This window comes from Halomonas sp. THAF12 (assembly GCF_009363675.1).
GTDB classification, from domain to species: Bacteria; Pseudomonadota; Gammaproteobacteria; order Pseudomonadales; family Halomonadaceae; genus Halomonas; species Halomonas smyrnensis.
Genome location: NZ_CP045399.1, coordinates 899,432 through 955,231 on the forward strand (window position 1 = coordinate 899,432; position 55,800 = coordinate 955,231).

General features: G+C 63.6%; 55 protein-coding genes and 4 pseudogenes (2 of these 59 only partly in view). 27 read left to right on the top strand and 32 right to left on the bottom strand.

All coding sequences use genetic code 11. The features are described from left to right. Both FIU88_RS04070 and FIU88_RS04075 read right to left on the bottom strand, forming a co-directional pair. Positions 1 to 309, bottom strand: the 5' portion of a protein-coding gene (locus FIU88_RS04070; protein ID WP_152478285.1) for an IS110 family transposase. The gene continues 771 nt to the left of window position 1, outside the view; the window shows 309 of its 1,080 coding nt (coding positions 1-309); it begins with the start codon at positions 307 to 309; the stop codon falls past the left edge of the window. A 294-nt stretch (positions 310 to 603) separates the two neighbouring features. Further along, positions 604 to 1,463, bottom strand: a pseudogene (locus FIU88_RS04075) (IS3-like element ISPa133 family transposase); the annotation flags it as partial. 68 nt (positions 1,464 to 1,531) lie between these two features. Here FIU88_RS04075 and FIU88_RS04080 point away from each other — a divergent pair. Beyond that, positions 1,532 to 2,059, top strand: coding sequence for a hypothetical protein (locus FIU88_RS04080; protein ID WP_152478286.1), 528 nt, complete (start codon positions 1,532 to 1,534; stop codon positions 2,057 to 2,059). Here the strand turns inward: FIU88_RS04080 and FIU88_RS04085 are convergent, their stop codons facing one another. The 12 genes from FIU88_RS04085 to FIU88_RS04140 form a co-directional block, all read right to left on the bottom strand. Next, positions 2,060 to 3,049: an IS481 family transposase gene (locus tag FIU88_RS04085; RefSeq protein WP_152478287.1), complete on the bottom strand. Its 990-nt coding sequence runs from the start codon at positions 3,047 to 3,049 to the stop codon at positions 2,060 to 2,062. It abuts the gene before it with no gap. 121 nt (positions 3,050 to 3,170) lie between these two features. Continuing rightward, positions 3,171 to 5,489, bottom strand: a complete 2,319-nt coding sequence (locus FIU88_RS04090) for a heavy metal translocating P-type ATPase (protein ID WP_152478288.1) — start codon at positions 5,487 to 5,489, stop codon at positions 3,171 to 3,173. Next, entirely contained in the window at positions 5,486 to 6,850 is a 1,365-nt protein-coding gene (locus FIU88_RS04095; protein ID WP_152478289.1) for an APC family permease, read from the bottom strand. The genes FIU88_RS04090 and FIU88_RS04095 overlap by 4 nt, the downstream gene beginning before the upstream one ends. Positions 6,851 to 6,961: 111 nt before the next feature. Further along, on the bottom strand, positions 6,962 to 7,396 hold the full coding sequence (locus FIU88_RS04100; protein ID WP_216647299.1) for a hypothetical protein: 435 nt from the start codon (positions 7,394 to 7,396) through the stop codon (positions 6,962 to 6,964). Positions 7,397 to 7,483: 87 nt separating this feature from the next. Beyond that, complete coding sequence (locus FIU88_RS04105) at positions 7,484 to 7,822, bottom strand: cation transporter (protein ID WP_152478291.1); 339 nt, start codon at positions 7,820 to 7,822, stop codon at positions 7,484 to 7,486. Between the two features lie 30 nt (positions 7,823 to 7,852). After that, on the bottom strand, positions 7,853 to 8,056 hold the full coding sequence (locus FIU88_RS04110; RefSeq protein ID WP_152478292.1) for a DUF2933 domain-containing protein: 204 nt from the start codon (positions 8,054 to 8,056) through the stop codon (positions 7,853 to 7,855). A 45-nt stretch (positions 8,057 to 8,101) separates the two neighbouring features. Continuing rightward, positions 8,102 to 8,923, bottom strand: coding sequence for a prolipoprotein diacylglyceryl transferase (gene lgt, locus FIU88_RS04115; protein WP_152478293.1), 822 nt, complete (start codon positions 8,921 to 8,923; stop codon positions 8,102 to 8,104). A 195-nt stretch (positions 8,924 to 9,118) separates the two neighbouring features. Further along, positions 9,119 to 9,889, bottom strand: a complete 771-nt coding sequence (locus FIU88_RS04120; protein WP_172977656.1) for a copper resistance protein B — start codon at positions 9,887 to 9,889, stop codon at positions 9,119 to 9,121. A gap of 9 nt (positions 9,890 to 9,898) precedes the next feature. Beyond that, positions 9,899 to 11,686 carry a copper resistance system multicopper oxidase gene (locus tag FIU88_RS04125; protein WP_152478294.1) on the bottom strand — a complete coding sequence of 596 codons (1,788 nt, stop codon included), beginning with the start codon at positions 11,684 to 11,686 and terminating at the stop codon, positions 9,899 to 9,901. A 71-nt stretch (positions 11,687 to 11,757) separates the two neighbouring features. Continuing rightward, the gene (locus tag FIU88_RS04130) at positions 11,758 to 13,089 is read right to left on the bottom strand and encodes a sensor histidine kinase (protein WP_152478295.1); all 1,332 of its coding nucleotides are present in this window, start codon (positions 13,087 to 13,089) and stop codon (positions 11,758 to 11,760) included. After that, complete coding sequence (locus FIU88_RS04135; RefSeq protein ID WP_152478296.1) at positions 13,070 to 13,735, bottom strand: response regulator transcription factor; 666 nt, start codon at positions 13,733 to 13,735, stop codon at positions 13,070 to 13,072. The genes FIU88_RS04130 and FIU88_RS04135 overlap by 20 nt, the downstream gene beginning before the upstream one ends. An 8-nt stretch (positions 13,736 to 13,743) precedes the next feature. Continuing rightward, positions 13,744 to 14,244, bottom strand: a complete 501-nt coding sequence (locus tag FIU88_RS04140) for a plastocyanin/azurin family copper-binding protein (protein ID WP_152478297.1) — start codon at positions 14,242 to 14,244, stop codon at positions 13,744 to 13,746. Positions 14,245 to 14,452: 208 nt separating this feature from the next. Here FIU88_RS04140 and FIU88_RS04145 point away from each other — a divergent pair, with 208 nt between their 5' ends. From FIU88_RS04145 to FIU88_RS04150, 3 genes are all read left to right on the top strand, one after another. Further along, positions 14,453 to 14,755 (top strand): hypothetical protein, encoded by a 303-nt coding sequence (locus FIU88_RS04145; RefSeq protein ID WP_152478298.1) that lies wholly within the window; start codon positions 14,453 to 14,455, stop codon positions 14,753 to 14,755. 73 nt (positions 14,756 to 14,828) lie between these two features. Next, complete coding sequence (locus tag FIU88_RS19110; RefSeq protein WP_172977657.1) at positions 14,829 to 14,981, top strand: hypothetical protein; 153 nt, start codon at positions 14,829 to 14,831, stop codon at positions 14,979 to 14,981. Further along, positions 14,978 to 15,418, top strand: coding sequence for a DUF411 domain-containing protein (locus tag FIU88_RS04150; RefSeq protein WP_152478299.1), 441 nt, complete (start codon positions 14,978 to 14,980; stop codon positions 15,416 to 15,418). The genes FIU88_RS19110 and FIU88_RS04150 overlap by 4 nt, the downstream gene beginning before the upstream one ends. A gap of 380 nt (positions 15,419 to 15,798) precedes the next feature. On the opposite strand, the pseudogene FIU88_RS04155 reads toward FIU88_RS04150, so the two are convergent. After that, positions 15,799 to 16,609 (bottom strand): annotated as a pseudogene (locus FIU88_RS04155) (ISL3 family transposase); the annotation flags it as partial. A 128-nt stretch (positions 16,610 to 16,737) separates the two neighbouring features. After that, positions 16,738 to 16,863 (bottom strand): annotated as a pseudogene (locus tag FIU88_RS19480) (signal peptidase II); the annotation flags it as partial. 112 nt (positions 16,864 to 16,975) lie between these two features. Between FIU88_RS19480 and FIU88_RS04165 the strand changes: the two are divergent. After that, positions 16,976 to 18,229 carry an IS256 family transposase gene (locus FIU88_RS04165; RefSeq protein WP_152478300.1) on the top strand — a complete coding sequence of 418 codons (1,254 nt, stop codon included), beginning with the start codon at positions 16,976 to 16,978 and terminating at the stop codon, positions 18,227 to 18,229. On the opposite strand, the gene lspA is transcribed toward FIU88_RS04165, so the two are convergent. The 6 genes from lspA to FIU88_RS04195 form a co-directional block, all read right to left on the bottom strand. Then, positions 18,205 to 18,651, bottom strand: coding sequence for a signal peptidase II (lspA, locus tag FIU88_RS04170; RefSeq protein ID WP_253742705.1), 447 nt, complete (start codon positions 18,649 to 18,651; stop codon positions 18,205 to 18,207). The two genes, FIU88_RS04165 and lspA, sit on opposite strands and share 25 nt — an antisense overlap. 53 nt (positions 18,652 to 18,704) lie before the next feature. Further along, complete coding sequence (gene lnt / locus FIU88_RS04175; RefSeq protein ID WP_253742706.1) at positions 18,705 to 19,952, bottom strand: apolipoprotein N-acyltransferase; 1,248 nt, start codon at positions 19,950 to 19,952, stop codon at positions 18,705 to 18,707. 41 nt (positions 19,953 to 19,993) lie between these two features. Further along, positions 19,994 to 21,247, bottom strand: a complete 1,254-nt coding sequence (locus tag FIU88_RS04180; protein ID WP_152478300.1) for an IS256 family transposase — start codon at positions 21,245 to 21,247, stop codon at positions 19,994 to 19,996. Between the two features lie 88 nt (positions 21,248 to 21,335). After that, positions 21,336 to 21,635, bottom strand: a complete 300-nt coding sequence (locus FIU88_RS19365) for a hypothetical protein (protein WP_253742707.1) — start codon at positions 21,633 to 21,635, stop codon at positions 21,336 to 21,338. Positions 21,636 to 21,828: 193 nt separating this feature from the next. After that, positions 21,829 to 22,590 carry a ZIP family metal transporter gene (locus tag FIU88_RS04190; RefSeq protein ID WP_224420027.1) on the bottom strand — a complete coding sequence of 254 codons (762 nt, stop codon included), beginning with the start codon at positions 22,588 to 22,590 and terminating at the stop codon, positions 21,829 to 21,831. Between the two features lie 110 nt (positions 22,591 to 22,700). Further along, positions 22,701 to 23,597 carry a cation transporter gene (locus tag FIU88_RS04195; protein ID WP_152478301.1) on the bottom strand — a complete coding sequence of 299 codons (897 nt, stop codon included), beginning with the start codon at positions 23,595 to 23,597 and terminating at the stop codon, positions 22,701 to 22,703. Positions 23,598 to 23,695: 98 nt separating this feature from the next. On the opposite strand from FIU88_RS04195, the gene cadR reads away from it, so the two are divergent. Beyond that, positions 23,696 to 24,130, top strand: a complete 435-nt coding sequence (cadR, locus tag FIU88_RS04200) for a Cd(II)/Pb(II)-responsive transcriptional regulator (RefSeq protein ID WP_152478302.1) — start codon at positions 23,696 to 23,698, stop codon at positions 24,128 to 24,130. 157 nt (positions 24,131 to 24,287) lie between these two features. On the opposite strand, the gene FIU88_RS04205 is transcribed toward cadR, so the two are convergent. Further along, positions 24,288 to 25,010, bottom strand: coding sequence for a cytochrome c biogenesis CcdA family protein (locus FIU88_RS04205; protein ID WP_253742709.1), 723 nt, complete (start codon positions 25,008 to 25,010; stop codon positions 24,288 to 24,290). 221 nt (positions 25,011 to 25,231) lie between these two features. On the opposite strand from FIU88_RS04205, the gene FIU88_RS04210 reads away from it, so the two are divergent. After that, the gene (locus FIU88_RS04210; protein WP_152478303.1) at positions 25,232 to 25,864 is read left to right on the top strand and encodes a peroxiredoxin; all 633 of its coding nucleotides are present in this window, start codon (positions 25,232 to 25,234) and stop codon (positions 25,862 to 25,864) included. Positions 25,865 to 26,018: 154 nt separating this feature from the next. Here FIU88_RS04210 and FIU88_RS04215 read toward each other — a convergent pair whose 3' ends face one another. Together FIU88_RS04215 and merR are read right to left on the bottom strand one after the other, a co-directional pair. Then, a complete protein-coding gene (locus FIU88_RS04215; protein ID WP_008957405.1) occupies positions 26,019 to 27,320 on the bottom strand; it encodes an ISL3 family transposase in 1,302 nt (433 codons plus the stop codon). 78 nt (positions 27,321 to 27,398) lie between these two features. Then, entirely contained in the window at positions 27,399 to 27,845 is a 447-nt protein-coding gene (gene merR, locus FIU88_RS04220) for an Hg(II)-responsive transcriptional regulator (protein WP_006911920.1), read from the bottom strand. Between the two features lie 73 nt (positions 27,846 to 27,918). Between merR and merT the strand changes: the two genes are divergently transcribed. The 6 genes from merT to FIU88_RS04250 all read left to right on the top strand — a co-directional run bounded on the left by merT (position 27,919) and on the right by FIU88_RS04250 (position 33,269). Continuing rightward, on the top strand, positions 27,919 to 28,269 hold the full coding sequence (gene merT / locus FIU88_RS04225) for a mercuric ion transporter MerT (protein ID WP_008957404.1): 351 nt from the start codon (positions 27,919 to 27,921) through the stop codon (positions 28,267 to 28,269). Positions 28,270 to 28,282: 13 nt separating this feature from the next. Further along, positions 28,283 to 28,579, top strand: coding sequence for a mercury resistance system periplasmic binding protein MerP (merP, locus tag FIU88_RS04230; protein ID WP_006911918.1), 297 nt, complete (start codon positions 28,283 to 28,285; stop codon positions 28,577 to 28,579). A 2-nt stretch (positions 28,580 to 28,581) separates the two neighbouring features. Then, on the top strand, positions 28,582 to 28,839 hold the full coding sequence (merF, locus tag FIU88_RS04235) for a mercury resistance system transport protein MerF (RefSeq protein WP_008957403.1): 258 nt from the start codon (positions 28,582 to 28,584) through the stop codon (positions 28,837 to 28,839). 73 nt (positions 28,840 to 28,912) lie between these two features. Beyond that, a complete protein-coding gene (gene merF / locus FIU88_RS04240; protein ID WP_008957402.1) occupies positions 28,913 to 29,158 on the top strand; it encodes a mercury resistance system transport protein MerF in 246 nt (81 codons plus the stop codon). After that, positions 29,151 to 30,800 carry a mercury(II) reductase gene (merA, locus tag FIU88_RS04245; RefSeq protein WP_008957401.1) on the top strand — a complete coding sequence of 550 codons (1,650 nt, stop codon included), beginning with the start codon at positions 29,151 to 29,153 and terminating at the stop codon, positions 30,798 to 30,800. Before merF (FIU88_RS04240) ends, merA begins: the two co-directional genes overlap by 8 nt. Before the next feature lie 405 nt (positions 30,801 to 31,205). Further along, positions 31,206 to 33,269, top strand: coding sequence for a diguanylate cyclase (locus FIU88_RS04250; RefSeq protein WP_152478304.1), 2,064 nt, complete (start codon positions 31,206 to 31,208; stop codon positions 33,267 to 33,269). Positions 33,270 to 33,316: 47 nt separating this feature from the next. On the opposite strand, the gene FIU88_RS19370 is transcribed toward FIU88_RS04250, so the two are convergent. The 3 genes from FIU88_RS19370 to FIU88_RS04260 are packed head-to-tail and all read right to left on the bottom strand — an operon-like array spanning position 33,317 to position 33,869. After that, the gene (locus FIU88_RS19370; protein WP_253742710.1) at positions 33,317 to 33,421 is read right to left on the bottom strand and encodes a type II toxin-antitoxin system PemK/MazF family toxin; all 105 of its coding nucleotides are present in this window, start codon (positions 33,419 to 33,421) and stop codon (positions 33,317 to 33,319) included. Beyond that, complete coding sequence (locus tag FIU88_RS04255) at positions 33,418 to 33,639, bottom strand: type II toxin-antitoxin system PemK/MazF family toxin (protein ID WP_253065015.1); 222 nt, start codon at positions 33,637 to 33,639, stop codon at positions 33,418 to 33,420. The genes FIU88_RS19370 and FIU88_RS04255 overlap by 4 nt, the downstream gene beginning before the upstream one ends. Further along, positions 33,636 to 33,869, bottom strand: coding sequence for an antitoxin MazE family protein (locus tag FIU88_RS04260; protein WP_152478305.1), 234 nt, complete (start codon positions 33,867 to 33,869; stop codon positions 33,636 to 33,638). Before FIU88_RS04260 ends, FIU88_RS04255 begins: the two co-directional genes overlap by 4 nt. Positions 33,870 to 34,048: 179 nt before the next feature. Between FIU88_RS04260 and FIU88_RS04265 the strand changes: the two genes are divergently transcribed. Continuing rightward, the gene (locus FIU88_RS04265; protein ID WP_152478306.1) at positions 34,049 to 34,636 is read left to right on the top strand and encodes a recombinase family protein; all 588 of its coding nucleotides are present in this window, start codon (positions 34,049 to 34,051) and stop codon (positions 34,634 to 34,636) included. Between the two features lie 201 nt (positions 34,637 to 34,837). Here the strand turns inward: FIU88_RS04265 and FIU88_RS04270 are convergent, their stop codons facing one another. Beyond that, entirely contained in the window at positions 34,838 to 36,820 is a 1,983-nt protein-coding gene (locus tag FIU88_RS04270; RefSeq protein WP_152478307.1) for a diguanylate cyclase, read from the bottom strand. A 266-nt stretch (positions 36,821 to 37,086) separates the two neighbouring features. Here FIU88_RS04270 and FIU88_RS04275 point away from each other — a divergent pair, with 266 nt between their 5' ends. Next, complete coding sequence (locus tag FIU88_RS04275; protein ID WP_253065017.1) at positions 37,087 to 39,663, top strand: EAL domain-containing protein; 2,577 nt, start codon at positions 37,087 to 37,089, stop codon at positions 39,661 to 39,663. A gap of 406 nt (positions 39,664 to 40,069) precedes the next feature. After that, entirely contained in the window at positions 40,070 to 41,323 is a 1,254-nt protein-coding gene (locus FIU88_RS04280; protein ID WP_152478308.1) for a hypothetical protein, read from the top strand. Positions 41,324 to 41,416: 93 nt separating this feature from the next. On the opposite strand, the pseudogene FIU88_RS04285 reads toward FIU88_RS04280, so the two are convergent. After that, a pseudogene (locus FIU88_RS04285) lies at positions 41,417 to 41,614 on the bottom strand (transcription elongation factor GreB); the annotation flags it as partial. Positions 41,615 to 41,764: 150 nt separating this feature from the next. Here FIU88_RS04285 and FIU88_RS04290 point away from each other — a divergent pair. From FIU88_RS04290 to cysN, 6 genes are all read left to right on the top strand, one after another. Continuing rightward, positions 41,765 to 42,412: a hypothetical protein gene (locus tag FIU88_RS04290; RefSeq protein WP_152478309.1), complete on the top strand. Its 648-nt coding sequence runs from the start codon at positions 41,765 to 41,767 to the stop codon at positions 42,410 to 42,412. A gap of 170 nt (positions 42,413 to 42,582) precedes the next feature. Continuing rightward, positions 42,583 to 43,158, top strand: a complete 576-nt coding sequence (locus tag FIU88_RS04295; protein WP_237738471.1) for an NUDIX domain-containing protein — start codon at positions 42,583 to 42,585, stop codon at positions 43,156 to 43,158. 1 nt (position 43,159) lies between these two features. Beyond that, positions 43,160 to 43,606: a DUF1249 domain-containing protein gene (locus FIU88_RS04300; RefSeq protein WP_016856122.1), complete on the top strand. Its 447-nt coding sequence runs from the start codon at positions 43,160 to 43,162 to the stop codon at positions 43,604 to 43,606. Between the two features lie 67 nt (positions 43,607 to 43,673). Beyond that, complete coding sequence (locus tag FIU88_RS04305) at positions 43,674 to 44,408, top strand: metallophosphoesterase (RefSeq protein WP_152478311.1); 735 nt, start codon at positions 43,674 to 43,676, stop codon at positions 44,406 to 44,408. 223 nt (positions 44,409 to 44,631) lie between these two features. Beyond that, a complete protein-coding gene (gene cysD / locus FIU88_RS04310; protein ID WP_253742803.1) occupies positions 44,632 to 45,525 on the top strand; it encodes a sulfate adenylyltransferase subunit CysD in 894 nt (297 codons plus the stop codon). 2 nt (positions 45,526 to 45,527) lie between these two features. Then, positions 45,528 to 46,955 (top strand): sulfate adenylyltransferase subunit CysN, encoded by a 1,428-nt coding sequence (gene cysN, locus FIU88_RS04315; RefSeq protein WP_152478313.1) that lies wholly within the window; start codon positions 45,528 to 45,530, stop codon positions 46,953 to 46,955. A gap of 134 nt (positions 46,956 to 47,089) precedes the next feature. Here cysN and cmoB read toward each other — a convergent pair whose 3' ends face one another. Both cmoB and cmoA read right to left on the bottom strand, forming a co-directional pair. Beyond that, positions 47,090 to 48,082, bottom strand: a complete 993-nt coding sequence (gene cmoB, locus FIU88_RS04320; protein WP_152478314.1) for a tRNA 5-methoxyuridine(34)/uridine 5-oxyacetic acid(34) synthase CmoB — start codon at positions 48,080 to 48,082, stop codon at positions 47,090 to 47,092. 1 nt (position 48,083) lies between these two features. After that, positions 48,084 to 48,827 carry a carboxy-S-adenosyl-L-methionine synthase CmoA gene (cmoA, locus tag FIU88_RS04325; protein ID WP_026068562.1) on the bottom strand — a complete coding sequence of 248 codons (744 nt, stop codon included), beginning with the start codon at positions 48,825 to 48,827 and terminating at the stop codon, positions 48,084 to 48,086. A gap of 82 nt (positions 48,828 to 48,909) precedes the next feature. Here cmoA and pgi point away from each other — a divergent pair, with 82 nt between their 5' ends. The 5 genes from pgi to serB form a co-directional block, all read left to right on the top strand. After that, positions 48,910 to 50,598: a glucose-6-phosphate isomerase gene (gene pgi, locus FIU88_RS04330; protein ID WP_016856116.1), complete on the top strand. Its 1,689-nt coding sequence runs from the start codon at positions 48,910 to 48,912 to the stop codon at positions 50,596 to 50,598. Between the two features lie 55 nt (positions 50,599 to 50,653). Continuing rightward, positions 50,654 to 51,280, top strand: coding sequence for a YqiA/YcfP family alpha/beta fold hydrolase (locus FIU88_RS04335; protein WP_016856115.1), 627 nt, complete (start codon positions 50,654 to 50,656; stop codon positions 51,278 to 51,280). A 39-nt stretch (positions 51,281 to 51,319) separates the two neighbouring features. Next, positions 51,320 to 53,200 carry a DNA topoisomerase IV subunit B gene (gene parE / locus FIU88_RS04340; RefSeq protein WP_152478315.1) on the top strand — a complete coding sequence of 627 codons (1,881 nt, stop codon included), beginning with the start codon at positions 51,320 to 51,322 and terminating at the stop codon, positions 53,198 to 53,200. 203 nt (positions 53,201 to 53,403) lie between these two features. After that, the gene (parC, locus tag FIU88_RS04345; RefSeq protein WP_152478316.1) at positions 53,404 to 55,662 is read left to right on the top strand and encodes a DNA topoisomerase IV subunit A; all 2,259 of its coding nucleotides are present in this window, start codon (positions 53,404 to 53,406) and stop codon (positions 55,660 to 55,662) included. Positions 55,663 to 55,745: 83 nt separating this feature from the next. Beyond that, positions 55,746 to 55,800: the beginning of a phosphoserine phosphatase SerB gene (serB, locus tag FIU88_RS04350; protein ID WP_152478317.1), read on the top strand. 1,181 nt of this gene lie beyond the right edge of the window; 55 of the gene's 1,236 nt are visible here — the first part of the coding sequence; the start codon lies at positions 55,746 to 55,748; its stop codon lies beyond the right edge, outside the window.

Sequence of the window (55,800 nt, forward strand, 5' to 3'; positions counted from 1 at the left end):
ATCGTTTTTGCCCCGTTTGCGACGCACGGTCTTGTCGGGCGTGGTGACCTCCAGGGTAGCGATGCCGGTGCGCTGCAAGTAACGCAGCAGACCAGCCCCATAGGTCCCGGTGCACTCGATGCCTACTCGGCTCACTTCACCGAAGCCACGCATCCAGGCGAGCATGGCCTTGTAGCCATGCCGGGTGGTCGGAAAGCTGGCGGTACCAAGCACGCGATCGTGTTTATCCACGACAGCGGCCATATGCAGATCCTTGTGGGTGTCGACGCCACCGACAATGTCAGGGCGATCACGGTGATGCTGAGTCATGACGTCTCTCCAGGCTATCAGGTCAAGGTGGCTTCACCGAGTGCGATAGCCTGGACACGACAGTAACGAGACAGGCGTCAGGCCCTTCTTGAGTCACATGCATCGACGAGGTGAGCCCTCGCCGTCAGGTATTCCCGGATCACCGACAGGTCCGTGGAAAGACACACTACCCGGGTCGATCAGAGTGGGAGTCAGGAGATCCGAGAACCCTTACGGCACCGGGTCTTTCAGCATAGGTCGATCGCTGTGTGAGTCAGGTCAACCCCGGAACACCTGGCATCTCCCAGTATTACTATCCGAGTGGTGGAGCACGCCTCGGGGAGGTCGCCGGCGGCCAATTGCCATCTCCAGGGCGTCCAGGGTGAGTGATGTCTTCATGTGGTCGGCCATGGCCCAGCCGATGACCTGTCGGTCGTAGAGGTCCAGCACGGCCGCCAGGTACAACCAGCCTTCCAGGGTCCAGATGGCGGTGATGTCGGCCACCCACGCCTGATTGGGCTCAGGCACCGTGAACTGCCGCTTGAGCAGGTTGGGAGCCACTGGCAGCCCGTGGTCACTGTCCGTCGTATGCCGGTAGCGGCGACGCTGTCGGCAGGCAACACCGGCTTCCTGCATCAGGCTACGCGCCTGATAACGACCGACCGTATGACCTCTGCGACGGAGTTACTTGGCCATTCGCCGGCTCCCATAGCTACCACGTTTCTGATCGTGGATGTCCTTGACCTCCCGGTGCAGGCACTGGCGCTGCTCATCGGGTTCACGCTGACGCCAGGCATAGAAGCCACTGCGGCTGACGTCCATGACACGGCACAGCACCGCCACTGGGAAGTAGGCCTTCTCCGACTCGATGAACTGGTATCTCAGCTCGACTCTCTCGCGAAGAAGGCCGTGGCCTTTTTTAAAACCTCCTTTTCAATCCGCAACTTACGAACTTCTTCGCGAAGTTTCATGATCTCGGCATCCCGCTCATCTGCCTGGTCGTCAGTCACACCATCCTCCCGGTCACGTTGCTGGCGACACCAGCGATCCAGCAGGCTGCGATCGATATCCAGCCGCCTGGCAGCCTCGGAGATGGCATAACCCTCTCCTCGCACCATGTTGACCGCCTCAGCCTTGAATTCGTCGGAGTACCGACGTCGCGTTTTCTTGGTCATGAACACCTCCAATGCCTCCAGTATGAGGCTTACCGGGGTGTCCGCTCCAATTAGACCAGTTCAGGGAAATGCTTATCTGGGAGATATCTGGCTTACAGGGTTTGGATGCGGGCACCAACGAGCAAGACATTTACTTCCACCACCCGAGCCTGAAGTTGCCGGTCAGAGGGACTGGTGAAGGTCGAGGAGGCTCTGGAGCACAAGGTGCCGACGACATAGAGGTGGATACGGAGCAGGAACCGGATGAGGCCAAAGACAGGCAATCGATAGAACTACCGGTGGAGGATATCGTCTTCTCTAACTCCGCTACTACGAAGCTTGCTTACAATGGCAAAAAGGCTGGCATTCTAGGGCAGGAAGATCAGGGTGAACTAGAAGGCTACAATAACCCCAAGGTTTTGGGCATCGGCGATGACGTCATCGGTGGCAGCATCGCTCCGGGGGAATATCAGCAACTCGAAGCGGAAGAGAGGCAGTACTCAAACACGTTTTGTGATGCTCAAACAGATCATAAGACAGATAGCCGGGGAATCAGATGGAAAGCTGAGTCTTCTGGAGCTAAAAGTACAGCCGTTACCTCAGCTTCCGCGTTGTAGCTACCTGTCGGGTCCCGTGTGATTGACTACCCGCTTGGTAAATAACTCAGGACGCTTGGTCTGCCATTCCTTCATCATCGCAATCGGTGATTGATGGTGCAGCGCCTTCTGCGGGATGTGGTGATTGTACAGCCAGGTGTAGCGTTTGAGCGTCTGCTCCAGGTCCTCGCCTGAGGTATAGCGCCGAGTCGCCAGCACATCGCTGATACGGCCGTTGAAGCGCTCCACCATGCCGTTTGTCTGCGGTCTTCCCGGCTTGATCAGACGGTGCTCGATACCAAGGGCCTGGCACTCTTGGTCAAACGGGTGATTCCCGCTGGGCTTGCGCTCCCCCGCCCGCGTGAAGCGATCGGTGAATGACTTGCCGTAGTCGGTCAGTACCGTCTGGACCTGGAAGGGAGCCTTCTCCTCCACCCGCTTCATGAACGCCCGCGCATCCTTCGCGGACTGGCTGCGTCTCACCTCCAGATGGACCCAGCGCGTGGCGCGATCGATGGCGACGTACAGGTAGCGTTTTTGCTCCTCATCGGGCATCCGGGGCAGGTGCTTGATGTCGATGTGCACGTAGCCCGGCTCATAATCTTTGAAGGGCTTGTGCCGGGGTTTCTCATCGTCGCCCGCGTCCCGTCTAGACAGCTCTGCCAGTGTCGGCACCTCGCGCCGCTTGAGCATGCGATGCAGACCAGAACGCGACAAGCCAGGATTGAGGAACTCACGCGCCACGACGAGCAGATCATCCAGGCCGAGGCGCAGGAATTCGCGCGCCGCGATCAGCACCTCTTCCTGTTCGGAAGTGAGCGTGGCCAGCAGGTTGTGACGCGTGTGCGGTCGGTCCTGGACATCGTCACGGTACCGCCAGCGCCGGATGGTCGAGACGGCGACGCCGTACTGGCGTGCTAGCTCGCTGTCGCTGATGCTGGAAGGCGCTGCCTGGATCTCGGCCCGGATCTTCGGAGTGGTGGTCGCCTGTTTATGTAGCTTGATGTCCATATCCTTGCTCCCGGATGAACTCGTGAAGAAGCTCCTTGGCGGCCAGCAAAGGATAACTTCTATAGCTCATCTGATCATCCGGGACCCTACAAGTAGATGACTCTGCACCTCTCTCGCTTAGTCAGTCAGCGGACTTCAGCTTCACAAGCCTCAGCCGCAGCGCATTGGCGATCACGCTCACCGAGGAGAGCGACATCGCCGCGGCGGCGATGATCGGTGACAGCAGCAGGCCGGTGAAGGGGTAGAGGATGCCGGCGGCGATCGGTACCCCCGCGGCGTTGTAGACGAAGGCGAAGAAGAGGTTCTGGCGGATGTTGCGCATGGTGGCTCGCGACAACCGGTGCGCCTCGACGATCCCGGTCAAATCCCCGCGCAGCAGGGTCACGCCGGCGCTCTCGATGGCCACGTCGGTGCCGGTGCCCATGGCGATGCCCACGTCGGCGGTGGCCAGGGCAGGGGCGTCGTTGACGCCGTCGCCGGCCATCACCACCACGCGACCCTCGTCACGCAGGTGCTGCACCACGCGCCCCTTGTCTTCGGGGAGCACCTCGGCTTCCACCTCGTCGATGCCCAGGCGGCGCGCCACCGCCTCGGCGGAGGTGCGGTTGTCGCCGGTGAGCATGACCACCCGAATGCCGTTGGCCTGAAGGGCCCGGATGGCCGCCTCGGTGGTCTCCTTGACCGGGTCGGCGATGGCCAGCAGGCCCGCCAGGCGGCCGTCCACCGCGGCGAAGATCACCGTGGCGCCGTCGCCACGCAGCCGTTCGGCCTCGTCTTCCTGCTCGGCCAGGGCCACGCTCTCGCTCTCCATCAGCAGGCGGTTGCCCAGGGCGACGCGACGGCCGTCGACGTTGCCCACCACGCCCTTGCCATTGGGCGAATCGAACTCCGTGGCCTCCGTCGGCTCGACGCCATCCTCCTTGGCCCGCTCGACGATTGCCTGGGCCAGGGGGTGTTCGCTGCCGCGCTCCACCCCCGCGGCCAGCCGCAGCAGCTCCTGCTTATCGAAGCCCTCGGCCGGGCGCAGTTCGGTGACCCGCGGCTTGCCTTCGGTGAGGGTGCCGGTCTTGTCGACCACCACGGTGTCGACCTTCTCCAGGCGCTCCAGCGCCTCGGCGTCGCGGATCAGTACCCCCGCCTGGGCCCCTCGACCCACGCCGACCATGATCGACATGGGAGTGGCCAGCCCCAGGGCACAGGGGCAGGCGATGATCAGCACGCTGACCGCGGCGATCAGCCCGAAGGCCATGGGCGGTGCCGGCCCCCACAGCGACCAGGCGATGAAGGCCACCACCGCGACCAGGATCACCGCCGGCACGAAGACGCCGGCGACCCTGTCGGCCAGCCCCTGGATGGGCGCCCGGCTGCGCTGGGCGCTGGCCACCATCTGCACGATCTGCGACAGCATGGTGTCGCGGCCCACCTTGTCGGCGCGCATGATGAACGAGCCCTGGCCGTTGATGCTGCCACCGATCACGCCGTCGCCGGCCTCCTTGCGCACCGCCAGTGGCTCGCCGGTGACCATCGACTCGTCGATGTTGGAGCGCCCCTCCAAGACCTCGCCGTCCAGCGGCACCTTGTCGCCGGGGCGCACGCGCAGGCGATCACCCACCTGGACCTTGTCCAGCGAGATCTCCTCCTCCTGGCCGTCGTCGTCGATGCGGCGTGCGGTGGCCGGTGCCAGGTCGAGCAGGGCGCGGATCGCCCCGGAGGTCTTCTCCCGGGCACGCAGCTCCAGCACCTGTCCGAGCAGCACCAGCACCACGATCACCGCCGCCGCCTCGAAGTAGACCGCCACCGAGCCATCGGCCTGGCGGAAGGTCGCGGGGAAGATGCCCGGCACGATCGTCGCCAGCAGGCTGTAGATCAGCGCCGCCCCGGTGCCGATGGCGATCAGGGTGAACATGTTGAGGCTGCGCCGCACGATGGAACGCCAGCCGCGCACGAAGAAGGGCGCGCCTGCCCAGATCACCACGGGGGTGGCCAGCAGCAGCTGGATCCAGTTCGAGACCTGGGGGGCGATCAGGTGGTCGAGGCCGAACACATGGCCACCCATCTCCAGTACCAGCACCGGCAGCGCCAGGACCAGCCCGATCCAGAAGCGCCGGGTCATGTCCTTGAGTTCCTCGGAAGGCCCACTATCGGCGGTGACCGTCTCGGGCTCCAGGGCCATGCCGCAGATCGGGCAGTCCCCCGGCCCCTCCTGGCGGATCTCGGGGTGCATCGGGCAGGTGTAGATCGTGCCGGGCGGCGCTGGCTCGGCCGGTGTGTCGTCGCACTGCAGGTAGGCGTCAGGGTCCCGCTTGAACTTCTGCTGGCACCTGGCTGAGCAGAAGTACCAGGTCTTTCCAGCGTGTGAGGCGCGGTGGTCGGTATGGTGAGGATCGACCGTCATCCCGCAGACGGGGTCCGTGACCTCATGGGTGTGGTCCTGTGTCATGCTCCATCCTCCCTGCTGTGGCTGCCACTCGCGTCATGCGAATGAGCATGGTGGTCGGCGTCCTGCTCGGATCGCCGGGAAAGAAAGGCGTATTCCGCCACCAGGATGACGGCCATCGCGGCGGCGGCAACGTAGAGCACCAGCGGGTCGGTGGTGGCCTTGACCCAGAGGAAGCCTGCCAGCACCACCAGGTCGAGGGCGATCGCGGTCAGCAGGATGGCCGGGCGGGCCGCCACCGCATCGCGTAGATGCCGCAACACCCCCCAGTGAATGGCGATATCCATCACCAGATAGAAGATGATGCCGAGTGCCGCGATGCGGCTCAGGTCGAAGAACGCCGTCAGCATCAGGCCGAGCACGATGGTATAGACCAAGGTGTGCTTCTGGATGCTGCCGGGCATATGGAAATGGCGATGGGGCACCAGCTTCATCTCGGTCAGCATCGCCAGCATCCGCGATACCGCGAAGACGCTGGCGATGATGCCACCTGCCGTGGCCAGCATGGCGAGCAGGACGGTGAACCAGACGGCGGCCTCCCCCAGCGCAGGGCGTGCAGCCGCGGCCAGCGAGTAGTCCTTGGTCGCGATGATCTCCGTCAGCGACAGGTTGCTGGTGACGGCGAGGCCCACCAGCGCATAGATCACCACGCACAGGGCGATCGAGACGATGATGGCCCGGCCGACGTTACGGTGGGGATCGCGGATCTCGGCCCCGCTGTTGGTGATGGTGGTGAACCCCTTGAAGGCCAGGATGCCGAGCGCGGTGGCCCCCAGGAACCCGGAGACGCCGGGCGCCGGCGCCTCGGCCGTGGCCCGGATACCGATGGTGTCGGCCACCAGCACGCCCACCACGCCGAACAGGATGATGCCACCGATCTTGATGACCCCCAGCACCGACGCCACGCCCTGGATCAGCTTGTTGGCGGAGAGGTTGATGAGGAAGGCGGCGATCAGCAGGCCGACACCCAGCGCCGGCACCAGCAGCGACCGGTTACCCCCATCGAACAGCTCCAGGGTATAGGAGCCGAAGGTCCTCGCCAGGAAGCTCTGGGCGATCACCATGGAGAAGTACATCAGCAGCGCATGGAAGGCCGTGGGCAGGGTGGGCCCATAGGCCTTGTGAAGGTACATGCCGATGCCGCCGGCCGACGGGTAGGCATTGGACATCTTGACGTAGGAGTAGGCGCTGAAACTGACGATCATGGCCGCCGAGAGGAAGGCCAGGGGAAACAGCTCGCCGGTCATCTCGGCCATCTGTCCGGTCAGCGCGAAGATCCCGGCACCGATCATCACGCCGGTTCCCAGGGCGATGGCCCCGACGAGGGAGAGGCTGTTCTTCTGGTACTGAGGCGACCTGTCCATGCATCTCCTTGCGTGTCGATATGGGCGAGTGAGGCATCGAACTGCCAGGCGTGCTGTGCCAGGGGCAGCAGGCTCTGTCTTCCATCCTAGAACCCTTGTGTTACCCAAAGGTCAATTTCCACGTGTCTGTAGGGCCGCAGTACCGGCGAGGTGGCGTGAAGCGATCCACAGGAAGAGCGGCGGGAGCAGCAGCCACTGCAGCAGTGGGGTGAGGCCGGTACCCAGCCATGGCAGGGTGGGCATCACCGGCGCGTAGCTCCAGCGCTGGGCGATGGCGGTGGCGTACCACTCCAAGCCTACCGTGATGACCAGTCCTGCCAGTACGAAGGCGGCGCACTCCTTGAGCCCATAGCGCCACAGCCAGCCACGGCGACGTCGCCATAGAGCCACTACCCAGTAGGCGACCAGACCTATCAGCGCATCACCGGCCGCTGCCTGCATGCAGGCTTTCACCGCAGTCCAGTGAGGCATCGAGGGCATGTCCTGGTATAGGGGCACCTGCAGGAACTCCCAGGGCACGTTGAGCAGGAACGTGAACAGTGCCACATGCCATTCTGGCCACAGGAGCCATCGTCCAGGCGGTCGGTCAGCCTTCATGCCGCGCTCTGTGGCAATGACTCGCCAGCCCCGAGCTCAATGACAGCTCCAGGGTTTCTGCTTGGCATTGTCCTTCACGTTCTGGTCGATGAAGCGGTAGTAGTCCTCCTTGATCCGGTTCCAACGTCCGGCGCCGATGTCCACGCCATGCCGTGCCAATACCGCCTCGATATCGTCGATACACAGCCGCTTGGCATCGTAGGCCAGGTGGAGCTTGTGGTGCTGCGGATCGTAGGTCACGCCGTCGAGGCCGGACAGCGCGTCGATCTCGGTCACTGCCGCCGCGATATACCTTGACGCCTCGGACGTTACCTTCAGCGAGCGAGTGACCAGGGACGCTTGTGAAACGCCAGGGCGATGGTCGTGATGTGACATGGTCAACCTCCCTTCTCTGCTAGCGAATAGTCAGTCATCGTCGCCATGATCCTGCTGGCCACCGTGGTGGCGATGGAGGAAGAGATGCATCAGCGGGCAGGCGAGCAGCAGCAGCGGCAACGCCTGGTAAGGATGTAATCGCTGGCCGGTCACCAGCAGGTAGCCGCCCACGGCGAGGATGCCCCCCAGCGGCAGCCAGACCATCATCAGGCGGCGTTGTGCTCTCTTCTCCATGGCGTTCTCACGGTGGCTTGGGTTGTGAAAGGAATCGAAGCGACGCTACGTCGATGGCCGGCCGGTGCTGGCGACGGCATCGATCGGGCCTCGACGCTGGGGCGCGATCAACAGGAGCAGTCCCGCCACCATCATGGGCAGGGAGAGCAGCTGCCCCATGGTGAGCCAGTCGAAGGCGATGAAGCCCAGTTGGGGGTCGGGCAGGCGTGCGAACTCGACCGCGAAGCGAAAGACGCCGTAGAGCACCAGGAAGAGTCCCGAGACGGTGCCGCGCCGGCGTGGTCGGGCGGAGACCCACCACAGCACGACGAACAGCACCACGCCCTCCAGGGCAAACTCGTAGAGGGCCGATGGGTGGCGTGGCTGCGAACCGAGCCCCATCATGGAGGGGAAGACCATCGCCCAGGGAACGTCGCTCACGCGTCCTGGCAACTCATGGTTGATGAAGTTGCCCAGCCGCCCGGCGCCCAGGCCAATCGGCACCAGCGGTGCGATGAAGTCGGTCAGCTGGAGGAAGGCCAGGCGATGGCGGCGAGCGAACCACCAGGCGGCGACCAGCACGCCGGCAAGGCCACCGTGAAAGCTCATCCCGCCTTCCCAGAGCCTGAACAGCCAGAGCGGATCGGCCGCCAGCTGATCGAGGCCGTAGAAGAGCACATACCCCAGTCGACCGCCGAGGATGATCCCCACCGCGCCATAGAAGATCAGGTCGCCGATATCGTCATGGGTGAGGCCGAGCCGGTGGGCACGTCGTCTGCCCAGCCACCAGGCTGCGGCCAGCCCCACCACGTACATCAGCCCATACCAGTGGATGCTCAGTGGGCCCATCGACAGTGCCACCGGATCGATCTGGGGGTAGGGGATCATGCGTCGCTCCTGTGATGTGTCTGACCATCGCCGGTGGCCCGGCAACGGTTCCTGTTACCGCCAGTGTGGCGACGCTGTCTGAATCCAGGCTGAACGCCATGGCCGAGACGATTGACACGGATCAACCCAGGCTCGGATCGCCAAAGACGACGACGCCACCAGGCGGTGGCGTCGGTCGCGAGACCGATTCGTGGCTCAGAACATCAGCCTGGCCCCGGCGACGATGCCGGTATCTTCGGTGGGATCGCCATGGTGGCGGGCGATGTCGGCGGTATCGCCGTACTGCTTCTGCCAGTAGGCACCGACATAGGGCGCAAGGCGGCGCGTCACCTCGTAGCCCAGGCGCATGCCGACGCGTACCGAGTTGAGCCCCTCGCCGACGCCGAATGCCTCGGCCTCGCTGGCGGCCACGGCGATCTCGGTACGCGGCTGCAGGTAAAGCCGCTGGGTCAGGCGCAGGTCGTACTCGCCCTCGAAACTGGCCGAGACGTCGCCTTCGTCGCTGACCTGAAACGCCAGGTCGGTCTCGATGCCGTAGGGCATCACGCCCTGCAGGCCGATCACCCCATAGCCACGTTCGGCGTGATCATCGGAGAAGACCCCACCCTGGTAACCGATACCGCCCTGCAGCTCCCAGAAATCGGCGATCAGCCGGCTGTAGAGCAGCTCCAGGGATTCGAACTCGGCATCCTCGCCATCGCCCTGGACGTTCTCGCCCTCGGACTTCACATAGACCCGGTTGATGTCCCCGCCGTACCAGGCCTGGAAGTCCCAGACCAATTCCTCATGACCCTTGTCGGGCACGGCATATTCAAGACGGTCGAACAGCGCCATGGCCATGTTGTGCTTGGCCATGGGGGCGGGCCAGTCCGCCGGCGCATCATAGCCATCCTCTGCCAGGGCGACGGAGAGCGGGAGCGTGGCCAGCAGGGCACCGGCCGCGATCATCGGGATTCTGGTATTCATGGCGTCTCCTTACGCGACCTTGACGACCCGGAACATGCCGGCGTCCATGTGATAGAGCAGGTGGCAGTGGAAGGCCCAGCTGCCCTCGGCATCAGCGGTGATCAACGCCGAGACGCGCTCGCCGGGCTTGATGTTCAGGGTGTGCTTGCGCGGGATCAGCTCGCCCTGGCCGTTCTCCAGCTCCATCCACATGCCGTGAAGGTGGATGGGGTGTTCCATCATGGTGTCGTTGACCAGGATCAGGCGCAGCCGCTCGTCCTTCTCGAAGTGAATGGGGCCCGTTACCTCGCTGAACGTCTTGCCGTCGAAGGACCACATGTAACGTTCCATGTTGCCGGTGAGGTGTAGCTCCAGCTCGCGGCCGGGTTCACGGCGGTCGGGCCAGGGGGTGAAGGCCTTGAGGTCGCGGTAGACCAGGGTGCGGCGTGCGTTGGGATCGATGCCGATGCCGGCCTGGTCATAGCGCGAGCCCGGCTGGGCCTCTCCCGCCGCCAGCATGCCGTTCCCGCGGGTCTTGGCGGATTCCCTCGCCATGCTGCCGCCATGGTCCATCTCGGAATGATCCATGCCCTCCCTGTCATCGCCGGACATGTTGGAATGATCCATGCCCTCCATGTCACTGTCGGACATGCTGGAGTGGTCCATGCCATGGGCACCCATGGCCTCCATGCCGCGGTCGGCGATCCTGCGACGCTCGGGGATCTCCGCGGCCATGCCCTCCCGCGGTGCCAGGGTCGCGCGGGCATAGCCGCTGCGATCCATCGATTCGGCGAAGATCGTATAGGCGGTGTCGTCCTCGGGGGCGACCAGCACGTCGTAGGTCTCGGCCACCCCGATGCGGAACTCGTCCACCGGGACCGGCTGCACCGGCTGACCGTCGGCGGCCACCACGGTCATCTTGAGCCCTGGGATGCGTACGTCGAAGTAGGACATTGCCGAGCCATTGATGACCCGAAGGCGGATCCGTTCGCCGGCCTTGAACAGCGCCGTCCAGTTCTCCTCGGGAGAGTGGCCATTGAGCAGGTAGGTGTAGGTGCTGCCGGTGACGTCGGCGATGTCGCGTGAGCTCATGCGCATCTTGGCCCACATGCCGCGCATCTCCGCCGTCGCCGCAAAGCCCTTCTCGCGCACGTCGGCGAAGAAGTCGCCGATAGTGCGTTCCTGGAAGTTGTAGTACCCCTCGGCGGTCTTGAGGTTGCGGAACACCGCCATGGGATCCTCGAAGGTCCAGTCGGTGAGCAGCAGCACGTGCTCGCGATCATAGCGGAAGGGTTCGCGCTCGGCGGCGTCGATGATCAGTGGCCCGGCATGGCCGAGCTGCTCCTGAAGGCCGGAGTGACTGTGGTACCAGTAGGTACCGTTCTGGCGTACCGGGAAGCGGTAGGTGAAGGTCTCACCGGGGGCGATGCCGGCGAAGCTGACGCCGGGAACGCCATCCTGGTCGGGCGGCAGGATCAGGCCATGCCAGTGGATGGACGTCGGCTCATCGAGCAGGTTGGTCACCCTGAGTACGGCATCTTGGCCCTCCTTGAGGCGGATCATCGGCCCGGGGCTCTCGCCGTTGATGGTGTAGGGCCGCGCCGCCTGACCATCGATCTCAAGCGACTCGCGACGGATGGCCAGCGCCACCTCCGGGCCTTCCTCGATCCCCTTGGCGTAGGTATTGGTCTGCCCCCATGGATTGGCCCAGGCAGGGCGTAGGCCAAGGGCGGCTGCCGAGCCGATGCCTAGGGCGGCACCCCCCTTGAGCAGCCGTCGGCGCGACAGCGGGTGCGTGATTACGCTGGAACGTGCCATCTGTGACTCCCGTCGATGTCAGAAGGCGACATCATGACGGGGCAAGCTGAATCACGCCTGAAAATGCCAGGTTACGGCGCATCCTTTGCAAAGGGCACGTGAATTTCCACGCTCAGACCGCCCAGGGGACTGTGTCCGAACTGGACATTCCCGCCATAGCGTTTCAAGAGCTGGTTCAGGATCGACAGGCCCAGCCCATAGCCGGGGTGTGACTCGTCCAGGCGCCACCCGCGTTCCCCCAGGCAGGCCACGTCGTCGTCCGGCACGCCGGGCCCATCATCCTCGACACGCAGGACGAGACCCTCCTCCATCACTATCTCGCAGTGAACCTCTTGGTTGGCCCATTTGCCGGCGTTGTCCAGCACGATACCGATCATCTCTGACAGGTCCTGAGACTCGATGGGAATGCGCTGTCCGGTGCCTTCGGCTACCTCCAGGGTGAAGCGCTTGGCCGGGTAAAGGGTCCGGAACATCTCGATCAGTCTGCTGGCGTCGCGGTATGGATCGGCAAGGCGCCCGACATTGGGCCCCGCGATGCGCGAGCGTCGAAGTTCAACATCGAGCTGGGCGTGAATCTCCTCCAGGCGTTCCACCAGGCGTTGGCGACGCGTGGCATCGATGGGGCGCGAGCCCCGCAGCACCTGAATGACCGCGGCCAGGGGTGTCTTCAGCGCGTGGGAGAGGTTGGCGACCGACTCACGGGAGCGCTGCAGGCGAGCATCGATCTCGTCCATGAAGCGGTTAAGCTGCCCGACCAGACTGTCGAGTTCGGAGGGGACGTCCAGAGAGAGACGATCGCGCCTGCCGGCCTGCAGCTCGCCGAGCTGGTCGCGCAGCCGCGACAGCGGCACCATTCCTCGGCTGACGGCTAGCAGGTTGAGCACCCCCAGCAGGAGCAGCAGGCTGGCGGCGATGCCGCCGACCCACCAGTGCAGGCGGTGCAGTCCCGCCTCCACTCGGGAGAAATCCTCCCCTATCAGCAGCACCCCGGGTTGATTGTCGAGGGTGAAGGGCTGGCGAAAGACCAGCAGGTGCTGACCCGCCTCACGCACCTCGGCCAGCGACTCGCCACTGTCCAGCAGTGGTCGCAGTGCCTCCTGCCAACGCGGATGGGAGGCCGAGACCTCATCGCCCAGGCGCAACACATAGAGGTGGTGGAAAATCGCGAAGCCGCGACTGGCGGAGTCCAGGACCCGCGCGGTGGCCAGATGATCGCGGCGCAGCTGCTCGATGGCGTGATCGGCCTCGCGTTCGAGCCGTTCCCCCAGGAAGTCCCGCGCCAGGTCGTTGAGCAGGATCCCGTGCAGCAGCCAGGTCAGCCCGGTGACCAGCAGGGCGATACCCGACAGCCAGGCCAGCAAGCGGAGACGCAGGCTGCGTCGGTCAATCCGCAACGAAGACATAGCCCTGGCCGCGACGGGTCTGGATGCTTGATTTGCCCAGGTAGCGGCGTAGCCGCGCGATATAGACCTCGATGAGGTTGGGGGCCGCGGCGTCCTGCTCCAGGGCGTAGAGCTGGTTGAGCAGGTGCTCCTTGGAGAGCACCCGTCCCGGATGGTGCATGAAGTAGCGCAGCAGCACGAACTCGGTGCCTGTCAGGGGGTGCCAGGTACCATCGGCCACTCGGACGCACTGGTTGGCCTCGTCCAGGGCAACGCCACCCAGCGTCAACTGATGGGAGAGTCGCCCCGACTGGCGGCGTAACAGCGCCTTGACCCGGGCGACAAGCTCGGCTTCGTGGAAGGGTTTGGTCAAGTAGTCATCCGCGCCGCCTTCGAGCCCGACGACCTTGTCTTCCCAGGTGTCCCGAGCCGTCAGGATCAGCACCGGCAGGTCCCGGCCCGACTGGCGCCACCGCCTGAGCAGGTCGAGACCCGAGCCATCGGGAAGGCCCAGGTCCATGATCGCCAGCGCGTACGTCTCGGTGGTCGAGAGCGCCTCGGCGTCTCTCAGGGACGCGGCCAAATCGACCCGGTAACCGTTGTCCTTGAGGGATTCGGCGAGGCTCTCGGCCAGCAAGTCGTCATCTTCGAGTAGCAAGAGCTTCATGCGTCGGCTCACTTGCCTAGCTGGATCTCCCCGGCCATGCCGGATTCGTAGTGCCCAGGGATATTACAGGCATAGACGAGCGACTCCACGTCAGCGGGGGCGGTCCACACCAGCTCTGCGGTGTCGCCGGGGGCGATGGTCACCGCCGGCATAGCGCCGCCATGGGCACCTTCCGCCATGTCATGGCCGCCATGGCCGTCGTGGCCGTCACCATGACCACTGTCTCCCATAGCCTGCATCATCTCGCGGTGCGCTTCCTGGGCTGCGGCATCGCCGATCACGAATTCGTGCTTCAGGTTGCCGGTGTTGACTACCTTGAAGCGCACAGTCTCTCCAGCGGTGATGCCGAGTGTCTCGGGATCAAACCACATGTCACCGGCCTCGACCTGGATGGTGCGGTCGATCTCGGCATCAGGCGTGGAGGAATGGGAGCCACCATGTTCACCGGCAGCAAGGGCGGAAGTGGCGGCCAGGCCAAGGGTGATGGCCAGCAGAGACTTACGCATCATGTAACCTCTTTGATCGTATCAGTGGAGCCTTGGTTATACTGCAGCAACCTGAAATGAGACTGAACTCGAAACCCCTTGACTCTTGTGTTACACGTAGGTTGTAGCATCCAAGGCTCTGATAAAGACCATGCCGAATCCCTTGTCCTGGATCATGTTGGACGACACGGCCACCGAGGCAGAATGGGGACTCGACCATGAGGATGACCGAATGACCTGCAATGTTCGCTGCCTGCTGCACCTCCGAGGAGTACGCCTGTTGGCGCTGCTGCTCGCGGCTCTGCTGCTGGTCGCCAGCCTGCCCGGTCATGCGTCTATGGATGACTGCGCCGTCGACTGCGGTACCTCCCAGGTCGAGATGCTCGATCACGCCAACGCCGATTGCGGCGCCTGTGCGGCATTGACCGCCACGCCGACTGTCCCCCGCGTCCCTCCAGACGCTCTTGCCGACCTGGCCGACCCGGCCGTGGTTGAGTTCATCGCTGCACCACCCCGAGAACCTCCCAGATCCTGACGTCGCTCGACTTCCCGGTAACGACATATTGGCTCGTTATCGGTGCTCCCTAACTTTCGTCAGGAGTCACATCATGTACGCCAACGATTGCTTTGCCCTGATGGGTTCAATGGGCTGGATGGGCTGGCTGATGCCTCTGAGTGTCATGCTTCTGCTCGGCCTCGGCATCGCTACTCTCGTCAAGTATCTCTTCACGTCTCGTCGTTCCCGGGAGGATCGCTCATGAAACGCCTTGTCCCCACTCTGCTTGCCTCCTCTGCACTGCTGATCGGTGCCGGCACCGCCCAGGCGGCCTTGCCCAATGCGGCGACGCTCTACAAGAACCCCCAGTGTGGCTGCTGCGATGAGTATGCCCGCCAGCTTGAGGCGCTCGGCGTCGAGGTCGCCATCGTCGACGACGTCCCGATCGGTCAGGTCAAGGAGCGAGTCGGACTGCCCTACGGACTGGGCTCCTGCCATACCATCGAGATGGGTGAGTATGTCATCGAGGGACACGTGCCCTTCGCGGCGGTGGAAAGGCTCTTCGAAGAGCAGCCCGATACCGATGGCATCGGCCTTGCGGGCATGCCCATCGGCACACCGGGTATGCCGGGACCGAAGCAGGATGACTGGAATGTCTACCAGTTTCGCGCCGGAGAAGCCCAGCCATACATGACGCTGTAACGTCGCAAGGTGATAGCGACTGCCCGGGTGATGACTCGCCCGGGCATGATGTCCGCTTTTGGCCGATAGCGGCTGTATGCAATATGGTCGTTTTCTTTACGCACGCCGACCGCCCCTCCAGGAGGCCCTGGCGGGGCGGTTTTGCGTAAAGAAATTGCGTAATTTTTTCTATTTCAAGAAAAGGGGCGTTTTTGTCTGTTATTTGGCCTACGGGTGGGAGGCCTTGAGGCAGCGATCAGGGCATCATTTGAGGCTGCTAATGTTAAGCAGCCTTGCATCTGCATAGGCATTGGCACTGCGCCTCTGGCCAGAGGCGCTTCCCTGATTATTTTGGGTATCCGGATTAAGTGGTTGATGGGCCTTCCAGCCCCATCCAACCCTTAGTCCTTCCAGAAGGTTGATAGATCGACACCGAAGTTCTTCTCAGGCTCGGGGAGTCCCATGTTGTAGGTCATGGTGGCTCTGCCCAGAAACGGGGATTCCTTGACTTGTGGCGCCTTCTTCTTGTGCTTGGTGGTATAGAGCATCCGGGCTCGCATTACCTCGAACGAATAGCCCCGGCCATCACGGTTTTTGTCCTTGGCTAGGCGGTTTATCGACTACGTGAAAGCGTTGGTGATCGGGATGTCGGTCTCAAAGTAGGTCAGCATCTCTTCACGCCAGCCACTGACGGCGCTGACGAGATCCTTCCAAACCTCCTTCTGCCCCTGAGGGATGTTGTCAATCCAGGTGGCGAGAGCCTGTTCGGCACCACGCCGATTGGTACAGTCCCAGATATGGTAGAAGCGCTCCTTGTGCTCGTAAGCCGCCAAGAGCTGGGGGGAATGCTCCTGTCCAGGTCTCCATGATGAGCCGTTCGCGGTCTGAAACGTCGTGAGCGCGCTTCAGCAGGATTTTCCGGTCACCTTTGAGGGTCCGGCGCTGATTGGGCTTCAACTCCTTCCTTAGGCCTTTGCGGATCTTCTCTAAGGCCTCGTTGGCCATGCGCACGACGTGGAACTTATCGACCACGATACGGGCCTGTGGCAGCACCGTCTGGAAGGCGCGGCGGTAGGGCTTCCACATGTCCATGCTGACGATCTCGACCTGGTGGCGGTTGGCCATGCTCATGAGGCGTCTTGTCACCCTCTCTTGCTGACGACCGGGTAGCAGGTCCAGCAGGGTGCGCTCTTCCAGATTGGTTAGGATGCAGCAGAGCCCTTGGCAGCAGTCGTGCATCAGGAACGTACAGCTGGCTCATGAAGGCGTGCCGCCTTATCAAGGCCCAGGACGCGCCTATTCCGGAAGTCAAGCATGCGATAGCGAAGACGCTAGGCGATTCAGCGGCGGCGGCTGCCTGGTTGATGTCGTATTTCCGCCCAAATAAAGAGGGCGACACCGAGGAAGATCCATACGTCCGCTAGGTTGAACGATGGCCAGTGCCACTGGGCATAGTGAAAATCGAGAAAATCCTCTACGAGCTATGGTGATTTCTGGTGTACGGGAGGAGGTAGGAAGGGTGGCGTATCCTGTTGATTGATCACGACCAAGATCTCAATCAACAAGAGCGGATACGCCATGACCGATTCTACTCTCCGAGCCCTGTCGCAGCCAGAACCCGAGACCTCTGACCCGTTGCACGAATTGTTGCGCCAAGGGGCACGAGACCTGATCGCCAAGGCCGTGGAGGCCGAGTTGGCCACCTTCCTGGCTCAGTATGCCGACACGACTCTGGAGGACGGTCGGCAGGCGGTGGTACGCAACGGCTATCTGCCGGAGCGCACCGTGCAGACTGGCATCGGTGACGTCACCGTCAAGGTGCCCAAGGTGCGGGACCGAAGTGGCGGCCAGGCCTGCTTCAACAGCACCCTGTTGCCGCCCTACTTGAAACGGGCCCGTAGCGTCGAGGAGCTGATTCCCTGGCTCTATCTCAAGGGCGTCTCCACCGGCGACTATCAGGAGGCCCTGTCGGCCCTGCTGGGTGACCAGGCGAAGGGGCTGTCGGCCAACACGGTCTCGCGACTGAAGGCCCAGTGGCTCGACGAGCACAAGGTCTGGTGTCAGCGGGACCTGGCGGACCGCCGCTATGTGTACTGGTGGGCCGATGGCGTCTACAGCAATGTGCGGTTGGATGACCGCCTCTGTCTGCTGGTGATCATCGGCGTCACGGCGCATGGCCGCAAGGAACTGGTCGCCGTCGAGGATGGCCATCGCGAGTCGGAAGCCAGTTGGAAAGAACTGCTCACGGGCCTGCGAGAGCGTGGCCTGACAGAGGCCCCCAGGCTGGCGATCGGTGATGGTGCGCTCGGTTTCTGGAAGGCGCTGAGCAAGGTCTATCCGACCACGGCGCACCAACGTTGCTGGGTCCACAAGACGGCCAATGTGCTGAACAAGCTGCCCAAGTCGGTGCAGCCCAAGATCAAGGCCGACCTTCACGAGATCTGGATGGCCGAGACGCGCGAGGCGGCCCATCAGGCCTTCGACCGCACGCTGAAGCGCTTCGGCGCCAAATACCCCCAGGCGATGGAATGCCTGGCCAAGGATCGGGACGAGCTGCTGGCGTTCTATGACTTCCCGGCAGAGCATTGGGTGCACATCCGCACCACCAACCCGATCGAGTCGACCTTCGCCACGGTCCGCCTGAGGACCAAGCGCAGCCGGAACTGCGGCTCTCGGGACACGACCCTGGCGATGGTCTTCAAACTGCTCCAGACCGCCCAGAAACGCTGGAGGCGGATCAAGCACTTCCAGAAGTTGGAGCTGGTCGTCAGCAACGTCAAGTTCCAGGACGGGGAGCAGGTAGCCGATCAGTCAGACAGGAATGCGGCCTGACCGTCATCCACCAGATTTGACAATAACTCATCCTCTACGTAGCCTAACCGCAAGCGATCTGCGACATTGCCCAACGCGCCGCCGAGGATCGCACTGAGGGCGAGCCGATAACTCAGTACGCGTGGTGAACGCCAAAGCCAGTACACCAGTAATATCGAGATAACCAGGGCCAGTCCGATGAAAAGCGGCTGCTGCCAACCGCCGACATCCGCGAGAAAGCTGAAGGCCGCCCCCGTATTGTGGCGGTGGACCCAATTGAAGAAGGGTGCGGCAGGCACGCTTTCACCATGCGCTAGCATGGTGCTGGCAAGGTACTTGCTCGCCTGATCGACAAACAGTAACAGGAGCGAGAGCCACAGCCAGCGCATCGCCTTTCCCGGCTCGTGGGCTTTCTCTGCGAGCCGACTGCCATAAGTAGACATATCCCCTTCCTCCTGACCCAATCTAGAATTTGCTCGCTGCTAAATAACAAGCGTCATGTACCCAACCGATGATGCCGACGAATTCGACGGAGCAGGAGCAGGCCGAGTCCGAGTGCGGTCAGGCCAAGGACAGGCCAATCCCGCCAGCGCACATAAGGGGACGCGCCAGTTCGCGGTGTCACTTCGGCGCTGAGGGTGGCCACTTCGAACTGCGGAGCACGCTTGAGCACTTTGCCCTCATGATTGATGGCTGCTGTGATACCGGTGTTCGTGGCTCGAAGAAGGTCACGTCCGGTTTCGATGGCACGCATGCGTGCCATCTGGAAATGCTGGAGGGGGCCGAGCGAGCTGCCGAACCAGGCATCGTTGCTGACATTCACCAGTAACTGCGCTTCGGGCAGAAGCTCAGTGACTTCGGCACCAAAGACCGCCTCGTAGCAGATGAGTGCCCCTACGGGCACCCCTGCTGCATTCAGGACGTGCGCTTCCCGTCCCGGTGTGAAGTCGGACATGGGCGCCCCGAGCACGTCGAGGGCCGACCCCAAAAGATCCCGAAACGGAACATATTCACCGAAGGGCACCAGGTGGCGTTTGTAGTAGAAGCCTGAGGGATCGGAGAGGCTTACCACGGCGTTGTAGGTACGGCCCTCCGCCTCGCGTACCGGGACGCCAATCATTAACGATGTGCCTGCCTGATCGGCTAACGCCTCAAGCTCAGCAAGATACTCTTTGGCCTGGTCATGCCACATCGGGATTGCCGCTTCTGGCCAGATCACGATGTCGGCCCCGAGATGCTGCGCGGTAAGCGCCTGATAGCGCTCAAGTGTGATGTCCCGGTAGCTCGGGTCCCATTTCTTGTCTTGCGCGATGTTTCCTTGCAATAGGACGACATCGATTGGGTCAGCGGCTGGCTGCGTCCATTCACGATCCAGCAGTTGCAAGCCGGCGAGGGTAGCGACTAACACGGCACCGACTACCGCAGCACGGCGCAGGCTTGGCCCCAGGATAACCCAGGCAAGCCCGCCAGCGAGCAGCGCCACCAGAAAACTCACGCCAAGTACGCCAAAGACGGGGGCGATGGTGGCAAATGTGGTGTCGGTTTGGCTGTAGCCAATGAAGAGCCAGGGAAAGCCGGTCAAGAACCAGGTGCGCATCCATTCACTCAGCACCCATGCCGCCGGTAGTCCTAGCCAGAGCGTCATTGCGTCCATCTCAGGGCGCAGGCGGCGCACGAGATACACGACGCCCCATGGAAAGAGGGCGAGCAGCGAGACAAAGGCCGCCGTGGCTAACACCGCCACCACGGGGCCATTGAGTTATTGTCAAATCTGGTGGATGACGGTCAGGCCGCATTCCTGTCTGACTGATCGGCTACCTGCTCCCCGTCCTGGAACTTGACGTTGCTGACGACCAGCTCCAACTTCTGGAAGTGCTTGATCCGCCTCCAGCGTTTCTGGGCGGTCTGGAGCAGTTTGAAGACCATCGCCAGGGTCGTGTCCCGAGAGCCGCAGTTCCGGCTGCGCTTGGTCCTCAGGCGGACCGTGGCGAAGGTCGACTCGATCGGGTTGGTGGTGCGGATGTGCACCCAATGCTCTGCCGGGAAGTCATAGAACGCCAGCAGCTCGTCCCGATCCTTGGCCAGGCATTCCATCGCCTGGGGGTATTTGGCGCCGAAGCGCTTCAGCGTGCGGTCGAAGGCCTGATGGGCCGCCTCGCGCGTCTCGGCCATCCAGATCTCGTGAAGGTCGGCCTTGATCTTGGGCTGCACCGACTTGGGCAGCTTGTTCAGCACATTGGCCGTCTTGTGGACCCAGCAACGTTGGTGCGCCGTGGTCGGATAGACCTTGCTCAGCGCCTTCCAGAAACCGAGCGCACCATCACCGATCGCCAGCCTGGGGGCCTCTGTCAGGCCACGCTCTCGCAGGCCCGTGAGCAGTTCTTTCCAACTGGCTTCCGACTCGCGATGGCCATCCTCGACGGCGACCAGTTCCTTGCGGCCATGCGCCGTGACGCCGATGATCACCAGCAGACAGAGGCGGTCATCCAACCGCACATTGCTGTAGACGCCATCGGCCCACCAGTACACATAGCGGCGGTCCGCCAGGTCCCGCTGACACCAGACCTTGTGCTCGTCGAGCCACTGGGCCTTCAGTCGCGAGACCGTGTTGGCCGACAGCCCCTTCGCCTGGTCACCCAGCAGGGCCGACAGGGCCTCCTGATAGTCGCCGGTGGAGACGCCCTTGAGATAGAGCCAGGGAATCAGCTCCTCGACGCTACGGGCCCGTTTCAAGTAGGGCGGCAACAGGGTGCTGTTGAAGCAGGCCTGGCCGCCACTTCGGTCCCGCACCTTGGGCACCTTGACGGTGACGTCACCGATGCCAGTCTGCACGGTGCGCTCCGGCAGATAGCCGTTGCGTACCACCGCCTGCCGACCGTCCTCCAGAGTCGTGTCGGCATACTGAGCCAGGAAGGTGGCCAACTCGGCCTCCACGGCCTTGGCGATCAGGTCTCGTGCCCCTTGGCGCAACAATTCGTGCAACGGGTCAGAGGTCTCGGGTTCTGGCTGCGACAGGGCTCGGAGAGTAGAATCGGTCATGGCGTATCCGCTCTTGTTGATTGAGATCTTGGTCGTGATCAATCAACAGGATACGCCACCCTTCCTACCTCCTCCCGTACACCAGAAATCACCATAGCTCCGCGCCATTGCCGTACTGGCTGATGCTGATAAAGACCCAGGAGATTCCTACGCCGAAGTAACCAAGGCCAAAGAGGTAGGCCGACCATAGAGCTTGACGTCTTGAGGGCTGCGAGGTCAGGGCAAAAAATGCTGCCAGAGCAATTACCGCCAGCCATGCCCAGCCCACAGGGGCAAAGGCAAGCGGCATGGCGCCTCCGGCAAGCAGGGCCATCACCCCTGTTAGAAGCGACTTGTGGCGCACGCCAATGTATAGGCCAGAGGGTAGCGCGTATTTATCACCCGCCATTCTCGCCTCCGAATCCAGGATCAACCCTGTGGCTCATGCTTTCTTGCTCCGCTTAATCAAGCTGCGTCAATTCATTCGGCCGGCTGGCCAGGGTGGCAAAGTGAATGTTTCTGGACTCGACTAGGTGCGCCGTAAGCTGGGAGCTGCTTCGTATTCGGCCAGCACGACAGTGGCTGTGTTGGGGAGCAGTACGTTAGCTTTGCGATACCACCCCTTCCAAGCCCGCTGATACCAGAACGAACAGGACGAAGCCGCCTATGAAAGCCAGCGGTGAGATGTGCGTATCGTCACCGCTCTCGTGAGCCTCGGAGACCATATCTTCGATGGCAGCGACCGTGAGAAGGCCTGCCGTGAACGTCAGTGCCGCTAGCTTAAATGCCTCCGGCTGGTTCCTGAGTACGAAGTAAGCAAAGACGGCTGCCGAGAGTACGGGAACCGCTAAGGAGGCAGAGATCAGCAAGCGCTTGCTGCGGGGAATCCCTTTGTCTTTCATGTTGGCGATCATCGCGAACCCCTCAGGGCCATCCGCGAGCACCTGACCCGCCGCCAGGATTATCGCGACCGACGGTGAGACCGCCGACCCCGCCCCGATCAGGAGGCCATCGCTGAACAGGTCGATGGACACGGCGATATAGATCATCCAGACACTCGTCTGACCGCCTTCTCCCTGCTGACCTTGCCGCTTCTGGAGACTCTCAACGAGCTTCTCGATGCCTACGTAAGCAATGCCACCCAGCGCGAAAGCGAGGGCGATTACCCAGGCTGAAAGGCCCTCCAGCACGCGTGGCATGATTTCCACCGCCACTACCGCAATAACGAGGCCGGCGGCGCCATGAAGGGCGTAATTGAGACGGCGCCCGGTAGTTCGGGAGGCCTCCGCAGCGAGCCCACCACTGAAGTTTCCCAACGCGGGAAGCAGCGCCAGGCCGAGTACCAGCCAGATACTATCCATCATCTTCCTGGCTCCGGACCTCGCGCTACTCGTCGGCGTTCAGGCCTAGCGCATCGATCGTAAAGTCGCTTCGATCGAGAATTCTAATCGCGATAGCTACGCGCTGCGCAGCTTCACGCCTTGAGCGCCAGAATGCGCCTGGCACCGTTGAGCACAATGACCCCCGCGATGCTGCCGATAATCAGATCCGGATAATTGGATCCGGTCCACGCCACCAGGGCGCCTGCGGCGATGACGCCCATGTTGATCACCACGTCGTTGGCCGAGAATATCCAGCTTGCCTTCATATGCGCACCGCCCTCGCGATGCTTGGATATCATCAGCAGGCAGGTGGTATTGGCAATCAGTGCGACGAATGCAATCGCCATCATCATCAGCGATTCAGGCTCACTACCGAAAACAAAGCGTCGCACCACCTCGACGAGTACGCCGATAGCCAAAATCAGTTGCAGTACCCCTGCCAGATGCGCGGCACGCACCTGCATCTTCGCACTGTGCCCTACGGCATACAGGGCGAGCCCGTACACGGCCGCATCGGCAAAATTGTCCAGGGATTCTCCAATCAGGCCGGTGGAGTGCGCGATCAGGCCGGTCGTCATTTCCACCACGAACAGGACGGCATTGATACCGAGTAACCAACGCAGGGTGCCGGACTCTTGCGCGGCAGAAGCCGCCGAGCTCTCAGCGGCCCTGATTGTCTCTGGGTCGGCAATGACGGTTTCCTGAAGAGAGGCGCCTAGCCCCAAGGTCGCTAGTTTCGCGGTAATGGGCTCAGCCTCGCCGTCATGCACGACCTCCAACCGACGGTTCGACAAGTCGAAGGACAGCGTTCGAATCTCATCAAAGCCGTTCAGCGCCAAGCGGATCATCCGTTCTTCTGAGGGGCAATCCATCTTCGGCACGGCATACACGCTGACCCATTCCCCTGACGCTTCGGAAGAGACCGGCATATCGGTATCCGCTGCAGGCGTTGCATCGCAGCCACATGGGCCATCACAGGATTTACTCACGATACGGCTCCAGTTAACCAACATAGATTGCTAGTATTAAAAACCATATAGCCACCATAAGGTCAATGGGACAGATGATTCGTTGAGGAGAAAGCCTGATGCGCATTGGTCAGTTAGCACAGATAGCGGGTGTCGACCCCCAGACGATCCGCTTCTACGAGCAGCGGGGCCTGTTGCCATTGCCAGACCGGCAGGAGAATGGTTACCGTATCTACACGAAGCGGCATATCGAGCAGCTTGCCTTTATCCGTCGCTGCCGAATCCTGGACCTGTCACTGGCAGAGATTCGCGAGCTACAGAGCTATCAGGACGGCCCTCACCAGCCTTGTACCGCCGTCAACGCCATGCTCGATGACCACATCTCTCATGTGCGGTCGCAGATAACCGCACTGCAGACGCTTGAGAAACAGCTCGTTGCCCTGAGGGCGAGTTGCAATGATGGACGAGAAATCAGTGCCTGCGGCATCCTGGCGGGTATCAGCGAGGAGAGCAAACAACAACTATGTAGGGCTGGCTCAGGCAATAAGCGCTGAGCAGAGACACGCCGGACCTTGCAGCGACATTGTGAATGCATGGTGTGTTGGTCGCGGCGACTCATTGCGCTTCTCGGCATGCGAGCTTGGGTTACTGCTGCAACCGCAGTATCGCCCTGTCAGACGTTTCGCTTCCGCCATGCTTCGCTATTCCCGCTTATCCCAGCGTCGCCAGGGAGGGAAACAGGCCGATCATGAAGCTGGAGAGCCGTGTCATGGTGCCCGAGACGATGGCGATGCCCATGAGAATCAGGATTATACCGGCGACCGGCCGGGTGTAGGCGCTCCACCTGCCAAGCTTTTTGCTATGGCGGCTGAGGCTGTTGACGCAGAGCGTACTCGCCAGAAAGGGCAACGCCAACCCGGCGGAGTACACGCTCAGATAGATCATTCCATGCTGTGCACTGGCGGCATTGGAGGTAGCCATCAGAATCGCACCGAGGATGGGGCCGATACAGGGCGTCCAGCCAATGGCGAACGATACGCCGAAGGCCGTGGCCGACAGCGGCGATCCGCCCTGAAAACGAGGATTGAATTGTAAGGTACGCTGAAAGATCGGGACGTTGAACAGGCCGGTCATGAAGGCCCCTAGCAGGATGACCACCGAGCCTGTGATCCAGTTGAGCTCCTGACGGTAGCCTCGCAGGAGCTGACTGAGTGAGCTGGCACCTAGCCCCAGGATGATGAATACCAGTGTGAAGCCAGTCACAAAGAAAACGCTCAGTATCAGCGCCTCGATTTTCTTGTCCCGTTTGTTGACGCTGCCGCCCGTGACGACGGAAAGGTAGCCCGGCAAGAGCGGCAACGTGCAGGGCGAGAAGAAGGAGATCAAGCCACCTGCAAACGCGCCAATCAGACCGATAGAAGAGAGAGATTCCAAGGGCTATCGCTTCCTGAGGTAGTGAGGGCCATGAGTCGGCCGGCTGAGTCCAGCCCTTGATTCTAAAACCCTAATCTGGCCCTAAGGCAAGCACATCGTTTGATTAGCTACACGCCAGACTGCTGGGCTGTAGCCTTTTCAAAAGAGGCTTGACCTTATGGTGGGTATAAGGATTAGCGTTTAAGCTGCATCTTCCAAATATCTAACCTGAGGATAGCGTGATGGCATTGCAACTTGGAGAGACAGCCCCCGATTTCACGGTCGAATCAACGGAAGGCACCGTCAGCTTCCACGAATGGCTTGGTGATAGCTGGGCCGTGCTATTTTCTCACCCGGCCGACTATACGCCTGTCTGCACGACAGAGCTTGGCGCGTTTGCCAAGCGCAAAAGTGAGTTCGACAAGCGTGGCGCCAAGCTGATCGGTGTGTCCGTCGATCCGCTGGATTCGCATACCGGCTGGGCCAAGGATATCGAGACCACCCAGGGTGCGGCGCTGAACTACCCGTTGCTGGCCGACGACGATCAGGTGGTCGCTGAGCTGTACGGGATGATTCATCCCAAAGCCGATCCCAAGGTGACGGTACGCACCGTTTTCATCATCGACCCCAGCAAGAAGATACGCCTGATGCTGACCTATCCGCCGAGTACCGGGCGCAACGTCGACGAGATCCTACGGGTTATCGACTCGCTTCAGCTGACCGACACGCACAAGGTGGCGACCCCCGTGGATTGGCAGAGCGGTGAGGACGTCATTATCTCCCCTTCACTATCGAGTGATGAAGCCAAAGAGCGCTTTCCCGAAGGCTGGGACGAGAAGACACCGTATCTGCGTGTTGTGCGACAGCCTAAATAACTAGCGGAATCCTTTGGCAGCCCGGGTAAGCCGGGCTGCCCGTTGTCTCGCTGAGGTAAGGTTTTGAGGAAGCGCATGGATGGCTAAGTTCCTGACTAGTTAAGGCGGGTATCCGGATTAAGTGGTAGATGGAGCCCCTTGCTCCTTCGAACCCTTAACTCTTCCAGAAGGTTGATAGATCGACGCCGTAGTTTTTCTCAGGCTCGGGAAGACCCATGCTGTAGGTCATGGTGGCCTTGCCCAGGAAGGGGGATTCCTTGGTCTGCGGCACCTTCTTCTTGTGCTTGGTGGTGTAGAGCATCCGGGCCCGCATCACCTCGAATGAGTAGCCACGGCCATCGCGGTTCTTATCCTTGGCCAGCCGGTTGATTGACTCCGTGAAGGCGTTGGTGATCGGGATGTCGGTCTCGAAGTAGGTCAGCATCTCCTCATGCCAGCCACTGATAGCACTGACGAGATCTTTCCAGACCTCCTTTTGCCCCTGTGGGATGTCGTCAATCCAGGCAGTCAGCGCCTTCTCGGCGTCACGCCGGGTTGTGGCGTCCCAGATGTGGAAGAACCGCTCCTTGTGCTCGTAGGCCGCCAAGAGCTGGGGGAATGCCCCTGTCCAGGTCTCCATGATGAGCCGTTCGCGATCTGAGACATCGTGAGCGCGCTTCAGCAGGATCTTCCGGTCACCCTTGAGGGTTCGGCGCTGGTTGGACGTCAGCTTTTTCCTGAGCCCCTTGCGGACCTTTTCCAAGGCCTCGTTGGCCATTCGCACGACGTGGAACTTATCGACCACAATGCGAGCCTGCGGCAGCACCGCCTGGACAGCACGGCGGTAGGGTTTCCACATATCCATGCTGACGATCTCGACCTGGTGGCGCTCGGTCATGCTCATGAGGCGCCTCGTCACCGCGTCCTGCTGGCGACCGGGCAGCAGGTCCAGTAGGGTACGCTCCTCCAGGTTGGTCAGGATGCAGCGGTAGCGGCGGTTCAGGTACAGCTCGTCGATCCCCAGGCAGCGGGGTGTCTCGAAGCGATGCCAGGCTGCCAGGAACTCAGCCTTCTTCTTGAATATCTCGCGGACAGTCTTCTCGTCGAGGCCCGTGGTATCAGCCACGTAGGCGTAGGGGTGATTGAAGGCTTCCTTCTCGACGTGGTTGTAAAGCCTCCGCGTCATGCGGTGATCGTCTACCATTTCCGGAAGAGCTGGCCGGAACGTCCTTCCACACGCCCGGCAGGTGTAGCGGCGACGGACCACCCAGAGGGTGACCCGCCTTCCGTGGATGGGTAGGTCGCGATAGGCCACATCGCGCTTGCCGAACCTGACAAACTCACTCTCAACGCCGCATTCCTCGCAAGCTAGAGGCTCAGGAGCTTCGACCTGGTAGTGGAGATCATGCTCTTCCATCTTGGTGGCTAGGACGTGGTACTCGGGAAGGTGCAGGATGTTGTCAGGCAAGCTGGTCATGCAAACTTTCCTTGTCGACATGGTCCATAGATGATTGCGACTCTTTGACCGCGTTGTTTTCTACGAACTGAAGGTGATTTACTCCCTTGGGTCTTCTGCTTCTCTGAGCCCTTCATGCAATGACGCAATTAGCGGGCAAGTGATATTGCCTTGTTGTGCATGGCATCGGTCGACCATTTCGCTCAGCACCTTCTCAATTCTTTCAAGCCTGTCGATCTTCTCGCGAACGTCCCCTAACTTGTGCTCTGCGAGAGCACTGGCTTCTTGACAGTGGGCGCCATCTTCCAGCCGAAGTAGGTCACTGATCTCATCCAGACTAAAGCCCAGCTGCTGCGCCGTTTTCACGAACGTCAACCTGTCGATATCGGCGGCACTATAGCGTCGAATACCTCCGGGAGGTCGTTCGGGCTCCGATAATAGCCCTCGTCGCTGGTAATAGCGGATTGTCTCGACATTGACGCCGGCCGCCTTGGCCAGGCCGCCAATGGTCATGGTGTCCGCCACTTTATCTGCATGTCTCTTCATGATGCTTGACTCCGTACCAAGCTACGGAAGTAACCTTATCGTAGCTCCCCCCATCCCGAAAGGAGAATCGTCAATGCGGACACCTAAAACGGGGCGAGGGCCCCTGGCCGCCGGAGGAGTCGCGGCCCTCCTGGCCTCGGCGTGTTGCCTCGGCCCGCTGGTTCTGATCACGCTGGGCGTTTCCGGCGCCTGGATCAGCAATCTGGCGTCGCTGGAGCCCTATCGCCCGCTCTTTATCGGCGTCGCGCTGGTGGCGATGTTCTTCGCCTGGCGTCGCGTCTTTCGGCCAGTGGAAAAGTGCCAGCCGGGAGAGGTGTGTGCCGTGCCACGGGTCAGGACGGGCTACAAGGCGATCTTCTGGCTCGTATCGCTGCTGGTGCTAATCGCCCTGGTATTCCCCTACGTCTTGCCCTTGTTCTATTAAAAGGAGATCTACCATGAAAGCTCGTTTCGCCTTCATCGCGCTACTCGCCCTGCTCAGCACGCCCGCCTTAGCGGCCTTGCAGACCGTGAAGCTGTCGGTGCCGGGCATGACCTGTGCCGCCTGCCCGATCACCGTCAAGGCCGCCCTCAACAAGGTGGACGGCGTCTCGCAAGTCGACGTGAGCTACGCGGATCTCGAGGCCGTGGTCACCTTTGACGACGCCCGAACGTCGGTGGAGGCATTGACCGAGGCCACCACCAACGCTGGGTATCCATCAACCCCGACATCCTCGCAAGCGGATCGAGAGTGATCATGAAGAATCCCAAGACCCTGCTGCGCGTGAGCGTGATCGGCACCGTCCTGGTGGCATTGTGCTGCTTTACGCCGATCCTGGTGATCCTGCTTGGCACGGTGGGCCTGGCGGCGCTGACGGGCTATCTCGACGTTGTGTTATTGCCGGCCCTGGCCTTCTTCATCGGCCTGACCATTTATGCGATTTGGCGTAAGAAGCAGTTCGACGCCTGTTGTGACAACGGCTCTATCAAATCAAGGAATACGCCCCCTGAGTGACATCAAGCAGCTGCACATCGCGGTCATCGGGTGAGTTGTTTACGAGCTTGTCCGTCACGGTGAAGGAATAAGCGTGAAAGATTCGCAGAAATTTATAAGCGTCGTGCTTGGCACCGGGTTGATGGTGCTGTGTTGCGCCGGGCCAATCGCCCTGGTGCTATTCGGTACGGCGGGCCTGGCCGCGTTGGCAGGCTATCTCGATTACCTGCTGTTTGCCGTCCTGGCCATCGTCATCGGCTTACCTCTCTACGCGCGATACCACAAGCGGAAGCAGGATGCCGGCTTTACTAATGAAGACTCGGAGAAACGTGATGATTGAACTCAACGTGAGCGGCATGACCTGTGACCGCTGTGCGGATCATGTCAGGGAAGCCTTGGAGAAGCTGCCCGGCGTGCAGTCGGTGGAGGTATCCTATCCTCAGAGGACGGCATCGGTAGCCGTTGATCCGGGGACACCGGCCTCGGCGTTGACGTTTGCCGTGACCCGACTTGGCTACCAAGCTCGACTGGCCAACAGTGGGCCCACTTCCCCGGCAGGCGCATCGGTGTCCAAGGGCCGTGATGAAGACGCCCCGCACATCGCGGTGATCGGCAGCGGCGGCGCCGCCATGGCGGCGGCCCTGAAGGCCGCCGAGCGCGGCGCCCGGATCACCCTGATCGAACGCGGCACCGTCGGCGGTACCTGTGTCAATACAGGCTGTGTGCCTTCGAAGATCATGATTCGCGCGGCCCATATTGCCCACTTGCGTACGGAAAGTCCCTTCGATGCAGGCCTGAGCGCCCAGGCGCCGGTGGTGGATCGGGCCAAGCTGCTCGAGCAGCAGCAGCGACGTGTCGAGGAACTGCGTGACGCCAAGTACGAGGGGATTCTGCGCGACCACCCGGCCATCACTGTCCTGCACGGCGAGGCCCGGTTTATCGATGCCCATAGCCTGATGGTCAAGCTGAACGAGGGCGGCGAGCAGGTCGTCCACTTCGACCGCGCCTTCATCGGTACTGGCGCCCGACCGGCAGTACCGCCGATCCCGGGTCTTGCCGACACCCCCTACCTGACCTCTACCAGTGCTCTGGCCCTGGACACTCTTCCCGAGCGGCTGATTGTGATCGGCGCCTCGGTGGTGGCCCTGGAACTGGCCCAGGCCTTCGCCAGGCTGGGCAGCCGGGTCACGGTGCTGGCCCGCAGCCGCCTGCTCTCCCAGGAAGACCCGGCGGTAGGGGATGCGGTGGAGGCGGCGTTTCGCCGCGAGGGCATCGAGGTCCTCAAGCAGACCCAGGCGAGCCGTGTGGACTACACCGACAATGAATTCATTGTCGACACCAACGCCGGCACCTTGCGGGCGGATCAACTGCTGGTGGCCACCGGACGGACACCCAATACCGAGGCCCTGAACCTGGCGAGCCTCGGCGTGGAAACCGCACATGGGGCTATTCTGGTCGATGAGCATCTGCACACCACGGTGCCGGGGCTCTATGCCGCCGGTGACTGCACCGATCAGCCGGAGTTCGTCTATGTCGCCGCCGCCGGGGGCAGCCGGGCTGCCGTCAACATGACCGGGGGCGAAGCCACCCTGGACCTGAGCGCCATGCCGGCGGTGATCTTCACCGACCCCCAGGTGGCCACCGTCGGCCTGACGGAAGCCGAGGCCATCGAGCAAGGCTTCAGCGTCGATACCCGTGAGCTGGACCTGGAAAACGTGCCGCGTGCGCTGGTGAATTTCGACACCGGTGGTTTCATCAAGCTGGTGGCCGAACGCGACTCGGGCCGGTTGCTGGGGGTGCAGGCGGTGGCGGGGGAAGCCGGTGAGCTGATCCAGACGGCGGTGATGGCGCTACGCGCACGCATGACCGTACACGACATCGCCAATGAGCTGTTTCCCTACCTGACCATGGTGGAAGGGCTCAAGCTCTGTGCCCAGACTTTCACCAAGGATGTGACGCAGTTGTCCTGCTGTGCCGGGTGAACGATATGAGCGCGACCGTGGTGCCACTGGGCGGCGGCACCACGGGTTTTGGGCATGGACACCACAGGGAGCCCTGTCACGATGAACACGACACTACCAGATTGCGGGATGATGGGGGCGATGGGCTGGATAATGCCAGTGATCGGAATTGCCCTACTATTGCTACTGGTCCTGGGCATCGCCTGTTTGGTGAAGTATCTGCTCTCTAGCAAGTGAGCGTACTCAGCGAGCCATCAACCAGCTAATCCGTTGTGGGTTGAGTTTGTCGGCCACCTTTCGCTCTCGCATACCAACCAGATAATCCGGATACCCATTATTTTGCCCCTGGTGCCTCCCCGTCACCAGGGGCTTTTTGTCTGAGGAGGGTGGGGGCTCTGGCGGCTAGAGATATTCTGGTGCAGCATAATGCTGATGACATCAAGTTCTAATGCAAAGAGACCTGGTGCTGACACCGAAATTTTGGGTCTCCTGAAACTCCCTCTCAAGCTCCCTCTGATGACTCTGCGTGGACGCTTGCTGGTTGGCGCCGCGATGCTGTGGGGGGTGTTGTGCGTGACGCTTCTGACCCTCGGCTGGCAAGCGGGTCGTATCTTGGTGGACGAGACCAACCACCAGCACCTGCGTTATGAAGCTGAGCTGATCAGCAATTCCATCACCTATCAGGTCGATGAGCGTCTGGATGAGTTGGAGCAGTTAGCGAAGCAGATTCCTGAACCAGTCCGTGGTGCCCTTGATGCCCAGCATGGACACTCCTTGTCTCCCCTCTTCGAAGGTCTCACTCTTTTCGATCGCGACACACGAGTTGTAGACGCTTGGCCTATCGGTGACGGCCGGGTGGGGGCCAGCTTCCCCGATCGAGAGTATGCGCGTTTCATGCATGCTTTCCGGCGCCCGTACGTCAGCGAGCCTTTCGTGGGGCGCATCACCGGATCTCCTTTGGTGATGATGCTGGTCCCGTTGCGAGACGGCGCGGGACGCTACACCGGCTTTTTGGGAGGCCTGGTCAACATCAATGAGAGCCGACTCTTCAAGAGCTTCGAGCGGCTGCGCCTGGGCGACGGTGGGTATGTCACCATTACCACCGCGTCCGGCAAGCGGCTATTTCACCCTGATCAGGAGCAGCCTATCGTTGCCCTTCCAGAGCAGCTTTCTCCGGTGCTCGAACGAGCACTGTACGGCTGGGAGGGGGAAAGCGCCGGCAAGGCAGTCACCGGTGAAGCCCAGCTGGTAGCGTATCGTCAGATCTGGCCAGCCGGCTGGATCGTGGGCGTGCACCTGCCACAGTCGCAGGCCGAGGCGCCGCTGGTGGCCGGTATGCAACGCATCTCCTTCCATGCTTGGGGGGCGCTGGTATTGGTTCTACCCTTGGTCGGGGGGCTGATCTGGTTGACGCTTCGTCCACTGACACGCCTGGCAGAGCAGGTCCGTGAGCTTCAGAATGAACGGCGTTATCTGCTGGAAATTCCTACGCACATGCCTGAGCTGCGCCGGGTCATTGATGTGATCAACGAGACCGAGCGCGAGCGACGGGGCAACTTGCAGGATCTGGCGGAGCGTGAGGCCTTGTTGCGAGGCACCTTGGCCGCTTCGCCTCAAGGGATGTTCGTCACGGACTCGAGAGGGCAGGTGACCTTCATCAATGCTGCCCTCGAGGAGCTTCTGGGAGGTGATGAATCGCTCGATATGGATACCTGGGGTAAACGGATCCATGCTGAGGACCGTCCAGCCGTGATAGAGGCCTGGCATCAAAGCCTGGCCGGCCGCTGCGACTTCATGCGCCAGTTCCGCCTCCTGGGTGCTGAAGGTATCCCGCGCTGGCTGGACGTACATGCTGGAGCGATTCATGTCGAAGGTGAGTTCATCGGTATCGTCGGGATGGTGCGCGATATCACCCAGGACCGCCATGAAAACGCTCTGCGCCGCTGGGAGACCGAGCACGATCCGCTGACCGGACTACTCAACCGACGTGGCCTGACACGCTATCTTGAAGAAGCCCTGGTGGAGTGGCAGAAGACTGGCACGCCGACAGCGGTACTGCTCTTCGACCTCGATCACTTCAAGCCGGTCAATGACCAGGGGGGGCATGCACTAGGCGACCGCATGCTGCAGCAGGTGGCGGACGCAGTGCGCAGCGTGGTGCGAAGCAGTGATCATGCCGCTCGCCAGGGCGGGGATGAGTTTGCCGTGCTACTGAGTGGTTGTAGCCCCGATCAGGCGCTGGTTCTCGCCGAGGCACTGCGAGAGCAGATTGGGTCTTGCCCCGTGGAACAAGGGGATAAGCGCTGGTACGTGACTGCCAGCATCGGCGTGAGCCACTTCCAATCAGGTGAGGAGTCAATCAAGGCTGTTCTCGACCGCGCCGATGCTGCCAGTTACCGGGCCAAACGTGGTGGTCGTGACAGGGTGATACTTGATAGCGAAGAGCCTGCTATGACTGACCTCGACGAGTCAACGGGCAAAGTGGGCTGAAAAGTGTGTCCAGCGACGTAAATAAACCAAGCGGTACACCCTCTCCCTCACGCGAAGCCCAGGAAGACGGCCAGCGCTCTGTTGACGGCGACCATGGTGCTGTCGTCGAGGTGGCCGAAGGCCTCTCCTACCCTCTCTCGCTTCACTGTCATGGGCTGTCCACCATGATCTGGGAGCGTCGCTGCAAGCCATTGTCGGGGGTGGGCTCCACATCGAGACGGATCAGCGGGGCATCGACTCGGGTGCTGGAGAGCAGCAACACCGTCACACTGCCGGTTCCAGCAAACTGATCCGACTGGATGATGAGGGCGGGAAGCGGCTTCCCGAAGTCACCTGACAGGGCAATGGTCACCAGGTCGCCACGCCTCATGCGTCACACTCGTCGTCGTCCAGGTCCAGGAGGGCGGCATCCATGAAGTCCTGCAGATCCTGATCCCGGGCGTCGGCAGCCGCAACGGCAGCGCACTGACGGCGGGCTTCTTCGGCGAAGCCGGGTTGGCGGGTATCCGGTACCCAGATCTGGATCGGGCGCAGGCCGGCCGCTCGCAAAGCAGCACGGTGCCTTTTCACCCGGTTGTTCACGTTGTCGGTTGCCACCATGGCGAATCCTCCTTTCGTTTCATGTAACAGGGTGGCGCTCCCTTCCGTTACATGCAACGAAGGGTGTCCAGAAAACGATCGTTAGGCGGCCAAGCCGGACAGTGTCCGAGAATAAGCTTGTAGGATGGGTTTGCGGACAATAAGATAGACGGACGGATAAGCGGACAAAAGGGCGGTCCATGGCACTGATCGGCTATGCGCGGGTCTCGACGGCGGAGCAGGACTCCGCTTTGCAGACCGATGCGCTTCTCAAGGCAGGGTGCGAGCGAATCTTCGATGACACCGTCTCCGGGGCCCAGGCGGAACGCCCCGGCCTGACGGCGGCCCTGGAGTTCCTACGCGTGGGGGATGTGCTGGTCGTATGGCGACTGGATCGGCTGGGACGCTCGCTGCCGCATCTGATCGAGGTGGTCAGCACCCTGGAGGCGCGTGGTGTCGGCTTCCGGTCGCTGACCGAAGCCATCGATACCACCACGCCGGGTGGGCGGCTAATCTTCCATGTGTTCGGCGCCCTGGGGCAGTTCGAGCGCGACCTGATCCGTGATCGCACCAAGGCGGGACTGGCCGCTGCCGCCGCTCGTGGGCGCAAAGGAGGACGCAAGCCCGTCGTCACCGACGACAAGCTGAAGCGGGCGAGGGAGCACCTGGCGAATGGGCTGAACGTCCGTGAGGCCGCCGCCCGGATCAAGGTCAGCAAGACAGCCCTCTATGCCGCCTTGAAGGCCAGTCACTCCGAAGCCTCGGAGCGCCGAGCAGCCGACTCCTGACACGCTGTGTGGTGGAGGGCCTCGGGCCTGGGGTGGGAATGAAGCGACACTCGGGGCATCATGTGAGGGTGCTAATATTCAGCAAGCTTGCCCCTGCGTAGGCATTGGCACTGCGCCTCTGGCCAGAGGCGCTTCCCTGATTATTTGCCCTTGTTTGCCCCTGGTGTCGGTCCCGTCACCAGGGGCATTTTTCGTCAGGGGTCAGGCCTCTTCCCATTCCACACGGTTGCGCCCTGTCTCCTTGGCGGCGTAGAGCCCTTGGTCGGCACGCTTGATGGCCGGTTTCAGGGTGGTCTCCCCGGCACACACCAGCGTCACGCCCAGTGAGGCGGTGTAGGCCAGTGTGCCGTCTTCCGTGGCGTCCTGGCCGACCTGGGCGGGGGTGGTGGCAACCGCCTCGCGGAGGCGCTCGGCGACCTGTAGGGCCTGCTCGCGGTGGGTATCGGGCAGCAGCACGGCAAACTCTTCACCGCCCATGCGGCACAGCACATCACCATCACGCAGCACCTGGCGGGCCAGCTTGGCGAAGGCCTGCAGCACCATATCGCCCACGTCGTGGCCATAGGTATCGTTGATGCGCTTGAAGTGGTCGAGGTCGACGGCGATCAGCGACAGCGGCGCCCCGCTGCGCTCGGCGCGGGCGATCTCCATGGCGGCTTGGTCCTCCAGGGCGCGGCGGTTGCCGAGGCCGGTGAGCGGGTCGGCGAGCGCCTGTCGTTCCAATCGCTCTTCCAGCGCTTTGCGCTCGCTGAGGTCGAACACCATGGCACGGGAATACTGGAAGCCGTCGTCGGTGACCTGGGCGGTGGCCTGAATCGCCACCGGCAGACGAGTGCCATCGCGACACTGCAGCTCGCACTCGGCACTGCCCTCCTGGCCTTCCCCCAGCACTTGGCGGAAGGCGGCATCGAAGGCCGCGCGGGTCTCCGGGGTCACGAAGTCCCGGTAGCGGCGTTTCTCGATCACCTCGTCAGCGCGATAGCCCAACCACTCCAGCTCGGTGCGGTTGATCTTGATGACCCGGCCATCGCTGTCCAGGGAGTGATAGCCACAGGGGGCGTGCTCGTAGAGGTCCTGTACCTCGTTGGCATACTGGCGGGCCTCGCGAGAGAACAGCAATGCACGCTGCCGTAGCCCGCGGAGCCGGTGGTTGCTGAGGACCCAGAACAGCCCGAAGGCCACTGACAACAGGTAGACCAAGGCGATGGCCAGCGGCTGCACCGGGTTCTCCTTGAGTAGCCCCCAGAGCGTCGGGCGCAGCATCAGGATGCCGAGTCGCCAGGGTTGGGTACCCGGGTCGCTGATGATGGTGCCGGCCTGGCTGCGATAGTGCTGGGTGCGCAGATCGTGGCTGCGAAAGGCGAGCAGGTGGTTCTCCAGGGTGACGGTACCCTGGTTGCGGTCGGACATCGCGCTCCAGGCCGCTGGCCAGTGTGTGGCCACGGGCTGGCCGAAGCGCGCCTCCTGGCCGTCGGTATCGGGCAAGAGCCATCGCCCCTGGGCTCCCGCCAACAGGGCCTCGCCGCGGCTCTCGCGGGCATGCGGCAATGAGGCGGTGAGGCGTGACCAGTCGAGGGTGAACAGCAGCACGCCCAGGCGCTCGCCCTGATCACCGACGATCGGCGTGGCGATATCGATGACGGTGGTCACCGGCGTTTGCTCTGCACCGGAGGCGCCGAGGTGAGGGGAAGAGACATACAGGTCCCGCGCCTGCAGGGCCATGGCCTGAAGGAAGGCGGTCGAGGTGCCATGGTCGACCACCGGTGGCCGTGGTAGCAGCGGGACCGTAGAGGTGGCCACCCACTCACGCCCCTCAGTGTCGACCACCGCCAGGCGCGTATAGCGGCCGAAGTGCGTCAGCAGGGTATCGAACAGGGCCTCCAGCTGCTCCCAGTCGCTTTGCGCCGCCAGGCCCCATGTCGGTGTTTCGGCAGCGTCCTGACGGGACAGGAAACGTCTGAGCAGCGGGTACTCGGCGGTGGCCAGCACCTGGTTGAAGCTTTCATTCATGCCGCGCAGGAGCAGGTCGTATTCAGACGCGAGCAGGGCTTCTGCCGACCGGCGCGTACCGTCGACTCGCTCTTCCAGGTGCGAGACGACGATCGGCGTCAGGGTCAGGGTGACCAGGGATACAGGGAGCAGGACCGCCACCGTCAGGCGGGCCCAGAACGCTTTAATGATCAATGGCGGAGCCTCGAAGCAGGTCAGCCGCAATCCGTGCAGGCGAAGAGTTCACGACGTCAGGAGCAAGGCGAGGCATGCCTGCTCGCCGAGCGCGCGCAAGTATCCAGCAAAAGCCTCGTAGCGTCATCTTCGGTAGACGATATGGCTCGTGAGGCGCGTGTACCTTGCCCGTCAGGACCGGCTCGGCCACTATCCTTCCCATGGAGGGTGGTAAGTGAACCAGAGCGCACGTACCCCCAGGAGAAAGGCGGCATGGAGGCACGGTAGTGCTTAACGAATTAGCGCTGATGGAGGCGCAGCAGGACGTTCATGAACGGATCGCGAAGCAGGTGCCGCTCGAGGAGACTTTGGATGCCATTGCCCGCTGGATCGAGATCCTGTTGCCAGATGGCATCGTGGCCTTCATGCGCTTCGATTCCCGCCGTCAGACCCTGAGCCTCATCCCCAGCCAGCGCTTCTCCAGGGCCTACGAAGAGTGCCTTCAAGCGGTGCCCATCGGGCCCGATGCGGCTTCCTTCGGCAGCGCGGCCTTCTGCCGCGAGCCAGTGGTCACCGAGGACATTCGCAACGACCCGCGCTGGACGCCGTTTCGCGATGCTGCCGATCGAGAAGGGCTAAGAGCCTGCTGGTCCAATCCTGTGCTGACCGCCGAAGGTGAGTTGCTGGGCACCTTCGGCATCTACTTCCGCGAGCCAAAGCAGCCTACCGATACTGGTCGTCGGCGCATGAAGCAGGCCGCGGCGCTGGTGGCACTGGCGATCCTGCGTGACCGCGATGCCTCCAGCCACCGAGCCCTCTCCGAATGGCACCGCTCGTTGTTCGTGAACCACCCCGACGGGGTCTACGAGTTCGACCTGGAGGGTCACTTCCAGCGGGGTAATGCCGCGCTGACACGGATCACGGGGTATCCCGAAGACGCCTTGATTGGCCGGCACTTCAACGAGTTCATTGAGCCTGAGTATCGCGAGCTGACCCTGGCCGGGTTCGATATTGCCCGACAGGGCGGGTCGCACCAGTACGAAACCATGGGCACCCACCGCGATGGGCACCCCTATCGGCTGGAGATCCTCAACTTCCCGGTCTCGGTGGATGGCGAGGTGGTGGGGGTATACGGCGTCTGCCGTGACATCACCGCCCGCAAGCAGGAGGAAGAGGATCGCCTTCTACTGGAGCGAGGCATCCAGGCCACCCCCAACGGCGTGGTCATGGCCGACGCGACCCAGCCCGACATGCCCCTGGTGTATGCCAACGAGGCCTTCTATCGCCTCACTGGATACACGCCTCTGGAGGTGCTGGGCCGCAACTGCCGCTTCCTGCAGGGGCCAGACACTGACCCCGAGGCGCTTGCTGTCATTCGCCGGGCGATCATCGAGCGACAGTCCACCGAGACTACCCTGCGCAACTATCACAAGGACGGCACGCCCTTCTGGAACCACCTCTCGCTGAGCCCGGTGTTCGATGCCGACGGTGCCTGCACGCACTACATCGGCATCCAGCAGGACATCACCCGGCAGCGCGAACAGGAAGCGCAGATCGCCCACCAGGCAACCCATGACCTGCTCACCGGCCTGCCCAACCGCACCGCCTTCGATGAACACCTTCAGGCGGCCTTCGAGCGGGTTCAGGAGGATCAGGGGCTGCTGGTGGTGATGCATCTCGACCTGGACGGCTTCAAGGCTGTCAACGACGGCCTGGGCTATCACATCGGCAACCAGTTGTTGGTGGCGGTCAGCGAGCGTCTGCGTCAGGTGGTGGACGGTGACGCGAGCCTGGCTCGTATGACCGGCGACGAGTTTGCTTTGCTACTGCCTGGCCTCGACAGCCGCCAGGCCGGGGTCGAGATGGCCGAGGACGTGCTGAGTGCTCTGGCGCAGCCGTTCTTGATCGAGGACCGTGCCCTGCACATCAGTGCCAGCATCGGCATCGCCTGCAACTGTGAGAGCGTGGCGTATGCCTATGAGCTGATGCAGCGTGCCGATCTGGCGGTCGGCGATGCCAAGCAGCAGGGGCGTAATACCTGGTACTGGTATCAGGGCGACCAACATCGCGGTACCGAAGAGGCGGTGCTGTTGCGACACGATCTGCACACGGCACTGCGCCAAGATCAATTCGAGCTCTACTATCAGCCGATCGTGGAGGCGGTGAACGGACGTATCCGCGGCATGGAGGCCCTGATCCGTTGGCACCACCCCGAGCGTGGGATGATCTCGCCTGGGGTGTTCATCCCGCTGGCCGAGCAGACCGGCCAGATCATTCCCCTGGGGCGCTGGATCCTACGACGTGCCTGCCAGGACGCCGCGGCGATGCGTGCCGCAGGCGGGCTCGGGGGGCCGGTTGCCGTGAACATCTCCTCACTGCAGTTTCGCCGTGACGGCTTCCTGGCCGACGTGAAGGCGGCTTTGGACGATGCCGACTTGCCGCCCGAGCTACTGGAACTGGAGGTCACCGAGAGTGTGCTGCTTGACGGCGCCGAGCAGGCCATCACGCTGATCAACGAGCTCAAGGCGCTGGGGATCCGGGTCGCGCTGGACGACTTCGGTACCGGCTTCTCCAGCCTCAGCTACCTGCGCGACCTGCCGATCCACAAGGTCAAGCTCGATAGGGCCTTCATCCAGGACATTGCCACCAGCCGCAGCAACGCCGCCATCGTGCAAGGCATCATCACCATGGCCCATCACCTGGACCTGACGGTGGTGGCCGAAGGCATCGAGGAGCGGGAGCAGCAGCAGGACCTGATCCGCCGCAACTGCGACTTGCTGCAGGGGTTCTACTTCGCCAGGCCGATGCCGCGGGAGGCCATCATAGAGCTTACCGGGCAGCTTCCGGTACCTGTGGGGCTATGAGGTAGGTCGCGGGGCCTCTTCAGCAGTGTCCTATGGCCCTCTCTCTGGCCATCATGTAAAGAAAACCAAGGTTTTCTTGTGGTGGAATGCAACCATTCAGATGGGGGAAAGGTTTAATCCAACTATAATAGCCCCCGAGGGTTAGTCCGCTTTTGGCCGATAGCGGACCTCTTTATTCTATCATATATACAATAGTAAATGCCCCAGCCTGTTAGAAACCTCCTAGTCCTAAAGTATATGATTCTTCGATCGGCTCCCTCCGTCCCTCTCTCTGATCCTCTGCCTCTCTGGCTCTCCCTCTCGCCATTCATCATTCATTTCTTAACAGGCGCATGGTCTATGTGCTGTTTGACCTAGCATATGGCTGCGCCTATATTGTCATTTCCATGGTGTGTTTGAGTTGAACGTGATGAAGAATGATAATGAAGTTGGGTTCATTTGCTATTTCGGCGACTTGTCATCTGAAGAGGTTGAGGTAATAAATGACTATTGGTTGGTGACGGATGATGGCGGTGTAAACGGTGGCTTTGCCTACTCAGTTTCTAGAGTTTCAGAGAGGCATGGTCTGCGTGAGGGAGATATTAGAGTTATAATTAAAAAAGGTTCTGGGTTTTGTGCGCCAGGAGGTGTGGGGCTATGTGGTTCTTGTGGGGATGTGGTTTTGTTGTCAAGCAGGATGAAGTATAAAGAGGCTCTCAAGGGGAAGAGGGGGACCTGTAAAAATTGTTTGCAAGAGCAGAGAGAGAAGTTTGACGAGGAATGTGAGAAGAAGCTTGTTGAGTACTTGGAGTCATCTTTGTCAGTAGAGGGCTATGAGTATTCAGATCTTAAGTATCTGGATAAAGTGTTTCTTCTGGCAATTCTCACTATGAATTATGATGGCGATGGACCTTTGAAGCTCGGGGCTGGTGGGTTTGGCTGGTCTGGCTTTAAGAGTATAGATGCTGAAGCTCTCAACTCTTTGGTTGCTAGGAAGGCCGTCAGGCGCGTCGAGCCAATGGGAGACGAGGCTGTAACGGCATATGCTCGCTTAAGAGGCGGGAGTGCCGAAAAGAAATCTTTGCTCTCCAATGCAGGGCTCAGGGGTATTCCTCAGCCAGGTTTCTATATTAACTTGCCTGATGGTTTATATGATATCAGTGACTTTATGCAGGCAGTAAACGGTGATGTGGTCGAAGGATGTGTAACAATTGATGATATTGAAGATATTAGGCGTCTAGTAAATGATGTTCGGGTTGAGAAGCTTTATGCTGTTGTTGGGTATCTGGGGATGAGCTATAGGTTGAAAATAAATCATAACATCAAACTGGATGCTGTTCTTAGACATATTGCTGTTACATATCCGCTGGATAAAGCTTACTATACTATGATCAGGATGGTGAAAGATGTAATTGAATATATGCATGTAGAGTATGTCAATAGCTTTGCTGCTGAGCATTTGTTCACCAGGTTTCTTGAGAGCTACCTGTCTAAAGTTAAAACCAGAGGTTGGGAGCTAAAAATTGCCAGATCCTTGCCTCAAGAAGTTACGAGTTCAAACTTGGAGGCTATGGTTACTGCCATATTTCTAGAGGGGGCTTTGAGCTGGGATGAGCTGTCGGCAACAGAGGTCGCAGAGCGGTGGGTATCGAAGCTGCACGTTGCGGAGGCGCATGGGTAAATAGTACCTCTAATTAGTATTGATACTATTTTTTAATCATTAAAAAACAAAGGCTTGAAGTTTATAGTATGTCATTTGAGGTTCTTTCTGGCAGTCGGCGTTCTCGCTGCGATCGCCCAGGGCGGCGGCCTCGCCGACCTTGGTCGAGAGGGCGGGGCGCTTGACCCGCGACAGGTGGTCGAGGATGCCGCGCAGGCGATCGGCGCCCTCGGCGGTGATCAGGTTGCTCTTGGGTTCCTGGCGCGGGTCCTTGGCGGGATCGCGCCAGCGGGTCATGTTGCGGCCTTTCATCGTCGGCGCCCTCCTGTGGGATGCGAAGCAAAGGCTTCCATTGTGAGGCGAGGAGGCAGTCGAGGCCAGATTGGCGATTGATTCAAACGTTCGTTACATTTTCATGGCGTCATCCGGACAACCACAATCACAACGCATGAGGAAAGCGCCATGTCCACACGCCGCCTGCCGTCTCTCGTTCTCGGAATGGGGCTCGTGTTCGCCCCGTTGCTCCAGGCCCAAGCTCAGGCCCCGCAGGACGAGCTGTTCTCGCTGCGCAGCCGCTGGGAGCACACCACCACCGCGATGCCGGAGGCGCGTCGCGTCGATGCCCTCGCGTCCCTCGCCGCGGAGGCGAAGACGCTGGCCGAGTCTCACCCCGAGAGCACGGAGGCGAGCGTCTGGCGCGGCATCATCCTGGCCTCCCTGGCCCGGGAGAGCGGTGGCCTCGACGCCCTGGGGGCGGCCAAGGAGGCGCGCCGGGTGCTGGAATCGGCCCTCGAGCGGGACCCTCGAGGGCTCCAGGGCTCGGCCTACGTGACCCTGGGGGCGCTCTATGATCGTGCTCCGGGCTGGCCGGTGGCCTTCGGCGACGAGGAGACCGCCGAGCGGATGTTCCGCCGCGCCGAGGCCATCCGCCCCGACGGCATCGACGTCCACCTCTACTACGCCGCCTTCCTCGAGGACGAGGGGCGGGACGCCGAGGCGCTGGCGCATGCCCGGCGGGCGGCCGAAGGGGTGGCTCGCCAGGGGCGCGAGGCCTCCGATGCGGCGCTGCGCGACGAGGCCAGGGCCATGGTCGCTCGACTCGAGGAGTAGGCGGGCGCCTATCGGCATGAAGGGCGAGGCGAGCGGTGAGCTTGGCAGGATTCCGTCGCACCGGGATAATGGGCGCTTTCGCGATCACCGGAGAGTTCATGTCGGAACAGGATCCACAGCACGCCGCCGATGCGCTCGATGCCGCGCCCTTCGATGCCGGCGACGTGGAGATGATCGAGCGGCGCTGCCTGCATCAGGGCTTCTTCCGCCTCGAGGAGATGCACCTGCGCCACCGCCTGTTCGAGGGCGGCTGGAGCGCGCCGGTCACGCGCGAGGTGCATCGCCGGCATGACGCCGTGGGCGTGCTGCTCTACGATGTGGAACGGGACGCCGTGGCGCTGGTGGAGCAGTTTCGCGCCGGCGCCCTGGACGATCCGGCCTCGCCCTGGAAGCTCGAGGTCGTGGCGGGGCTGGTCGAGCACGGCGAGAGCCGCGCCGACGTCGCCCGCCGCGAGGCCGAGGAAGAGGCCGGCTGCCCGGTGGGCGAGCTGATCGAGCTGCATACCTACTACCCCAGCCCGGGGGCCTGCGACGAGCGGGTCACGCTGTTCTGCGGGCTGATCGACAGCCAGGGCCTGGGCGGCATTCACGGCCTCGACGAGGAGCACGAGGACATCCGCGTGCACGTGATGCCCTTCCCCCGGGCCTGGGAACTCATGCTGGCCGGAAGACTCGACAATGCCATGTGCCTGATCGCCTTCCACTGGCTGGCGGCGGAGCGGGCCTCATTGCGAGCGAGGAGGTAGCGTGTCGAGAAACGCCTATGTGACTGACCTGAAGACCCTGCAGGGCGAGTGCACCGCCAACTACGTGCGGCTGACCCGTCTGCTGGGCGACATGGAGGTCGGCGAGACTCGCGAGGTGGAGCTGGTCAGCCATGGGCGCCGCGTCGGCGCGCTGTGCCTGGAGCTCCTCGAGCGAGCGCCCTACACCAGCATCGTGCGGGTGTCCCAGCGCGGGGTGCTAGACGGCGTGCTCGAGGCGCCGCGCATGCGCGTGCACCTCTACCACGACGTGCGCATGGCCGAGGTCAACGACTTCCAGCGTCAGCGCCACTTCGACGGCCGCTATCGCTATCCCAACGCGCGCATGCACCAGCCCGACGAGAAGTTGCAGCTCAACCGCTTCCTCGGCGAATGGCTCGATCACGGCCTGGCCCACGGCCATTCCATGGACCTGCCCGAACTGCCGTGACGCGCCGCACGACCCCGGAAACACCCAGGCCCCGACACAGGGCCGTCATCGAGGATGCCCCGGCCCGATGCGACTGATCCAGATCACCGACTGCCACCTGCACGCCGACCCTGCCGCCCGCTGCCGCACCGGCCTGCCGCATCGCCAGCTCGAACGCGTGGTGGCCGCCGCCGCCGGCCTGCGGCCCGACATGGTGCTGCTGACCGGCGACATCAGCGAGGACCGCACCGCCGCCTCCTACGCCGAGGCCGAGCGCCTGCTGGCGCCGCTCGACTGCCCCTGGTTCTGGCTGCCCGGCAACCACGACGACCCCGGGCTGATGGCCGACTGCCGGCCCTTCCTCGATGCCGTGGACCTGGACGCGCGCCGCCTGCTGCTGCTCGACACCCAGCGCATCGGCCAGGAGGCCGGCGAACTCGGCGAGGCCCGGCTGGCGGCCTTCGCCGCCCGGCTCGCCGAGGACGACCGGCCGACGCTCGTGCTCATGCACCATCCGCCGGTGGCGGTGGGCTCCGCCTGGATGGACGCGCTCGGCCTGGCCGACGCCGCGGCCTTCTGGGACGTCGTGGCCGACCACGCGCACGTCGAGGCGGTGCTCTGCGGACACATCCATCAGGCCTTCGCCGGCCGCGGCCCGGAGGCCGCCGGCGGCGTGCCCGTCTACGGCTGTCCCTCGACCAGCGATCAGTTCCTGCCCGGCGCCGAGGACTTCGCCGTCGACGAGGCCTCGCGCCCCGGCTTCCGGGTCGTCGACCTGAGTCGCGGCGCGTTCGCGACCTGGGTGGAGCGCGTCGAACTCTGAGCGTTCGTCGAGCCCGACTGGCGATAGCGCTTTTGTGTCTAAAAAGATAGATATTAATTCTTTTACGTTATTATCGCCCTCGGGGTACCCTCTGGCGCATGATCCTTTTTCCGCCCACGTCATGCGAGGTAGCCGGGCCATGAACAGTCTTCATGCACCGACACGCGATAGTGCCGTCACGGCCGAGGGCAGCAGTGCCGCTGCGGGCCTGACGCCGCGGCGGCTGACGCATCTGCAGCAGCTGGAAGCCGAGTCCATCCACATCATCCGCGAGGTGGCCGCCGAGTTCGCCAACCCGGTGATGCTCTACTCCATCGGCAAGGACTCCTCGGTGATGCTGCACCTGGCGCGCAAGGCCTTCTATCCCGGGCCGCCGCCGTTCCCGCTGATGCACGTTAACACCACCTGGAAGTTCCGCGAGATGATCGAGTTCCGCGACCGCATGGCCGCGGAATCCGGCATGGAGCTGATCGAGCACATCAACCAGGAAGGCGTCGAGGCGGGCATCAACCCCTTCGATCACGGCTCCAGCGGCTACACCGACGTGATGAAGACCCAGTCGCTCAAGCAGGCGCTGGACAAGTACGGCTTCGATGCCGCCTTCGGCGGCGCGCGCCGCGACGAAGAGGCCAGCCGCGCCAAGGAGCGGGTGTTCTCCTTCCGCGACAAGCACCACCGCTGGGACCCCAAGAACCAGCGCCCCGAGCTGTGGAACCTGTACAACGCTCGCATCAACAAGGGCGAGTCGATCCGCGCCTTCCCGCTCTCCAACTGGACCGAGCTGGACATCTGGCAGTACATCTATCTCGAAAACATCGACATCGTGCCGCTGTACTTCTCCGCGCCGCGTCCGGTGGTCGAGCGCGACGGCATGCAGATCATGGTCGACGATGACCGCCTGCCGCTCGAGGAGGGCGAGGTGCCGGAAGAGAAGTGGGTGCGTTTCCGCACGCTCGGCTGCTACCCGCTGACCGGCGCGGTGGAATCCACCGCCACCACGCTGCCCGAGATCATCCAGGAGATGCTGCTGACCCGCACCAGCGAGCGCAGCGGCCGCGCCATCGACCACGACCAGGCCGGCTCGATGGAGAAGAAGAAGCGCGAGGGGTATTTCTAAACATGTCACATCAGTCCGAACTCATCGCCGACAACATCGAGCAGTACCTGCACGAGCACGAGAACAAGGACCTGCTGCGCTTCATCACCTGCGGCAGCGTCGACGACGGCAAGTCGACCCTGATCGGCCGGCTGCTGCACGATTCCAAGATGATCTTCGACGATCAGCTGGCGGCCATCACCCAGGCCTCGAAGAAGAGCGGCACCACCGGTGAAGAGGTGGATCTGGCGCTGCTGGTCGACGGCCTGCAGTCCGAGCGGGAGCAGGGCATCACCATCGACGTGGCCTATCGGTTCTTCTCCACCGACAAGCGCAAGTTCATCATCGCCGACACCCCGGGCCACGAGCAGTACACCCGCAACATGGCCACCGGGGCGTCCACCGCCGGCCTGGCGGTGATCCTGATCGACGCCCGCTACGGCGTGCAGACCCAGACCAAGCGCCACAGCTTCATCGCCGACCTGGTGGGCATCCGCCACCTGGTGATCGCGGTCAACAAGATGGACCTGGTCGAGTACAGCCAGGCGCGCTTCGACGAGATCGTCGCCGAGTACCGCGCCTTCGCCGAGCAGCTGGGCGCCGACGACATTCGCTTCGTGCCGCTGTCCGCGCTCAAGGGCGACAACGTCGTCAACAAGAGCGAGTCCATGGAGTGGTACGACGGCCCGGCGCTGCTCGAGCTGCTCGAGAGCGTCGAGGTCCGCGCCGATCACAACCTCACCGACCTGCGCCTGCCGGTGCAGTACGTGAACCGCCCGAACCTGGACTTCCGCGGCTACGCCGGCACCCTGGAGGCGGGCGTGCTGCGCCCCGGCCAGGCGGTCAAGGTGCTGCCGTCCGGCAAGACCTCCACGGTCGAGCGCATCGTCACCTTCGACGGCGATCTGGACGACGCCTACCCGGGTCAGGCGATCACCGTGACCCTCGAGGACGAGATCGATATCTCCCGCGGCGACTGGATCGTGGCCGCCGATGCCGAGGTGACCGAGGCCGCGGCCTTCGACGCCGACATCGTGTGGATGAGCGAGCAGGCCCTCGAGCCGGGCCGCCAGGTCGACATCCGCCTCGCCGGCCGTTCGGTGGCGGGCAGCGTCGACACCATCCACTACCAGGTCGACGTCAACACCCTGGAGCAGCATCAGGCCGAGCGCCTGGAGCTCAACGCCATCGCCCGCTGCCGCGTGGCGCTGACCGGCGAAGTGCCGATCGACAGCTACGACCGCAGCCCGGGCACCGGCAGCTTCATCGTCATCGACCGGCTGTCCAACATCACCGTGGGCGCGGGCATGATCCGCGGCGCGGCCGAGGCCGGCGGCGTGGCCGAGGGCGAGGTCGACTGGGCCGGCTTCGAGGTCGAGCTCAACGCCCTGGTGCGCAAGTACTTCCCGCACTGGGAGGCCAAGGACATCAGCCAGCTGCTCGGCCGCTGATGCCCTGATCCGCCCTGCGGATAACACGAGGCCCCGTCGCGCAAGCGACGGGGCCTCGTTGTTTCCGGGGGCTTTATGGGGTCAGACCCCGGCCAAGCCTGAAGAATGACCGCCGGGGCAGCGGAAGGCGGGTATCAGCGTGGCCGGTTGGCGACCAGCACCGCGCGGCGCGGCGCCGGATGGCCCTCGCGGGTCCTGGTCGGATCGTCGGGGTCGAGGAAGTCGGCCAGCGACTGGAAGGTCATCCACTCGGTGGCGCGCTGCTCGTCCAGCGAGGTGTCGGCCTCGTCGACCACCCGCACGTTGTCGAAGCCGGCGCGCTCGAGCCAGCCGCACAGCGCGGCGGAGGAGGGCAGGAAGTAGACGTTGGGCATGGCGGCGTAGCGCTCGCCCGGCAGCAGCACCGTGGTGGCGTCGCCCTCGACCACCAGGGTCTCCAGCACCAGCTCGCCGCCGGGGCGCAGCGCGGCCTTGAGCTGGGCCAGATGCTCCAGCGGCGAGGGGCGGTGGTAGAGCACGCCCATCGAGAACACGGTGTCGAAGAAGGCCAGCTCCTCCGGCACGTCCTCGATGCCCACCGGCAGGAAGTGCACCGCGCCGCCGTCGGCATCGCCGACGAAGTGGCGCACCGCCTGGAACTGCCAGTAGAAGCGCGGCGAGGGGTCGATCACCAGCACGAAGCCGGCGCCGTCGCCGGCCATGCGCCAGGCGTGATAGCCGTTGCCGCCGCCCACGTCGAGCACCCGCCGGCCGGCCAGCGGCGCCAGGTGCGGCGCCACCCGCTGCCATTTCCAGTCGGAGCGCCATTCGGTGTCGATGGTCACCCCGCCGAGCCTGTACGGCCCCTTGCGCCACGGCGCCAGCACGCGCAGCAGGCTCTCGCTCTGGCGGCGGCGCGAGGCATCGAGGTCGGCGTCCACCGTGACGTGGTCGGCATCGAGGCGCACCTCGCGGCCCTCCGGCAGCGGCGGCAGCTTGGCCACCGCCTTCTCCCAGGCCGGCAGGTCGCCGAAGCGCGAGCGGTCGAGGCCGCGGGCCAGCTGCCCGGGCAGCCGGGCCAGCCAGGTATCGAGCCCCTGGTCGAGGAAGGCCCGATAGAGCGGGCGATGGGCGTTGGGAATCGGCACGTCAGTCTTCCTTGAAGGCGATCAGCGAGGCGAAGTTCAGGTACTGGAACCACACCAGCGAGCGCGAGAAGCCGGCGCGGGCCAGCCGCTCCTTGTGCGCGTCCAGGGTGTCCGGCACCAGCACGTTCTCCAGCGCGGTGCGCTTCTGGCTGATCTCCAGGTCGCTGTAGCCGTTGGCGCGCTTGAAGTCGTGGTAGCGCTCCACCAGCCAGGCGTTCTCCTGCTCGTCGGCGGCCTTGATCTTCTCCGAGAGCACCAGCACGCCGCCGGGCTCCAGGGCCTCATAGAGCCTCGCGATCACGGCGTCGCGATCCTCCGGCGCCAGGAACTGCAGGGTGAAGTTGAGCAGGATCATCCCCGACGGCGCGTAGTCGAGGGCGCGGATGTCGCCCTCGATCACCGTCAGGTCGTGGTCCGGGCTCTCGGTGGAAAGCGTCTCGCGGGCGCGCTCGACCATGGCCGGGGACAGGTCGACCCCGGTATAGCGGAAGGCCGCCGGCGGCAGCTGGCCGGCCAGGGCGAGCCCGGAGGCGCCCAGCGAGCAGCCCAGGTCATAGACGTGGCCGCCGTGGCGCAGGTGGCGCCGGGCCAGCGGGCCGAGCATGGCCAGTATCTGGCCATAGCCCGGCACCGAACGCCGGATCATGTCGGGGAAGCAGGAGACCACCCGCTCGTCGAACGAAAAGCGCGCCACCCGGTCCAGGGGTGTGGAAAAGATGGCGTCACGGTAAGATGCGTCACTCATATCGCAGGGATTCATGGGCTGGAAGCCCGACATTCTACTCCCCTGTTGTCGGCTACACGACAGGATGTCCAGGAGAAATTCCATGAGCCATACCCCCATCGATCAGCAGAGGGCCTGGTGTGCCCTCGCCGAGCATGCCGCCGGCATGGGGCGCCGGCACCTGCGCGATCTTTTCGTCGAGCAGCCGAGCCGCTACGAGACCTTCGGTCGCAGCGCCGCGGGGCTGACCCTCGACCTCTCCAAGCAGCGCTGGACCGACCAGACCCTCGAGCTGCTGCTCGACCTGGCCCGCGAGGCCGACGTGCCCGAGGCGATCCGCGGCCTGCTGGCCGGCGAGCGCGTCAACCGCAGCGAGGACCGCCCGGCGCTGCACACCGCGCTGCGCCTGCCCGCCGACGCCCGCCTCGAGGTCGAGGGCCAGGACCTGGTCGCCTCGGTCCACGCCACCCTGGATCGCATGGAGGCCATGGTCGAGCGCTTCCACAACGGCCAGTGGCGCGGCGCCACCGGCAAGCCGATCCGCGACGTGGTCAACCTCGGGGTCGGCGGCTCCGATCTGGGGCCGCTGATGGTCACCCACGCCCTGGCCGACTATCGTCCCGATGTCGAGCAGCGCATCGATGTCCACTTCGCCTCGACCATGGACGGCTCCCAGCTGGCCGACTATCTGGCGCGGCTGAATCCCGAGACCACGCTGTTCGTGCTGTCGTCGAAGTCCTTCACCACCATCGACACCCTGTCCAATGCGCGCACCGCGCGAGACTGGCTCAAGGCGCGGCTGCTGGGCAGCGGCCAGGAGGGCGTCGACGAGGCGCTGCTGATGCGCCAGCACTTCATCGGCGTCTCGGCCAGCCCCGAGAAGATGAGCGAGTGGGGCATCGCCGACGATCACCAGCTGGAGTTCTGGGAGTGGGTCGGCGGCCGCTACTCGCTGTGGGGCGCCATCGGCCTGCCCATCGCGCTGGTGGTCGGCATGGAGCACTTCCGCGGCCTGCTGGCCGGCGCCCACGAGATGGACCGCCACTTCCGCGAGGCGGAGCTTGCCGACAACCTGCCGGTGCTGCTGGCGCTGGCCGGCATCTGGAACGTCAACTTCCTCGACATCCGCGCCCACTCCATCCTGCCCTACGACGGCCGGCTCGAGTATTTCGCCGCCTACCTCGAGCAGCTGGAGATGGAGTCCAACGGCAAGTCGGTGACCCACGACGGCGAGAGCGTGAGCTACTCCACCTGCCCGGTGCTGTGGGGCCAGCTCGGGCCCAACGCCCAGCACGCCTTCTATCAGCTGCTGCATCAGGGCACCCAGGCCGTGGAGTGCGACTTCATCGCGCCCAAGGTGCGCTACGACGACGTGCCGGACCCGGCCACCCGCGACCACCTGATGGGCCAGCACCGGCTGACGCTCGCCAACTGCTTCGCCCAGTCCCGGGCGCTGATGCTCGGCGACGCCGCCGTGGCCGACGACGAGGACGGCCCGCGCCCGGGCCACCGTCGCTATCGCGGCAACCAGCCCTCCAGCACCCTGCTGCTGGATCGCCTCACGCCCCAGACCCTGGGGGCGCTGGTGGCGCTCTACGAGCACAAGGTGTTCGTGCAGGCGACGATCTGGGACATCAATCCCTTCGACCAGTGGGGCGTGGAGCTGGGCAAGACCATGGCCGGCGAGACCCAGCGCATCCTCCAGCACGAGGCCGGCCTCGAGGGCATGGACGACTCCACCCGCGGCCTGATCGAGGCGGTATGGGCGGCCGAGCCCCAGGCGGACGCGTGAGCGTCATGGCGGCCGTTCCTCGTGCCGGGCTGGCCATTTATACAGGGGTTCGGGTATGCTGAGCGCCGCTCTGCCGCGCGTGCCGGCCAGCGGCGTGCTCTACCTGCACGGCTTCAACAGCGGCGCCGCCTCGCCCAAGGCGGCGCTGATGCGCGAGGCCTGCGAGGCGCTAGGATTGCCCTGCGCCGCGCCGGACCTGCCGCATCGCCCCGAGCGGGCCCTGGAAGAGGCCGAGGCCCGGCTCGGTGAGCTGGGCGACCGCCCGCTGGTGGTCGGCAGCTCGATGGGGGGCTTCCTGGCCACCGTGCTCGCCGAGCGCCACGACCTGCCGGCGGCGCTGATCAACCCGGCGGTGGCGCCGGCGCGGCTGGTCGAGGCCTGGATCGGCGAGGTCTTCGTCAATCCCTACCACGGCCAGCGCTTCACGGTGGGCATCGCCCATCGGCAGGCGCTGGAGACGCTGGCGCCCGAGCGGGTCACGCCGGCACGCTACCTGCTGCTGCTGGGCACCGCCGACGAGACCCTGGACGCCCGCGACGCCTTCGCGCTCTATCGCGGCGCCCGGACGATCCTCGAACCCGGCGGCGATCACGGCTTCTCGACGCTGGCCGACTACCTGCCGGCGATCTTCGCCCAGGGCGGCCATGCCCTGGAAGCCGGGCGGGTGGCGCCCCGCGGCTGAGCGCGCGGATTCGAACATGCATAGGACACAGACGACGCCATGACCCAATACAGTGCCAGCTCGATCGAGGTGCTCGCCGGGCTCGAACCGGTGCGCAAGCGCCCCGGCATGTACACCGACACCGCGCGCCCCAACCATCTGGTGCAGGAGGTCATCGACAACAGCGTCGACGAGGCGCTGGCCGGCCACGCCGGCAAGATCGGCGTGCGGCTGTTCGAGGACGGCGGCGTCGAGGTCAGCGACGACGGGCGCGGCATGCCCATCGACATCCACCCGGAGCACGGCGTCTCCGGCATCGAGCTGATCATGACCAAGCTCCACGCCGGCGGGAAGTTCTCCAACTCGAGCTACCGCTTCTCGGGCGGCCTGCACGGGGTCGGCGTCTCGGTGGTCAACGCGCTGTCCAAGCGCCTCGAGGTCGAGGTGATCAAGGGCGGGGAGCGCCACGGCATGGCCTTCGAGCACGGCGAGCTGGCCTCGCCGCTGGAGGTGATCGGCAGCGCCGCCAAGCGCGCCACCGGCACCATCCTGCGCTTCTGGCCGGAGGCCAGCTACTTCGACTCGCCACGGCTGTCGCTGTCGCGGCTCAAGCACCTGCTGCGCGCCAAGGCGGTGCTGTGCCCGGGGCTCGAGGTCTCGCTGACCGAGCCCGACGGCACCCAGAGCGTGTGGCAGTTCGAGGACGGCCTGCGCGACTACCTGGCCCAGGCCACCGACGGCTATGAGGTGCTGCCGGCCTCGCCCTTCGTCGGCCACTTCGCCGACGAGGAGCACGGCGTCGACTGGGCCGTGCAGTGGCTGCCGGAGGGCGGCGAGCCGCTGCTCGAGAGCTACGTCAACCTGATCCCCACGCCCCAGGGCGGCACCCACGTCAACGGCCTGCGCGCCGGGCTGCTCGAGGCGCTGCGCGAGTTCTGCGACTACCGCAGCCTGTTGCCGCGCGGCGTCAAGCTGACCGCCGAGGACCTGTGGGAGCGGGTCTCCTTCGTGCTCTCGGTGAAGATGCTCGACCCGCAGTTCGCCGGCCAGACCAAGGAGCGGCTCTCGTCCCGCGCGGTGGCCGGCTTCGTCTCCGGGGTGGTCAAGGACGCCTTCTCGCTGTGGCTCAACCACCACGTCGACCAGGCCGAGGCGCTGGCCGAGCTGGTCATCAGCGCCGCCCAGCGGCGCCAGAAGAGCGCCAAGAAGGTGGCGCGCAAGAAGGTCACCTCCGGCCCCGCGCTGCCCGGCAAGCTGGCCGACTGCTCGGGGCAGGACCCGGCGGCCAGCGAGCTGTTCCTGGTCGAGGGCGACTCGGCCGGCGGCAGCGCCAAGCAGGCCCGCGACCGCGATACCCAGGCCATCCTGCCGCTGCGCGGCAAGATCCTGAACACCTGGGAGGTGGAGGCCCACGACATCTACGGCTCCCAGGAGGTCCACGACATCGCCGTGGCGATCGGCATGGACCCGGGCAGCGACGACCTCGGCAAGCTGCGCTATCACAAGATCTGCATCCTCGCCGACGCCGACTCCGACGGCCTGCACATCGCCACGCTGCTGTGCGCGCTGTTCGTGCGCCACTTCCCGGCGCTGGTCGACGCCGGCCACGTCTTCGTCGCCATGCCGCCGCTGTACCGCATCGACCTGGGCAAGGAGGTGTTCTACGCCCTGGACGAGAGCGAGAAGGCCGCGATCTTGAAGCGCCTGGAGGGCAAGCGCGGCACGCCCAACGTGCAGCGCTTCAAGGGCCTCGGCGAGATGAGCCCGCTGCAGCTGCGCGAGACCACCATGGCCGCCGATACCCGTCGCCTGGTGCAGCTGACCCGCGAGGAGGGCGACGGCACCCTCGAGATGATGGACATGCTGCTGGCCCGCAAGCGCGCCTCCGACCGCAAGAGCTGGCTTGAGGATTACGGCAACCTCGCCGACATAGACGTCTAGCCGCCGAGCGACAAGCGCCAAGGAGAGCGGCGCTGAGGCAGGTCTGAGCGAGGCTCCTTTTTCAGGGAGGAAAAGGGGAGCGCCCAGGGGCGGGTTTACCGCGTCCTCGCGAAGGCCTGGCGACAGCACAGCCGCGATAAGCGGCCACCGGTGCCGATACGTTTTCAGTACGATTCCACGATCGTGAATAGGGTCGAATTGCCATGACCATGGATATCCAGGTGGCGGAGGGCGACGTCGAGCGCCTGTCCCTCCGCGAGTACACCGAGAAGGCGTACCTCGACTACTCGATGTACGTCATCCTCGACCGGGCGTTGCCGCACATCGGCGACGGCATGAAGCCGGTCCAGCGGCGCATCGTCTACGCCATGCGCGAGCTGTCGCTGAACGCCAACGCCAAGTACAAGAAGTCGGCGCGTACCGTCGGCGACGTGCTCGGCAAGTTCCACCCCCACGGCGACAGCGCCTGCTACGAGGCCATGGTGCTGATGGCGCAGCCGTTCAGCTATCGCTATCCGCTGGTGGACGGCCAAGGCAACTGGGGCAGCCCCGACGATCCCAAGTCCTTCGCCGCCATGCGCTACACCGAGGCGCGGCTGTCCAAGTTCAGCGAGACCCTGCTCAGCGAGCTGGGGCAGGGCACCGTGGACTGGACCGCCAACTTCGACGGCACCATGCAGGAGCCGGTGGTGCTGCCTTCGCGGCTGCCCCACGTGCTGCTCAACGGCGGCACCGGCATCGCCGTGGGCATGGCCACCGACATCCCCCCGCACAACGTGGGCGAGGTGGTCGAGGCCACCTGCCACCTGCTGCGCCATCCCGAGGCCACCACCGTCGACCTGATGGAGCGCCTGCCGGGGCCGGACTTCCCCACCGCCGCCGAGGTCATCACCCCGCATCGCGAGCTGCGCAAGATCTACGAGAGCGGCCGCGGCTCGGTGAAGATGCGCGCTCGCTACGGCCTGGAGGAGGGCAGCGTGGTGATCTCCGCGCTGCCCTACCAGGTCAGCGGCGCCAAGGTGCTCGAGCAGATCGCCGCCCAGATGCAGGCCAAGAAGCTGCCCATGGTGGCCGACCTGCGCGACGAGTCGACCCACGAGGAGCCCACCCGGCTGGTCATCGAGCCGCGCTCCAACCGGGTCGATATCGAGGCGCTGATGGCGCACCTGTTCGCCACCACCGATCTCGAGAAGAACGTGCGCGTCAACATGAACGTGATCGGCCTCGACGGCCGGCCGCGGGTCATGCCGCTGCCGGACCTGCTCGGCGAGTGGCTGCGCTTCCGCCGCAGCACCGTGCGCCGGCGCCTCGAGCATCGGCTGGGCAAGGTCCAGGACCGCCTGCATATCCTCGAGGGCCTGCTCACGGCCTACCTCAACATCGACGAGGTGATCCGCATCATCCGCGAGGAGGACGAGCCCAAGGCCGCGCTGATCGAGGCCTTCGGGCTCAGCGAGCGCCAGGCCGAGGCGATCCTCGAGCTGCGCCTGCGCCACCTGGCCAAGCTCGAGGAGATGAAGATCCGCGGCGAGCAGGACGACCTCGAGGCCGAGCGCGCCCGCCTGGAGGAGCTGCTCGGCTCCGAGGCCGCGCTGACCGACCTGATCGAGGAGGAGCTGCGCCAGGCCGCCACCGACTACGGCGACGCGCGTCGCTCGCCGCTGGTCGAGCGCGAGGAGGCCAAGGCGCTGTCCGAGGTCGAGCTGCTCGGCGCCGACCCGATCACGGTGGTGCTCTCCGAGAAGGGCTGGATCCGCGCCGCCAAGGGCCACGAGATCGACCCCGAGGGGCTCTCCTACAAGGCCGGCGACCGCTTCCACCTGGCCGCCCGCGGCAAGACCAACCAGCCACTGGTGCTGCTCGACGACACCGGCCGCGCCTATACGCTGACCGCCCACAACCTGCCCAGCGCGCGCAGCCAGGGCGAGCCGGTCACCGGGCGCGTCAACGTGGCCGCCGGCGCCCACATGGCCGGGGTGCTGCTGGCGCCGCCGACCACCCGCTACCTGCTGGCCACCGACGGCGGCTACGGCTTCGTCGCCCGCCTCGAGGGGCTGACTGGCAAGAACAAGGCCGGCAAGGCGGTGCTCAGCGTGCCCCAGGGCTGCAACGTGATCGCGCCGCGGTCGATTCCGGAGGGCGAGGGCGTCAGCGTGGCGGCGGTCTCCAACGAGGGGCGGCTGCTGGTGTTCCCGCTCGAGCAGCTGCCGGAGCTGGCCAAGGGCAAGGGCAACAAGATGCTCGACATCCCCGGGGCCCGGGCCGCGCGGCGCGAGGAGTTCCTGCGCGACCTGACGCTGCTGGCGCCCGGCGAGGCGCTGGTGGTGCATGCCGGCAAGCGCAAGCTGACGCTCAAGGCCGACGATCTCGACTACTATCGAGGCGAGCGTGGCCGGCGCGGCAGCAAGCTGCCCCGGGGCCTGCAGAAGGTCGACCGGCTCGAGACAGAAGAAAAGAAATAGGGCGGAGGGGCGAGCCCGCGCCTTCGGCCTCGAAGGCAGCGAGGCTCGCCCGGCCGACCGGCTGCACAAGCATCGAGGATGACATGACGAGACGACTCCTGATCCGCGCCACCGGCGCCGCCCAGGCCGGCCAGCTGG

What these genes read in the sequence shown, in the direction of transcription:
- FIU88_RS04260 (WP_152478305.1), bottom strand. Translation starts at nt 33,869, where the DNA reads ATGGTGGCAACCGACAACGTGAACAACCGGGTGAAAAGGCACCGTGCT.
- merF (WP_008957403.1), top strand. Translation starts at nt 28,582, where the DNA reads ATGAAGAATCCCAAGACCCTGCTGCGCGTGAGCGTGATCGGCACCGTC.
- merP (WP_006911918.1), top strand. Translation starts at nt 28,283, where the DNA reads ATGAAAGCTCGTTTCGCCTTCATCGCGCTACTCGCCCTGCTCAGCACG.
- cysN (WP_152478313.1), top strand. Translation starts at nt 45,528, where the DNA reads ATGTCACATCAGTCCGAACTCATCGCCGACAACATCGAGCAGTACCTG.
- FIU88_RS04095 (WP_152478289.1), bottom strand. Translation starts at nt 6,850, where the DNA reads ATGGACAGGTCGCCTCAGTACCAGAAGAACAGCCTCTCCCTCGTCGGG.
- FIU88_RS04145 (WP_152478298.1), top strand. Translation starts at nt 14,453, where the DNA reads ATGACCTGCAATGTTCGCTGCCTGCTGCACCTCCGAGGAGTACGCCTG.
- FIU88_RS04295 (WP_237738471.1), top strand. Translation starts at nt 42,583, where the DNA reads ATGATCGAGCGGCGCTGCCTGCATCAGGGCTTCTTCCGCCTCGAGGAG.
- FIU88_RS19365 (WP_253742707.1), bottom strand. Translation starts at nt 21,635, where the DNA reads ATGGCGGGTGATAAATACGCGCTACCCTCTGGCCTATACATTGGCGTG.
- FIU88_RS04110 (WP_152478292.1), bottom strand. Translation starts at nt 8,056, where the DNA reads ATGGAGAAGAGAGCACAACGCCGCCTGATGATGGTCTGGCTGCCGCTG.
- parE (WP_152478315.1), top strand. Translation starts at nt 51,320, where the DNA reads ATGACCCAATACAGTGCCAGCTCGATCGAGGTGCTCGCCGGGCTCGAA.
- FIU88_RS04265 (WP_152478306.1), top strand. Translation starts at nt 34,049, where the DNA reads ATGGCACTGATCGGCTATGCGCGGGTCTCGACGGCGGAGCAGGACTCC.
- cmoA (WP_026068562.1), bottom strand. Translation starts at nt 48,827, where the DNA reads ATGAGTGACGCATCTTACCGTGACGCCATCTTTTCCACACCCCTGGAC.
- FIU88_RS04305 (WP_152478311.1), top strand. Translation starts at nt 43,674, where the DNA reads ATGCGACTGATCCAGATCACCGACTGCCACCTGCACGCCGACCCTGCC.
- lspA (WP_253742705.1), bottom strand. Translation starts at nt 18,651, where the DNA reads ATGTCTACTTATGGCAGTCGGCTCGCAGAGAAAGCCCACGAGCCGGGA.
- FIU88_RS04250 (WP_152478304.1), top strand. Translation starts at nt 31,206, where the DNA reads ATGCTGATGACATCAAGTTCTAATGCAAAGAGACCTGGTGCTGACACC.
- FIU88_RS04080 (WP_152478286.1), top strand. Translation starts at nt 1,532, where the DNA reads ATGCTTATCTGGGAGATATCTGGCTTACAGGGTTTGGATGCGGGCACC.
- FIU88_RS04290 (WP_152478309.1), top strand. Translation starts at nt 41,765, where the DNA reads ATGTCCACACGCCGCCTGCCGTCTCTCGTTCTCGGAATGGGGCTCGTG.
- FIU88_RS04135 (WP_152478296.1), bottom strand. Translation starts at nt 13,735, where the DNA reads ATGAAGCTCTTGCTACTCGAAGATGACGACTTGCTGGCCGAGAGCCTC.
- FIU88_RS04105 (WP_152478291.1), bottom strand. Translation starts at nt 7,822, where the DNA reads ATGTCACATCACGACCATCGCCCTGGCGTTTCACAAGCGTCCCTGGTC.
- FIU88_RS04140 (WP_152478297.1), bottom strand. Translation starts at nt 14,244, where the DNA reads ATGATGCGTAAGTCTCTGCTGGCCATCACCCTTGGCCTGGCCGCCACT.
- FIU88_RS19370 (WP_253742710.1), bottom strand. Translation starts at nt 33,421, where the DNA reads ATGACAGTGAAGCGAGAGAGGGTAGGAGAGGCCTTCGGCCACCTCGAC.
- FIU88_RS04150 (WP_152478299.1), top strand. Translation starts at nt 14,978, where the DNA reads ATGAAACGCCTTGTCCCCACTCTGCTTGCCTCCTCTGCACTGCTGATC.
- merT (WP_008957404.1), top strand. Translation starts at nt 27,919, where the DNA reads ATGCGGACACCTAAAACGGGGCGAGGGCCCCTGGCCGCCGGAGGAGTC.
- merR (WP_006911920.1), bottom strand. Translation starts at nt 27,845, where the DNA reads ATGAAGAGACATGCAGATAAAGTGGCGGACACCATGACCATTGGCGGC.
- FIU88_RS19110 (WP_172977657.1), top strand. Translation starts at nt 14,829, where the DNA reads ATGTACGCCAACGATTGCTTTGCCCTGATGGGTTCAATGGGCTGGATG.
- parC (WP_152478316.1), top strand. Translation starts at nt 53,404, where the DNA reads ATGACCATGGATATCCAGGTGGCGGAGGGCGACGTCGAGCGCCTGTCC.
- FIU88_RS04190 (WP_224420027.1), bottom strand. Translation starts at nt 22,590, where the DNA reads ATGATGGATAGTATCTGGCTGGTACTCGGCCTGGCGCTGCTTCCCGCG.
- FIU88_RS04180 (WP_152478300.1), bottom strand. Translation starts at nt 21,247, where the DNA reads ATGACCGATTCTACTCTCCGAGCCCTGTCGCAGCCAGAACCCGAGACC.
- FIU88_RS04210 (WP_152478303.1), top strand. Translation starts at nt 25,232, where the DNA reads ATGGCATTGCAACTTGGAGAGACAGCCCCCGATTTCACGGTCGAATCA.
- pgi (WP_016856116.1), top strand. Translation starts at nt 48,910, where the DNA reads ATGAGCCATACCCCCATCGATCAGCAGAGGGCCTGGTGTGCCCTCGCC.
- FIU88_RS04125 (WP_152478294.1), bottom strand. Translation starts at nt 11,686, where the DNA reads ATGGCACGTTCCAGCGTAATCACGCACCCGCTGTCGCGCCGACGGCTG.
- lgt (WP_152478293.1), bottom strand. Translation starts at nt 8,923, where the DNA reads ATGATCCCCTACCCCCAGATCGATCCGGTGGCACTGTCGATGGGCCCA.
- FIU88_RS04255 (WP_253065015.1), bottom strand. Translation starts at nt 33,639, where the DNA reads ATGAGGCGTGGCGACCTGGTGACCATTGCCCTGTCAGGTGACTTCGGG.
- cadR (WP_152478302.1), top strand. Translation starts at nt 23,696, where the DNA reads ATGCGCATTGGTCAGTTAGCACAGATAGCGGGTGTCGACCCCCAGACG.
- FIU88_RS04085 (WP_152478287.1), bottom strand. Translation starts at nt 3,049, where the DNA reads ATGGACATCAAGCTACATAAACAGGCGACCACCACTCCGAAGATCCGG.
- FIU88_RS04120 (WP_172977656.1), bottom strand. Translation starts at nt 9,889, where the DNA reads ATGAATACCAGAATCCCGATGATCGCGGCCGGTGCCCTGCTGGCCACG.
- FIU88_RS04335 (WP_016856115.1), top strand. Translation starts at nt 50,654, where the DNA reads ATGCTGAGCGCCGCTCTGCCGCGCGTGCCGGCCAGCGGCGTGCTCTAC.
- FIU88_RS04130 (WP_152478295.1), bottom strand. Translation starts at nt 13,089, where the DNA reads ATGTCTTCGTTGCGGATTGACCGACGCAGCCTGCGTCTCCGCTTGCTG.
- FIU88_RS04215 (WP_008957405.1), bottom strand. Translation starts at nt 27,320, where the DNA reads ATGACCAGCTTGCCTGACAACATCCTGCACCTTCCCGAGTACCACGTC.
- FIU88_RS04165 (WP_152478300.1), top strand. Translation starts at nt 16,976, where the DNA reads ATGACCGATTCTACTCTCCGAGCCCTGTCGCAGCCAGAACCCGAGACC.
- merA (WP_008957401.1), top strand. Translation starts at nt 29,151, where the DNA reads ATGATTGAACTCAACGTGAGCGGCATGACCTGTGACCGCTGTGCGGAT.
- FIU88_RS04090 (WP_152478288.1), bottom strand. Translation starts at nt 5,489, where the DNA reads ATGACACAGGACCACACCCATGAGGTCACGGACCCCGTCTGCGGGATG.